General features: G+C 70.0%; 52 protein-coding genes and 1 pseudogene (2 of these 53 cut by a window edge). 20 read left to right on the top strand and 33 right to left on the bottom strand.

Annotated features, from left to right (window positions below; genetic code table 11):
- On the top strand, window positions 1-539 hold the 3' portion of the coding sequence (locus tag ACY34J_RS08535; protein ID WP_462725851.1) for a uridine kinase family protein. The gene continues 142 nt to the left of window position 1, outside the view; the window shows 539 of its 681 coding nt (coding positions 143-681); its start codon lies off the left edge, out of view; it ends in the stop codon at window positions 537-539.
- A 166-nt stretch (window positions 540-705) separates the two neighbouring features.
- Here the strand turns inward: ACY34J_RS08535 and ACY34J_RS08530 are convergent, their stop codons facing one another.
- Window positions 706-1,461: a SigE family RNA polymerase sigma factor gene (locus ACY34J_RS08530; RefSeq protein WP_462725852.1), complete on the bottom strand. Its 756-nt coding sequence runs from the start codon at window positions 1,459-1,461 to the stop codon at window positions 706-708.
- Window positions 1,462-1,679: 218 nt separating this feature from the next.
- Here ACY34J_RS08530 and afsQ1 point away from each other — a divergent pair, with 218 nt between their 5' ends.
- The 6 genes and pseudogenes from afsQ1 (at window position 1,680) to ACY34J_RS08500 (ending at window position 8,292) form a co-directional block, all read left to right on the top strand.
- Complete coding sequence (afsQ1, locus tag ACY34J_RS08525; RefSeq protein WP_462725853.1) at window positions 1,680-2,357, top strand: two-component system response regulator AfsQ1; 678 nt, start codon at window positions 1,680-1,682, stop codon at window positions 2,355-2,357.
- Entirely contained in the window at window positions 2,354-3,928 is a 1,575-nt protein-coding gene (locus ACY34J_RS08520) for an ATP-binding protein (protein WP_462725854.1), read from the top strand. Before afsQ1 ends, ACY34J_RS08520 begins: the two co-directional genes overlap by 4 nt.
- A gap of 11 nt (window positions 3,929-3,939) precedes the next feature.
- Window positions 3,940-4,557 carry a hypothetical protein gene (locus ACY34J_RS08515; protein ID WP_462725855.1) on the top strand — a complete coding sequence of 206 codons (618 nt, stop codon included), beginning with the start codon at window positions 3,940-3,942 and terminating at the stop codon, window positions 4,555-4,557.
- 94 nt (window positions 4,558-4,651) lie between these two features.
- Window positions 4,652-5,200 (top strand): VanZ family protein, encoded by a 549-nt coding sequence (locus ACY34J_RS08510; protein ID WP_462725945.1) that lies wholly within the window; start codon window positions 4,652-4,654, stop codon window positions 5,198-5,200.
- Window positions 5,201-5,397: pseudogene (locus ACY34J_RS08505) on the top strand (SWIM zinc finger family protein); the annotation flags it as partial.
- A 942-nt stretch (window positions 5,398-6,339) separates the two neighbouring features.
- Window positions 6,340-8,292 (top strand): multicopper oxidase family protein, encoded by a 1,953-nt coding sequence (locus ACY34J_RS08500; protein ID WP_462725856.1) that lies wholly within the window; start codon window positions 6,340-6,342, stop codon window positions 8,290-8,292.
- A gap of 130 nt (window positions 8,293-8,422) precedes the next feature.
- Here ACY34J_RS08500 and ACY34J_RS08495 read toward each other — a convergent pair whose 3' ends face one another.
- The 3 genes from ACY34J_RS08495 to ACY34J_RS08485 all read right to left on the bottom strand — a co-directional run bounded on the left by ACY34J_RS08495 (window position 8,423) and on the right by ACY34J_RS08485 (window position 10,367).
- Complete coding sequence (locus ACY34J_RS08495; protein ID WP_462725857.1) at window positions 8,423-8,569, bottom strand: hypothetical protein; 147 nt, start codon at window positions 8,567-8,569, stop codon at window positions 8,423-8,425.
- A 134-nt stretch (window positions 8,570-8,703) separates the two neighbouring features.
- Window positions 8,704-9,021, bottom strand: a complete 318-nt coding sequence (locus ACY34J_RS08490) for an ATP-binding protein (protein WP_462725858.1) — start codon at window positions 9,019-9,021, stop codon at window positions 8,704-8,706.
- A 179-nt stretch (window positions 9,022-9,200) separates the two neighbouring features.
- A complete protein-coding gene (locus ACY34J_RS08485; RefSeq protein WP_462725859.1) occupies window positions 9,201-10,367 on the bottom strand; it encodes an adenosine deaminase in 1,167 nt (388 codons plus the stop codon).
- 103 nt (window positions 10,368-10,470) lie between these two features.
- Between ACY34J_RS08485 and ACY34J_RS08480 the strand changes: the two genes are divergently transcribed.
- The gene (locus ACY34J_RS08480) at window positions 10,471-11,235 is read left to right on the top strand and encodes an alpha/beta hydrolase family protein (RefSeq protein WP_462725860.1); all 765 of its coding nucleotides are present in this window, start codon (window positions 10,471-10,473) and stop codon (window positions 11,233-11,235) included.
- A gap of 567 nt (window positions 11,236-11,802) precedes the next feature.
- Here ACY34J_RS08480 and ACY34J_RS08475 read toward each other — a convergent pair.
- Window positions 11,803-12,828, bottom strand: a complete 1,026-nt coding sequence (locus ACY34J_RS08475) for a LysR family transcriptional regulator (RefSeq protein ID WP_462725861.1) — start codon at window positions 12,826-12,828, stop codon at window positions 11,803-11,805.
- A gap of 62 nt (window positions 12,829-12,890) precedes the next feature.
- On the opposite strand from ACY34J_RS08475, the gene ACY34J_RS08470 reads away from it, so the two are divergent.
- Entirely contained in the window at window positions 12,891-14,207 is a 1,317-nt protein-coding gene (locus tag ACY34J_RS08470) for an MFS transporter (RefSeq protein ID WP_462725862.1), read from the top strand.
- 76 nt (window positions 14,208-14,283) lie between these two features.
- On the opposite strand, the gene ACY34J_RS08465 is transcribed toward ACY34J_RS08470, so the two are convergent.
- The 12 genes from ACY34J_RS08465 to ACY34J_RS08410 form a co-directional block, all read right to left on the bottom strand.
- Window positions 14,284-14,877 carry a Uma2 family endonuclease gene (locus tag ACY34J_RS08465; protein ID WP_462725863.1) on the bottom strand — a complete coding sequence of 198 codons (594 nt, stop codon included), beginning with the start codon at window positions 14,875-14,877 and terminating at the stop codon, window positions 14,284-14,286.
- A 95-nt stretch (window positions 14,878-14,972) separates the two neighbouring features.
- Window positions 14,973-16,250 carry a thymidine phosphorylase gene (locus ACY34J_RS08460; RefSeq protein ID WP_462725864.1) on the bottom strand — a complete coding sequence of 426 codons (1,278 nt, stop codon included), beginning with the start codon at window positions 16,248-16,250 and terminating at the stop codon, window positions 14,973-14,975.
- Window positions 16,251-16,290: 40 nt separating this feature from the next.
- Entirely contained in the window at window positions 16,291-16,695 is a 405-nt protein-coding gene (locus ACY34J_RS08455) for a cytidine deaminase (protein WP_462725865.1), read from the bottom strand.
- A 58-nt stretch (window positions 16,696-16,753) separates the two neighbouring features.
- On the bottom strand, window positions 16,754-18,037 hold the full coding sequence (locus ACY34J_RS08450; RefSeq protein ID WP_462725866.1) for an ABC transporter permease: 1,284 nt from the start codon (window positions 18,035-18,037) through the stop codon (window positions 16,754-16,756).
- Complete coding sequence (locus ACY34J_RS08445; protein ID WP_462725867.1) at window positions 18,034-19,140, bottom strand: ABC transporter permease; 1,107 nt, start codon at window positions 19,138-19,140, stop codon at window positions 18,034-18,036. The genes ACY34J_RS08450 and ACY34J_RS08445 overlap by 4 nt, the downstream gene beginning before the upstream one ends.
- Window positions 19,137-20,768 (bottom strand): ABC transporter ATP-binding protein, encoded by a 1,632-nt coding sequence (locus tag ACY34J_RS08440; RefSeq protein WP_462725946.1) that lies wholly within the window; start codon window positions 20,766-20,768, stop codon window positions 19,137-19,139. Before ACY34J_RS08440 ends, ACY34J_RS08445 begins: the two co-directional genes overlap by 4 nt.
- Before the next feature lie 246 nt (window positions 20,769-21,014).
- Window positions 21,015-22,055: a BMP family lipoprotein gene (locus ACY34J_RS08435; protein WP_462725868.1), complete on the bottom strand. Its 1,041-nt coding sequence runs from the start codon at window positions 22,053-22,055 to the stop codon at window positions 21,015-21,017.
- 132 nt (window positions 22,056-22,187) lie between these two features.
- On the bottom strand, window positions 22,188-23,456 hold the full coding sequence (locus ACY34J_RS08430; protein WP_462725947.1) for an amidohydrolase: 1,269 nt from the start codon (window positions 23,454-23,456) through the stop codon (window positions 22,188-22,190).
- Window positions 23,457-23,704: 248 nt separating this feature from the next.
- Entirely contained in the window at window positions 23,705-24,895 is a 1,191-nt protein-coding gene (locus ACY34J_RS08425; protein WP_462725948.1) for a hypothetical protein, read from the bottom strand.
- A 35-nt stretch (window positions 24,896-24,930) separates the two neighbouring features.
- The gene (locus ACY34J_RS08420; RefSeq protein WP_462725869.1) at window positions 24,931-25,875 is read right to left on the bottom strand and encodes an N-acetylneuraminate synthase family protein; all 945 of its coding nucleotides are present in this window, start codon (window positions 25,873-25,875) and stop codon (window positions 24,931-24,933) included.
- 18 nt (window positions 25,876-25,893) lie between these two features.
- Window positions 25,894-27,069, bottom strand: coding sequence for a cytidylyltransferase domain-containing protein (locus ACY34J_RS08415; RefSeq protein ID WP_462725870.1), 1,176 nt, complete (start codon window positions 27,067-27,069; stop codon window positions 25,894-25,896).
- 203 nt (window positions 27,070-27,272) lie between these two features.
- Window positions 27,273-28,601, bottom strand: coding sequence for a DUF6716 putative glycosyltransferase (locus ACY34J_RS08410; RefSeq protein WP_462725871.1), 1,329 nt, complete (start codon window positions 28,599-28,601; stop codon window positions 27,273-27,275).
- Between the two features lie 187 nt (window positions 28,602-28,788).
- Between ACY34J_RS08410 and ACY34J_RS08405 the strand changes: the two genes are divergently transcribed.
- The 3 genes from ACY34J_RS08405 to ACY34J_RS08395 are packed head-to-tail and all read left to right on the top strand — an operon-like array spanning window position 28,789 to window position 32,284.
- Window positions 28,789-29,769, top strand: a complete 981-nt coding sequence (locus tag ACY34J_RS08405; RefSeq protein ID WP_462725872.1) for a glycosyltransferase family 2 protein — start codon at window positions 28,789-28,791, stop codon at window positions 29,767-29,769.
- The gene (locus ACY34J_RS08400) at window positions 29,769-31,145 is read left to right on the top strand and encodes an alpha-2,8-polysialyltransferase family protein (RefSeq protein ID WP_462725873.1); all 1,377 of its coding nucleotides are present in this window, start codon (window positions 29,769-29,771) and stop codon (window positions 31,143-31,145) included. The genes ACY34J_RS08405 and ACY34J_RS08400 overlap by 1 nt, the downstream gene beginning before the upstream one ends.
- Window positions 31,142-32,284: an acyltransferase family protein gene (locus ACY34J_RS08395; RefSeq protein WP_462725874.1), complete on the top strand. Its 1,143-nt coding sequence runs from the start codon at window positions 31,142-31,144 to the stop codon at window positions 32,282-32,284. Before ACY34J_RS08400 ends, ACY34J_RS08395 begins: the two co-directional genes overlap by 4 nt.
- 88 nt (window positions 32,285-32,372) lie before the next feature.
- On the opposite strand, the gene ACY34J_RS08390 is transcribed toward ACY34J_RS08395, so the two are convergent.
- On the bottom strand, window positions 32,373-33,131 hold the full coding sequence (locus tag ACY34J_RS08390) for a nuclear transport factor 2 family protein (RefSeq protein ID WP_462725949.1): 759 nt from the start codon (window positions 33,129-33,131) through the stop codon (window positions 32,373-32,375).
- Between the two features lie 34 nt (window positions 33,132-33,165).
- On the opposite strand from ACY34J_RS08390, the gene ACY34J_RS08385 reads away from it, so the two are divergent.
- Window positions 33,166-34,209 (top strand): proline iminopeptidase-family hydrolase, encoded by a 1,044-nt coding sequence (locus ACY34J_RS08385; protein WP_462725875.1) that lies wholly within the window; start codon window positions 33,166-33,168, stop codon window positions 34,207-34,209.
- Here the strand turns inward: ACY34J_RS08385 and ACY34J_RS08380 are convergent.
- Window positions 34,180-34,416 carry a hypothetical protein gene (locus tag ACY34J_RS08380; protein ID WP_462725876.1) on the bottom strand — a complete coding sequence of 79 codons (237 nt, stop codon included), beginning with the start codon at window positions 34,414-34,416 and terminating at the stop codon, window positions 34,180-34,182. The two genes, ACY34J_RS08385 and ACY34J_RS08380, sit on opposite strands and share 30 nt — an antisense overlap.
- 161 nt (window positions 34,417-34,577) lie before the next feature.
- Here ACY34J_RS08380 and ACY34J_RS08375 point away from each other — a divergent pair, with 161 nt between their 5' ends.
- The gene (locus tag ACY34J_RS08375; RefSeq protein ID WP_462725877.1) at window positions 34,578-35,309 is read left to right on the top strand and encodes an oxygen-binding di-iron domain-containing protein; all 732 of its coding nucleotides are present in this window, start codon (window positions 34,578-34,580) and stop codon (window positions 35,307-35,309) included.
- A gap of 480 nt (window positions 35,310-35,789) precedes the next feature.
- Here the strand turns inward: ACY34J_RS08375 and ACY34J_RS08370 are convergent, their stop codons facing one another.
- Together ACY34J_RS08370 and ACY34J_RS08365 are read right to left on the bottom strand one after the other, a co-directional pair.
- A complete protein-coding gene (locus tag ACY34J_RS08370) occupies window positions 35,790-37,187 on the bottom strand; it encodes a GntT/GntP/DsdX family permease (protein ID WP_462725878.1) in 1,398 nt (465 codons plus the stop codon).
- Between the two features lie 66 nt (window positions 37,188-37,253).
- Complete coding sequence (locus tag ACY34J_RS08365; RefSeq protein ID WP_462725879.1) at window positions 37,254-37,775, bottom strand: gluconokinase; 522 nt, start codon at window positions 37,773-37,775, stop codon at window positions 37,254-37,256.
- A gap of 187 nt (window positions 37,776-37,962) precedes the next feature.
- On the opposite strand from ACY34J_RS08365, the gene ACY34J_RS08360 reads away from it, so the two are divergent.
- The 3 genes from ACY34J_RS08360 to ACY34J_RS08350 are packed head-to-tail and all read left to right on the top strand — an operon-like array spanning window position 37,963 to window position 39,411.
- Window positions 37,963-38,682 (top strand): FadR/GntR family transcriptional regulator, encoded by a 720-nt coding sequence (locus ACY34J_RS08360; protein ID WP_462725880.1) that lies wholly within the window; start codon window positions 37,963-37,965, stop codon window positions 38,680-38,682.
- A gap of 49 nt (window positions 38,683-38,731) precedes the next feature.
- On the top strand, window positions 38,732-39,010 hold the full coding sequence (locus tag ACY34J_RS08355) for a type II toxin-antitoxin system Phd/YefM family antitoxin (RefSeq protein ID WP_462725881.1): 279 nt from the start codon (window positions 38,732-38,734) through the stop codon (window positions 39,008-39,010).
- Window positions 39,007-39,411, top strand: coding sequence for a PIN domain-containing protein (locus ACY34J_RS08350; protein WP_462725882.1), 405 nt, complete (start codon window positions 39,007-39,009; stop codon window positions 39,409-39,411). Before ACY34J_RS08355 ends, ACY34J_RS08350 begins: the two co-directional genes overlap by 4 nt.
- A 230-nt stretch (window positions 39,412-39,641) precedes the next feature.
- Here the strand turns inward: ACY34J_RS08350 and ACY34J_RS08345 are convergent, their stop codons facing one another.
- Complete coding sequence (locus ACY34J_RS08345) at window positions 39,642-41,222, bottom strand: acyl-CoA mutase large subunit family protein (RefSeq protein WP_462725883.1); 1,581 nt, start codon at window positions 41,220-41,222, stop codon at window positions 39,642-39,644.
- Between the two features lie 226 nt (window positions 41,223-41,448).
- On the opposite strand from ACY34J_RS08345, the gene ACY34J_RS08340 reads away from it, so the two are divergent.
- The gene (locus ACY34J_RS08340; protein WP_462725884.1) at window positions 41,449-42,345 is read left to right on the top strand and encodes a L,D-transpeptidase family protein; all 897 of its coding nucleotides are present in this window, start codon (window positions 41,449-41,451) and stop codon (window positions 42,343-42,345) included.
- 329 nt (window positions 42,346-42,674) lie between these two features.
- Here ACY34J_RS08340 and ACY34J_RS08335 read toward each other — a convergent pair whose 3' ends face one another.
- From ACY34J_RS08335 to ACY34J_RS08315, 5 genes are all read right to left on the bottom strand, one after another.
- Window positions 42,675-43,838 (bottom strand): hypothetical protein, encoded by a 1,164-nt coding sequence (locus ACY34J_RS08335; RefSeq protein WP_462725885.1) that lies wholly within the window; start codon window positions 43,836-43,838, stop codon window positions 42,675-42,677.
- Window positions 43,838-44,575, bottom strand: a complete 738-nt coding sequence (locus ACY34J_RS08330) for an RNA polymerase sigma factor (RefSeq protein ID WP_462725950.1) — start codon at window positions 44,573-44,575, stop codon at window positions 43,838-43,840. The genes ACY34J_RS08335 and ACY34J_RS08330 overlap by 1 nt, the downstream gene beginning before the upstream one ends.
- Window positions 44,576-45,183: 608 nt before the next feature.
- The gene (locus ACY34J_RS08325; protein ID WP_462725886.1) at window positions 45,184-46,125 is read right to left on the bottom strand and encodes a hypothetical protein; all 942 of its coding nucleotides are present in this window, start codon (window positions 46,123-46,125) and stop codon (window positions 45,184-45,186) included.
- Complete coding sequence (locus ACY34J_RS08320) at window positions 46,122-46,769, bottom strand: RNA polymerase sigma factor (RefSeq protein WP_462725887.1); 648 nt, start codon at window positions 46,767-46,769, stop codon at window positions 46,122-46,124. The genes ACY34J_RS08325 and ACY34J_RS08320 overlap by 4 nt, the downstream gene beginning before the upstream one ends.
- A gap of 210 nt (window positions 46,770-46,979) precedes the next feature.
- Window positions 46,980-47,552 (bottom strand): GNAT family N-acetyltransferase, encoded by a 573-nt coding sequence (locus ACY34J_RS08315; RefSeq protein WP_462725951.1) that lies wholly within the window; start codon window positions 47,550-47,552, stop codon window positions 46,980-46,982.
- 332 nt (window positions 47,553-47,884) lie between these two features.
- On the opposite strand from ACY34J_RS08315, the gene ACY34J_RS08310 reads away from it, so the two are divergent.
- The gene (locus ACY34J_RS08310; RefSeq protein WP_462725888.1) at window positions 47,885-50,587 is read left to right on the top strand and encodes an FG-GAP-like repeat-containing protein; all 2,703 of its coding nucleotides are present in this window, start codon (window positions 47,885-47,887) and stop codon (window positions 50,585-50,587) included.
- An 85-nt stretch (window positions 50,588-50,672) separates the two neighbouring features.
- On the opposite strand, the gene ACY34J_RS08305 is transcribed toward ACY34J_RS08310, so the two are convergent.
- The 3 genes from ACY34J_RS08305 to ACY34J_RS08295 form a co-directional block, all read right to left on the bottom strand.
- Complete coding sequence (locus tag ACY34J_RS08305) at window positions 50,673-51,113, bottom strand: hypothetical protein (RefSeq protein ID WP_462725889.1); 441 nt, start codon at window positions 51,111-51,113, stop codon at window positions 50,673-50,675.
- A 172-nt stretch (window positions 51,114-51,285) separates the two neighbouring features.
- Window positions 51,286-51,504 carry a DUF397 domain-containing protein gene (locus ACY34J_RS08300; protein WP_462725890.1) on the bottom strand — a complete coding sequence of 73 codons (219 nt, stop codon included), beginning with the start codon at window positions 51,502-51,504 and terminating at the stop codon, window positions 51,286-51,288.
- Complete coding sequence (locus ACY34J_RS08295; protein WP_462725891.1) at window positions 51,483-52,331, bottom strand: helix-turn-helix domain-containing protein; 849 nt, start codon at window positions 52,329-52,331, stop codon at window positions 51,483-51,485. Before ACY34J_RS08295 ends, ACY34J_RS08300 begins: the two co-directional genes overlap by 22 nt.
- A 721-nt stretch (window positions 52,332-53,052) precedes the next feature.
- Between ACY34J_RS08295 and ACY34J_RS08290 the strand changes: the two genes are divergently transcribed.
- Entirely contained in the window at window positions 53,053-53,526 is a 474-nt protein-coding gene (locus ACY34J_RS08290; protein WP_462725892.1) for a hypothetical protein, read from the top strand.
- A gap of 345 nt (window positions 53,527-53,871) precedes the next feature.
- Here ACY34J_RS08290 and ACY34J_RS08285 read toward each other — a convergent pair whose 3' ends face one another.
- The 3 genes from ACY34J_RS08285 to ACY34J_RS08275 form a co-directional block, all read right to left on the bottom strand.
- A complete protein-coding gene (locus ACY34J_RS08285; RefSeq protein ID WP_462725893.1) occupies window positions 53,872-55,095 on the bottom strand; it encodes a S8 family serine peptidase in 1,224 nt (407 codons plus the stop codon).
- Between the two features lie 509 nt (window positions 55,096-55,604).
- Complete coding sequence (locus tag ACY34J_RS08280; protein WP_462725894.1) at window positions 55,605-56,348, bottom strand: sensor domain-containing protein; 744 nt, start codon at window positions 56,346-56,348, stop codon at window positions 55,605-55,607.
- Between the two features lie 183 nt (window positions 56,349-56,531).
- Window positions 56,532-56,666 carry the end of a L,D-transpeptidase family protein gene (locus ACY34J_RS08275; RefSeq protein WP_462725895.1) on the bottom strand. The gene runs 780 nt beyond the window's last position, so the window shows 135 of its 915 coding nt (coding positions 781-915); its start codon lies off the right edge, out of view; the stop codon is at window positions 56,532-56,534.

The following is a 56,666-nucleotide window of genomic DNA, read 5'->3' as shown; positions in this document are numbered from 1 at the left end:
TGCCGGTACTGCGCCTTGACGACTTCTACAAGGACGGCGACCACCCGACGCTCCCGCTCCTGCCCGACGGGTCGGGCACGGACTGGGACTCACCGCTGTCCTGGGATGCCGAGGCGGCCGTGGAGGCGATCGAGGCGCTGTGCCGTCTGGGGCGTACGGCGGTTCCGGAGTACGACCTCGCCGGCAGCGCACGCCTGGGCCACCGGGCGTTCGACATCGGGCACGCGCCCCTGTTCATCGCGGAGGGGGTCTTCGCGGCCGACATCGTCGCGCCGTGCCGGGAGCGCGGGCTGCTGGCGGACGCCCTGTGTCTGCACGGCCGGCCGTCCACCACCTTCCGGCGACGGCTCGTCAGAGACCTGCGGCAGGGCCGCAAGTCGGCATCGGTGCTGGTGCGCCGAGGCTGGCGACTGATGCGTATGGAGCGCTCCATCGTTGCCCGCCAGACGGCGCTGGGCGCGCAACCCTGCGGCACGGCGGAGGCGCTGGGCCGGATAGCCGCGGTGGCCGCGGCCCGGCCGGAACCCGTCCGCAGCTGAGCCCGGCAGAACGCAGGACGAAGCGGCACCGAGCCGGCCCCCCGGCGGCTCGGTGCCGCTTCCTCTCTCCCCCGCCGCATCCCCCCGGTGCGGCAGTCCCCCGTGTTCCCCCGCGTCCCCCCAGCTCGATCCGGCCGCACAGGGCGGCCGTCCCCAGCGGATCGGCTCAGCCGACCAGCTCGACGAAGGACTCCTCCTCGTCCCGGCCGAAGCTGAGCGTCTCGTCCTCGCGCAGCCGGCGCAGCGACCGCCAGATGCTGCTCTTGACCGTGCCGACGCTGATGTTCAGGATCTCCGCGATCTCCGGGTCCGTACGGCCCTCGTAGTAGCGCAGGACGAGCATCGTGCGCTGCAGCTCGGGCAGCCGGGCCAGCGCCTGCCAGAGCACGGTGCGCAGCTCGGTGCCGCGCATCGCGTCCTGGTCGCCCACCGTCTCCGGCAGCTCTTCGGTCGGGTACTCGTTGAGCTTGCGCCGGCGCCATGCGCTGATGTGCAGGTTGGTCATGGTGCGGCGCAGATACCCGCCGACCGCGGCCTTGTCACTGATCCGGTCCCAGGCCCGGTAGGTGGAGAACAGCGCGTTCTGCAGCAGGTCCTCGGCCTCGTAGCGGTCACCGGTCAGATGGAAGGCCGTCGCGTACAGGGAGGCGCGGCGCTCCTGGACGTAGGCGGTGAACTCCGCCTCCGAAAGGCTGCGCTCCTCCGCCTCGCCCGGCTTCGGCGCGGCGCAGGCCCCCGGGACCTCCCCGTACGCGGCCCCCCCGGTGGCGCTCCCCCCGTGGCCCCCCACGTCGTTCGCGTCGATCGCCACCAAGGCCGGACGGACCCGCCCGGTGCTCCGGGCGTACCCCCGGCCCCCCGCCTTCGCGTGCAGGCGCGTGCGAATGACTGCGCTGGTGGTGCCGTTGTGCAGTGTGTGCATTTCGCGCCCCCGTCGGTGGAGCCTGATCCGTCTGTTTGCCTCCGGGTCTCGGTCCCCCCGGCGCCCGGTGCACAAAAGACTGCCGGGCCAGTTTCATCGGCCTGTCCGTCGACTGTCACAGGCCTGTCACAGGGACTGGAGTTACGGAAGGGGCCGGTATTGTACGGGAGAGCCCCGGAGGTCGAACTACCGGCTCCGCGTACGTCAGAATGACCAGCGTGCCTTTCCTGTTGCTGATCGAGGACGATGACGCCATCCGTACGGCCCTCGAACTCTCCCTGACGCGCCAGGGCCATCGCGTGGTGGCCGCGGCGACGGGCGAGGACGGCCTGAAGCTGATGCGCGAGCAGCGGCCGGACCTGATCGTGCTGGATGTGATGCTGCCGGGCATCGACGGGTTCGAGGTGTGCCGCCGGATCCGGCGCACCGACCAGCTGCCCATCATCCTGCTGACCGCGCGCAGCGACGACATCGACGTCGTGGTGGGGCTGGAGTCGGGCGCGGACGACTACGTGGTCAAGCCCATCCAGCCGCGGGTGCTCGACGCCCGGATCCGTGCGGTGCTGCGGCGCGGCGAGCGGGAGTCCAGCGACTCGGCGATGTTCGGCAACCTGGTCATCGACCGTGCGGCCATGACGGTCACCAAGAACGGTGAAGATCTTCAACTCACGCCGACCGAGCTGCGGCTGCTGCTGGAGCTGAGCCGCCGGCCGGGACAGGCGCTGTCTCGGCAGCAGCTGCTGCGGCTGGTGTGGGAGCACGACTACCTGGGCGACTCACGGCTGGTCGACGCGTGCGTGCAGCGGCTGCGGGCCAAGGTCGAGGACGTACCGTCCTCGCCGACGCTGATCCGTACGGTCCGCGGGGTCGGCTACCGGCTGGACGCCCCGCAATGACAGAACCGGCGCATCCAGCACCAGAACATCCACCGGCCCCCGGCCGGGTGCGCGGCTGGGGGCCGGGGATACTGCGCCTCACCAGCCTGCGGCTGCGGCTGGTGGTCGTCTTCGCGCTGGTGGCGCTCACGGCCGCCGTGTCCGCCTCCGGCATCGCGTACTGGCTGAACCGGGACGCGGTGCTCACCCGTACCCAGAACGCCGCCCTCAACGACTTCCGCGAGTCGCTGGCGGACAACGCCGGTTCGCTGCCGCTGCGCCCGGCCTGCGACCAGCTACGGGATGCGGCGAACCGGATGGCGAACAGCACGCAGCGGTACGAGGTCGTACTGATCGACAGGGCGAAGGACGGCAAGACCTGTGCTGTCGGCTCGGATCCCAGTGTCTTCACCCTGAGGGTGGTGCCCGGGACGCTGCGGACGGCAGTGGACAAGAAGCGCCCGGCGGACGAGGGCGACGGGCTGCCGTACCACCTGTACTGGCAGCGGGTCACTCTCGACGGCGTCCCGTACCTGGTCGGCGGGGCGAAGGTGATCGGCGACGGGCCGACCGGCTACATGCTCAAGTCCCTCGCCTCCGAGCGGGACGACCTCAACTCCCTTGCCTGGTCGCTGGGCATCGCGACCGGGCTCGCGCTCATCGGCTCGGCCCTGCTGGCGCAGGCCGCCGCGACGACGGTGCTGCGGCCCGTGCAGCGGCTGGGTGACGCGGCGCGGCGGCTCGGGGAGGGCAAGCTGGACACCCGGCTGCGGGTGTCGGGTACGGACGAACTGGCCGAGCTGTCACGGACGTTCAACCGGACCGCGGAGGCACTGCAAGAGCGCGTCGGGGAGCTGAGCGCGCGGGAGGCTGCCAGCCGCCGCTTCGTGGCGGACATGTCGCATGAGCTGCGCACCCCGCTGACGGCGATCACCGCGGTCACCGAGGTGCTGGAAGACGAGGCCGACAACCTCGATCCGCTGATCGAGCCCGCGGTGCGGCTGGTGGTGACCGAGACCCGGCGGCTGGGCGATCTGGTGGAGAACCTGATGGAGGTCACCCGGTTCGACGCGGGAACGGCGCGGCTGGTGCTGGACGACGTGGATGTCGCGGACATGGTGACGGCCTGCATCGACGCACGGGCCTGGCTGGACGCGGTCGAGCTGGACGCCAAGCGCGGCATCGTGGCGCGGCTTGACCCGCGGCGGCTCGATGTGATCCTGGCGAATCTGATCGGCAACGGGCTCAAGCACGGCGGCTCGCCGGTACGGGTGTCGGTGCGTACGGTCGCGGCGGGCACGCCCGAGGCGGAGCTGCTCGTGGAGGTACGGGACCACGGGCCGGGCATTCCGGAGGATGTCCTGCCGCATGTCTTCGACCGCTTCTACAAGGCGAGTGCGTCGCGGCCGCGGTCCGAGGGCAGCGGACTGGGGCTGTCCATCGCCCAGGAGAACGCGCACATCCACGGCGGAGACATCACGGCGGCCAACTCCAGCGAGGGCGGAGCGGTCTTCACCCTCCGGCTGCCGATGGACGCCTCCCGGCTCATGCCGGGCGAACAGACCGCAGACGACGACGGAGACGATCGATGAGGCCGCGGCCCATGGACACCCAGCGGCGGGCGGTGCGATGGCGGCGCGCCGCCGCGGTGGCGGCGGTCGCGCTCACCGCCGCCGGCTGCGGCATCCGCGGGACGTCCGTCCCCGTGGACGCCGGACCGGCTCCCTCGCGCGCGTCCTGCCGGGTGTCCGATGGCCACAGCCGATCGCCGGAGCCGGTGCAGGCCACCCCGGTCACGGTCTACCTGGTCTGCAACTCACAGATCATCCCCGTGCACCGGACGGTTCCGGTGGCGCGGGACAAACTCGCCGCCGACCGGCTGCGGTTCGCCCGTACGCTGCTGGAACAGCTGCAGCAGCGGCCGGACGCACAGGAGGAGGAAGCCGGGTTCTCCACCGAGACGGACAACCGCCTGCAGGTCGACGAACCGCGCAGGGGCGACTTCAAGAGCGCGCTGCGGCTGAACCGGGGCCCGGACGACCTGCCGCCGTACGCGCTCGCGCAGCTGGTGTGCACGTACGCCGGAACGGCCGCGGCCGGCGGGGACCGCTCCGTGGTGCTCGGCGGGCCGGAGGCGGACTCGCTGCGCCGCTACGCCTGCACGGAGAACCTGCGGACGCGCCCGGAGACCGCCCAGACCACCGGCACGCCCGCCCGATGACTGCTGAATGACGAGCCAGTATCAGGGCGATCACGGCCGAAGAGTGACAACCGCCACCGGAACCAGGACCGCCACCCGGCGCGTCCTCTCCGGCGTGCAGCGTCATGGCTCCGGCGACCGCGCCACCTTCCGCATCCGCGCGACGGGATTCGTCCTCCTCGTCGCACATCTGCTGCTCGTCGGCTGGCTGACCCTGCGCCCGCTGCACGTGCCGTGGGTGACTCCGGCGAACCTGCGGCCGCTGGCCACCATCCGTGCCGAGCTCGCACTGGGGCCCTGGGAGGCCGTACAGAGCCTCGGCGGCGGCCTGTTGCTGCTGGCGCCGCTGGGAATACTGCTGCCCGTGGTCACGGGCCGGGTGTGCGGCTCATTGCTGGGCTCGCTGGCCCATACGGTCTTCACCGGCGCCATGGTGTCGCTCGTGATCGAGCTGCTGCAGAGCAATGTGTCCGGGCGGACGGTGGACGTGGACTCGCTGCTGCTCAACACCGCCGGGGTGGGGCTGACGCATCTGCTGCTGACGCCGTTCGTGCGGGCCCGGCTGCGCCGCAGAAAGCTGATAACCCGGCGCACCGCACTCCTGCGGGAGGAAGAAGCTCAGGGGCGCACCCCGACCTTCCCCAGCGTGGGCATCGCCCCTTAGGCGGTGTCCGCGATCGGCGCGCTCACCGGCTCGGGCCGGGCCGCCGATGCGATCACCTGGCGCGGGAGGCGATGGGGCTGCTGGCCGAGGCGGTCGAGAGCGTCGACGACTCCGACGGCTGGCTCGGTCAGGTCGGAGCAGACCTCGCTTACTCCCATCTCGAAGGGTGCCGTGCGGCGCGCCCGGACCCGGGCGAAAGCCGAAGCCCAAGGTGCCTCCCCTTATTCCGCGAGGAGTCTGCCACTACCGAGGTGTCGCCACCGGGAATCCAACCAAGTAGGTTCCGAGGCAAATTCGATCAGCGGTCCGGACGGCAGTCGGTGCAGGGTTTACCTGGGGACGACGGTCTCTGGCTGTCCGTGGTTGTCCGGAGGCTCTCCGGCGACATCTCCTCATACAGCTGCAGCACGGCAGCCCGATCGCCCCGCGTAGCACTCCGTATCCGTACTGTCGTGCCATCCGCGAGCAGCGCGTGTACGTGCCGTTCCGCCATCTGGACCCCTCGCCGCCTTCAGCGCGGCGTCACATCCAGGAGCGGCTGGATCCGTGCTCGCTTCCAGGGAAGTCAGGGCATGGCATCGCGGTCGTGAGCGCAGGCTTGGCTGAGCCACGGTGATCAATTCGGCGGCGGAACGGGGGATAAGGCGACGGCTCCTCTTCGTCTTGGGTGAGTGGAGGCCAGCCGCCCGCCCGCAGGCCGACCTTACGAGTTCAACTCCAGGAGCGCCGTCGAAGTGATCAACCACCGCACTGGGGGTGTGAGTAGCGTGGTACTAGTGGCGCTTATTCATGGGAAATAACGCCGGAGGAAAGAATTCCAGGCTTCGGCATGGCCGCGCGTAATCGACCACTTGGCGGTTGTTCTCGCGGCTGGGCGGCCCAGCCCCTTTGCCGTGCTGCCTGTACTCGATGGCCAATTCTGTTGAGCAACCCGCCGACCACGGCGGTCACTACGCCATTCGTGGCTTGAAAATTCTGGCCATCGTTGCGCTGTCACCAGGCCACACGCCGCCAGGCCCCAACGGGCTCATGACACGCCGAACGTCAATCCACTACGCCCTGTCCGCGCGGCCTAACATCGCCAAAAACCTCGATTAGTAGGTTCATATGGCAATCCTGGTCGGCAGAAGGCGGGAGAAATGATCACACGAAGACAACTGCTCGTAGCCGGCGCTGCCGGGGGCGCGGCCCTGGCCATTCCCAATGACACGGTGGCCTGGGCGGCCGGCTCTGCCCGTAAGGTCCCCAAACTGAACCCCGCAGCCATCCCCAAATACGTCACCAACCTCGTGATCCCGCCGGTGATGCCGAAGGTCAAGTCGCGACACCACATCGACACGTATGTCATTGGTGTCCGGCAGTTCCGCCAGCAGATCCTGCCGCCCACTCTGCCGTCCACCACTGTGTGGGGATACGGCTCGATGGCGCACAACGGCACGTTCAACTACCCGTCGTTCACCATCGAGGCCAGGTTTGGGCGGCCTGTCCAGGTCACCTGGGTCAATGATCTCGTCGACAAGCGTGGCCGTTTCTTGCCGCACTTGCTGGCGGTCGACCCCACCCTGCACTGGGCGAACCCGCCGGGCGGCACGTCCGGGCGCGATTCCCGGCCGACATTCACCTCGACGCCGGGTCGATACACCGGGCCCGTGCCGATCGTCACTCACCTCCACGGTGGGCGTAACACCGAGGAGAGCGACGGCTACACCGAAGCGTGGTACCTGCCACGCGCGAAGAACCTGCCCCGTGGGTTCGCCACTGTAGGTTCGTTCTACAACGAGTTCCGGGAGAAGTTCGCCTATGCGCACGACGTGAAGTGGAAGCCGGGCACCGCGACCTTCGAGTACGCCAACCGCCAGCGGGCGTCGACCCTTTGGTTCCACGATCACACCCTGGGTATGACCCGGCTCAACGTCTACGCCGGACCCGCCGGGTTCTATCTGCTGCGCGGCGGCGACTCCGACCTGCCCAAAGGGGTGCTGCCCGGACCCGCGCCCAAGTTCGGCGATGCGCCAGGCACCCGGTATCACGAGATCCCCCTGGCCGTCCAGGACCGTTCGTTCAACGCTGACGGCTCGCTGTTCTATCCCACGAGCCGGGCATTCTTTGACGGGTTCACCGGCCCGTACATTCCCAAGACCGATGTACCTCCCATCTGGAACCCTGAATTCTTCGCCAACACCATGGTGGTCAACGGCCGGACGTGGCCCGTGCTCAACGTCGAACCGCGTCGCTACAGGTTCCGCCTCCTCAACGGATGCAATGCCCGGTTCCTGATCTTGAAGATCGCGGCCACCCCGACCACCCGGCCGGCCAAAGCGGCCCTACCGTTCTGGCAGATCGGCAACGAAGGCGGATTCCTGCCCAAGCCGGTGCGGCTGGACTCACTGCTGATGGCCAACGCGGAGCGGGCCGATGTCATCGTCGACTTCACCGGCATCCGGGAAGGTACCCAGCTGTACCTCATCAACGAGGGAGCGGACCAACCGTTCGGCCGAGGCACACCAGGCGTGGACTTCCCGTTCGCGAATCCGGCCACCACCGGGCAGGTGATGAAATTCGTCGTCGGTCCGCTGAAGAGCAAAGACACCAGCGTCCCGCCGGATCAGCTCAGACTGCCCAAGATCACCCCACTCGGTTCATCAAGCGTTACCCGCCAGCTGTCCCTCACCGAGCAGACCTCCACGTTCGTTCCCCCAGTGCCGCCGGACACGCCGATCCAGAATTCGCTCGGCACGGTGGACTCCGCCGGCAATCCGGTGGTGCTCGGCTGGGCAGACCGGATCACGGAAAACCCGAAGTTGGGTGCGACCGAAACATGGGCGCTGCACAACTTCACCGTGGACGCCCACCCGATCCACATCCACGAGGTCGCGTTCCAGGTGGTGAACCGACAACCGTTCGGCAAGTCGCCCATGCCGCCGGAGAGCTGGGAGCGTGGCTTCAAGGACACCGTGATCTCCTATCCAGGCGAAATCACCCGGGTGAAGGCCCAGTTCGATCTACCCGGTCGCTACGTTTGGCACTGCCACATCGTCGAGCACGAGGACAACGAGATGATGCGGCCATACCAAATCGGAGGCAGCCGATAGATCCGTAGACGGCTCCCTCAAGAGGGGTCTGGGCCGGGGACTGGCGCGGTGACCTGTGAAGCTCCGTTTCCAGCCCCCGCCCGTCGAGTCCGTGCATGCGCTTCTCGCGCACACGGCTTACCGACATCGTTCACAGGCTGGCATGCGCTGCCACCCTGCGTACGTTGCCGGACAGGCGGAACACCCCGAGCCGGTTGTACCAGGCGCCGTTGTGGCGCTCACCCCACCGACGGCCGGGGATGTTGCGCTTGCGATTGTCGAAGATCGCGAGCCGCACTTGGAGGTAGCTGTCGATCGTGGAGAACTTCCCAGCCGAGTTGCCCCAGCGGAAGTAAAGAACCGGTAACGGCTCGGCCCCGCCCGTACGGACCGTACGGGCGGGGCCGAGCCGTGTGACGTGGGACGGGCAGCTCAGCCGGCCAGGCCGCCGGCGCCACCGCCGACCGGCATGCCGCCCAGCAGCCCGCGGCCCGGGAGCTTGTCGGTGGGCAGACCCGTCGGCAGGCCCTTGTGAACGTTCACCGGCAGCGTCGCGGCGCCACGGCGCAGCGCGTCCTGCCCGGCAGCCAGGGACTCGGGCGCACCCGCGGGCAAGGTCTTGGCGACGTCCTGCACCGGCAGCGCCTGCGCCACGTTACCGGTGGCGGCGGAGGCCGTTCCGGCAGCGGCGGCGGCGAAGGCAGCGCCGAGCGCGGCGACACCGAGAGTCTTGACGGTTCCCTGCTTCATCGACATACGTCCTCATGATCGGGGAGGTACTGAGCGGCTCCGCGGCGGCATACGACCACGCATGGGCGCACCAGCCGTGACCGCGGGACTTCGAAACGTAGTCACCGTCGCGGGACCGTCGCAAACAGCCGGAAGCGGCCGGGTTGCCTGCCCCTGGCCGCTTCCCCGGATCTGCGCGCTCAGCCCCGACGGGGACTGGAATCGCTGGTCACGGCGGGTTCGATAGTGGTCTGCCGGAACAGCCACTCGGACTTGAGCTCCGCATAACCGGGCTTGATGACGTCGTTGATCATGCCCAGACGTTCGTCGAAAGGAATGAACGCTGATTTCATCGCATTGACGGTAAACCACTGCATGTCATCGAGCGTGTACTGGAAGGTGTTCACCAGCCGTTCGAACTCGGTGGACATGCTGGTGCCGCTCATCAGCCGGTTGTCGGTGTTGACCGTGACCCGGAAGTGCAGCCGGCGCAGCAGCCCGATGGGGTGCTCGGCGTACGAAGCGGCCGCGCCCGTCTGGAGGTTGGAGGTCGGGCACAGCTCCAGCGGGATGCGCTTGTCGCGGACGTAATTGGCCAGCCGGCCGAGGGAGACGGTGCCGTCCTCGGCGACCTGGATGTCGTCGATGATGCGGACGCCGTGGCCGAGCCGGTCCGCGCCGCACCACTGCAGGGCCTGCCAGATGGAGGGCAGACCGAAGGCCTCGCCGGCGTGGATGGTGAAGTGGTTGTTCTCCCGCTTCAGATACTCGAAGGCGTCGAGGTGGCGGGTGGGCGGGTAGCCGGCCTCGGCGCCCGCGATGTCGAAGCCGACGACGCCCATGTCGCGGTAGCGGTTGGCAAGTTCGGCGATCTCCAGGGCGCGGGCGGCGTGCCGCATGGCGGTCAGCAGGGCGCCGACGCGGATGCGGTTGCCGTCCTCGCGGGCCCTGCGCTCGCCCTCACGGAAGCCCTCGTTCACCGCCTCGACGACCTCTTCGAGGGTGAGCCCGCCCTCGAGGTGCTGCTCGGGGGCGTACCGGACCTCGGCATAGACGACGCCGTCCGCGGCCAGGTCCTCGGCACACTCGGCGGCGACCCTGAACAGGGCGTCCCGGGTCTGCATGACGGCACAGGTGTGCGAGAACGTCTCGAGGTAGCGCTCCAGGGAGCCGGAGTCGGCGGCCTCGTGGAACCAGACGCCGAGCTTGTCCGGCTCGGTCTCCGGCAGTGCGTCGTAGCCCGTCTCCCGGGCTAGATCGACGATCGTGCCGGGGCGCAGGCCACCGTCGAGATGGTCGTGCAGCAGCACCTTGGGTGCCCGGCGGATCTGGTCGGGGGTCGGGATGCTGAGGATCTGGCTCGTCATTCACGAACTCTAACTCCTACGCGCGTAGAAAGCGCGTGATAGATACACAACAGTGACCCGTTGGCACAGTGGCGGACACCGGCACTTCTGCCATTGTTCTGACATGGCTCAGCAAGCGGTGCCGGGGCGGTGCGCCCGGCTGGGGCGAGCGGTGGGGGCGGCCGGGACCGGCAGGGCGGTCGACGGCGTGGTGCTGGTACTGCCCAGCGGGGAGCCGGTAAGCACCCGGCGGCAGTCGCCGATGGCGCTCGCCGCGGTCGGGCCGCTGGCCAGGCGGCTGGCGCGGGAGGGGCGCCAGGACGGGCTGGTCACACATGTCGTGCACTACCGCTACCGCGGGTGGAACGGTTCCGCCTCCCATCCGGTGGAGGACGCCCGCTGGGCGGCGGACGAGGTCGTACGGCGCTACGGCGAGGTCCCCGTATGCCTGGCCGGTACCGACATGGGCGCCCGCGCGGCCCTCCACGCCGCCGGGCACCCGGCCGTCAACTCCGTGGTGGCCCTTGCCCCTTGGCTGCCCGAGCAGGATGACGCGGAGGCCCCCGATCCGGTGAAGCAGCTGTGTGGCCGGCAGGTGCTGCTCGTCCATGGCACGGACGACTCACGGACCGACCCGCAGCTGTCGTACCGGCTCGCGGAGCGCGCGAAGAAAGTCAACCGCGATGTGTGCCGCTTCGAGGTGCACACGGATGGGCATGCGCTCAGCGGTCTGCGGAATGAAGTCCTCGCGCTGGCCACGGACTTCATCCTCGGTTCGCTCTTCGGGAGGGGCTTCTCGCGGCCGGTGACGGATGCGCTGGCGGCGCCACCGCCGCTGGGGCTGCGGATGCCCCTGGCGGCGGGCTTCGGCCAGTCCCTCCGGCACTGACCCGCTGGCCGCGGCGGCCGCTCCGCGCGGACCCGCCTGCGGGCGCCGACCGCCCCAGCGCCTGGACGCCTGGCTGGTCACCAATGAGCGGGCCGAGCGCGGCTGGGCAGCGGGATTCTTTGCCGCCCGCCCCTGAATGACTGCGCCGCCCACGGCGCATGGGGGGTATGGCCGCCGGCGGATCCTTTCCGCTGACCCGCCCTCCCGAAACTGGGGGCAAGCCCCCAGGCCCCCAACGCCCTTCGGGCGTGTCCGCAAGCTCCCCCAGCTACCGCTGGGAGGTGCCCCCCAGACGGGCTGAAATTCAGCCCGTCCGGCGCTTGAGGACCGGGGTCTGGGGCGGAGCCCCCGTTTCGGGAAAGGGCGGGTTCAGGGGAGAAGCTCGCCGCAGGCGCGTGGCGGCCCGCACGGGCGGGCAGACCACGCGCGCGCGGTACACGGGCACGCGGGCGAGGTCCGGACACGCGGGCGCGGTACACGGGGCACGCGGGCGAGGTCCGGACACGCGGGCGAAGCAGGGGCAGGCCCGGCCGGCCTGGGAACACGGAACCCGGCCCGTAAGGGCCGTCAGCGGGGCAGGAGTTGGCCCCTGCGGCTCAGCAAAAACCGTTTGAACGCCGCCACCGGCGGCGAATCCGGATGCCCGTCAAGCCACGCCACCCCAATCTCCCGCACTGCCCGCGGCGCGGTAACCGTCAGCTCCGCCACGCCCGGCCTCGGCACCGCCGGCGGCGGCAGCAGCGCCACCCCCAGCCCCGCCGCGACCAGCCCCCGCAGCGTCTCCGCCTCCTCGCCCTCGAAGGCCACCCGGGGCGTGAACCCCGCCTCCGCACACAGCGCGTCCGTGATCCGCCGCAACCCGTACCCCGGCTCCAGCGTGACGAAGAACTCATCCGCGGCCTCGGCGAGCCGGATCCGCTTGCGGGCGGCGAGACGGTGGTCCTCCGGGACGACCAGCCGCAGCTTCTGCTCGTCCAGACGCCGGGCGACCAGGTCCGGCGCGTCCGGCACCGGAGAGGTCAGGCACAGATCGAGGTCACCCGCCCGCAGCCGTTCGATCATCGCCTCACCGTAGGTCTGGACCAGTTGGAAGCGGATGCGCGGATGGTCGGCACGGAAGGCCCGCAGCAGACCGGGTACGGTCTCGGAGCCGAGCGTGTGCAGAAAGCCGAAGGCGACCCTGCCCGCGCCCGGGTCGGCGTCGGTGCGTACGGACTCCGCGGCACGCTCGATCTCGCCCAATGCCCGCTCGACCGAGCCGAGGAAGGCCCGGCCCGCCGGGGTCAGGGAGAGGGTGCGGCCGTGTCGAGCGAACAGGGCCACTCCCAGGTCCTGCTCCAGCCGGACCATCGCCCGGCTGAGTGTGGACTGCGGTACGGCCAGCTGCTGTGCGGCACGCGTCACATGCTCATGGCGGGCGACCCCCACGAACTGCGCGAGCCGCGGAGCCAGCAGAACGGACCAGGATTCCGCGTCCAGTTCGGCCCTCTCCCTGCCTTCAGCGGGGGTGCCCCCAGCCTCGCCTGTTGCCAAGATATCTTGTTCGTTGCTGTTCAGTGACACACGCCCCTGCGACCTGCCATCATGCACCATGGGAACGATTATCGCGGTTTCATGCATTGGACGCATGAAACCTGGCTGCCTACGGTGCTGGTATGCCTTCTGCTGATACCGGGGCGTCCACCATCCTCGTGGGCGCCTCCCCCTCGCCGTCCTCGCCCGTCGATCCCGACACCGCCAAGCTGCGCCCCGGCGGCCCCGGCTTCCGCCGGATGAGCTTCGCCCTCTTCGCAGCGGGGGTCGCCACCTTCGCGCTCCTCTACTCCACGCAGGCGCTGCTGCCCGCGGTCTCCGCCGACTTCGGCGTGACACCGGACGCGGCCAGCTGGACGGTCTCCGCCGCCACGGCCTGCCTGGCGCTGGCCGTACTCCCGCTCAGCGCACTGTCCGAGCGCTTCGGACGCCGGGCGATGATCACCGCTTCGCTGACCGTCGCCGCCCTCGTCGGCCTCGCGGTGCCGTTCGCCCCCGACCTGGGCTGGCTCATCGCACTGCGTGCGGTCCAGGGTGCGGCGCTGGCCGGGATTCCGGCGTCCGCGATGGCCTATCTCGCGGAGGAGGTACGGCCCAAGGCGCTGGTCGGCGCGATCGGGCTGTTCGTGGCAGGCAACAGCATCGGCGGCATGTCCGGCCGGATCGTTACCGGTTGGGTGGCCCAGGCCTGGGGCTGGCGCGCGGCGCTGGCGGCCGTCGGGGTGCTGGCCGTGCTGTGCACGCTGGCCTACCGGCTGCTGCTGCCCCGCGCCCGGCACTTCACCCCGGCCGCGGTGAGCCCGCGGGCCCTGGCCCGTACGGTCGCCGGGCACCTGTCCAACCCGCTGCTGCGGCGGCTGTACGCGATCGGCGCCCTCTTCATGACCGTCTTCGGCGCGGTCTACACGGTCATCGGCTACCGGCTGGTGGGTGAGCCGTTCGGCCTTCCGCAGGGCGTGGTCGGCTCGATCTTCCTGGTCTACCTGGTGGGCACGGTCTCCTCGGCGGCCGCCGGCCGTCTCGTCGCCCGCCTGGGCCGGCGCGGCGCGCTGTACGCGGCGGCGGGGACTACCACGGCCGGTCTGCTGCTGAGCCTGACCGACACGCTGGCGGCGGTGCTGTTGGGCCTGGTGCTCATCACGGCGGGCTTCTTCGCGGGGCACGCGGTGGCGTCCTCGGCGGTGAGCCGTACGGCCACGACGGGGCGCGCGCAGGCGTCGGCGCTCTACCAGTCGGCGTACTACCTGGGCAGCAGCGCGGGCGGCACGGTGGGCGCGCTCGCCTACCACGCGGGCGGCTGGCCCGGCACGGTGCTGCTCGGCCTCGCGGCCGTGCTCAGCGCCGCGGCCATCACGCTGTTCGGCACCCGCGCGGCCCACCGCGAACGCCGCGCCCGCCTGGCACACCCTTCGGCTCGCCCCGCTGTGGTGCGGGCCTGACAAGGGCTCAGCAGGCACCCGGAGGGCCGTCTCCGAGAACTGGCGGAGACGGCCCTTTCAGTGCCTTGGGGCGCGATCAGCCGGCGGGAAAAGCGCCGGTGTCGATGGTGAGGTCGAAGGGTTCGGGGAGGTGGATCTCGTCGCCGAACTTCCCGGCGTGCAACACGCGGTAGAAGTCACCCTTCGGCTCCCCGTAAAGGGTCACAGTCGGTCCGCCGGGCGCCCAGCCGTCGATGAGCAGATAGAGCGGGACCCCGGCCTGGGCATAGCCCGCAGCTTTTTGGATCCGGTCATGCCTCGCGTTGGACTTGGACGTGATCTCGACGATCAACTCCGCAGCGGCCGCCGGGATGGAATTGCCCGGCTCGCCGCGGACCGCTGCCTCCGGCACCACCGCGAGGTCCGGGATGTAGATGCCGTCGCGCGAGGGGACGGCCGTCCCGAGCGTCTGGTAGATGCCCCAATCCTCGGGGATGATCGTGTACAGGTAGCGCTGGACTTTCGCAGCGATGAAGTTGTGGATGTTGCTGGGCGGCGGTGCCACGGTGACGATCCCCTCGATGATCTCCACCTTGCAGCCCTCGGGTGCGTCCGTCTCCTCCCAGATCCGGACGAGGTCGTCCCACTCCTGGCCGTGGGCCGTCGGAGGGTCGACGGTGAGTGCGCTCATGGCGGTCTCCAATCGGTTCGTCACCGATGCCAGCATGCCGAACGGGACCGGCGCAGGTCCACCGGTCCCGTTCACCCGTACGGGGAAACCGCAGGTCAGGCGATACGTTCCAGCACCACCGGCGTTGCCTCGTACGCCGTCCCCGGGGCGGCGATCTCCACGCCGCCCTCCAGCGCCTGGAGGGCGTAGTCGAAGCGCTCCGGCGTGTCCGTGTGGAGCGTCATCAGCGGCTGCCCCGCCTTCACCGCGGCGCCCGGCTTGGCGTGGAGTTCGACGCCCGCGCCCGCCTGCACCGGGTCCTCCTTTCGGGCGCGGCCCGCGCCCAGGCGCCAGGCGGCGACGCCGACCGCGTACGCGTCGAGGCGGGTGAGGACGCCGTCCGCCTCGGCGGTGACGACATGCTGCTCGTGGGCGACGGGGAGCGGGGCGTCCGGATCGCCGCCCTGGGCGGCGATCATGCGGCGCCAGTGGTCCATCGCGGAGCCGTTCGCCAGCGCCTTGGCCGGATCCGCGTCCGGCAGCCCGGCTGCGTCGAGCATCTCGCGGGCCAGGGCGAGCGTCAGCTCCACGACGTCCGCCGGGCCGCCGCCCGCCAGGACCTCCAGCGACTCGCGGACCTCGAGCGCGTTGCCCGCGGTCAGGCCGAGCGGGGTCGACATGTCCGTCAGCAGGGCGACCGTACGCACCCCGTGGTCGGTACCCAGCCCGACCATCGTGCCGGCCAACTGCCGCGCGTCGTCGACGTTCTTCATGAAGGCGCCGGAGCCGACCTTCACATCGAGGACCAGCGAGCCCGTACCCTCCGCGATCTTCTTCGACATGATGGAGGAGGCGATCAGCGGGATGGACTCCACCGTGCCCGTCACATCGCGCAGCGCGTACAGCTTCTTGTCGGCCGGGGCGAGCCCGTCGCCCGCCGCGCAGATGACCGCGCCGACGTCCCGCAGGACCTCGAGCATCTCCTCGCCTGAGAGCAGCGCCCGCCAGCCGGGGATGGACTCCAGCTTGTCGAGCGTGCCGCCGGTGTGGCCGAGGCCGCGGCCCGACAGCTGCGGCACGGCCGCGCCGCAGGCGGCGACCAGCGGGGCCAGCGGCAGGGTGATCTTGTCCCCGACGCCTCCGGTGGAGTGCTTGTCGGCGGTCGGGCGCGGCAGGGAGGAGAAGTCCATGCGCTCGCCCGAGGCGATCATCGCCGCCGTCCAGCGGGCGATCTCGGCCCGGTCCATGCCATTGAGGAAGATCGCCATGGCGAGCGCGGACATCTGCTCGTCGGCGACCTCCCCGCGGGTGTAGGCGTCGATGATCCAGTCGATCTGGGCGTCGGTCAGACGGCCGCGGTCGCGCTTGGTACGGATGACGGAGATGGCGTCCATCGGGAGTTCTTTCCTTGGCGGTTCAGGGCCGGGGGCGGGCTCAGGCGTGCCGGCGGCCGAGGTCGTCCGGGCCGAAGGCGTCGGGAAGGATTTCGCGCATCAGGCGGGGGCCGGTGGAAGTGTCCACCAGCAGCTCGGGTCCGCCGTGCTCCCACAGCAGCTGCCGGCAGCGCCCGCACGGCATGAGGATCTCGCCGTCCGGACCGCAGCAGGTGAAGGCGGTGAGCCGGCCGCCGCCGGTCGCGAACAGCTCGGAGATCAGCCCGCATTCGGCGCACAGCGCGACGCCGTAGGCCGCGTTCTCCACATTGCAGCCGCTGACGACGCGGCCGTCGTCCACGTACGCGGCCGCGCCGACGGGGAACTGGGAGTACGGGGCGTAGGCCCGGGACATCGCATCCCGGGCCCGCTCGCGCAGCGCTTCCCAGTCGGGAGTGTCGCTCATGCGCGTGTCTCGCTTCGGTATGCGCCGCCGCCGCGGTGGCTTCCCATGGTTCGCTCGCTCACTTGCTCTGGCCCCTTCGGTAGGCGCGTCCGTTGGCCTTCGGCATCCGCAGCCGCTGCGCGGACAGCGCCAGGACCAGCAGCGTCGTAACATACGGCGTGGCGTCGACGATCTCCACCGGGATCGTGTCGGTGAGGGCGTACCACAGCAGCAGCAGGACGCCGACGACCGCGCTGCCGGCCGCCTGCGCGAGGTGGCGCGTACGCAGCTTCCACAGCGCCAGAACGATCAGCAGCGCCGCGAGCAGCAACAGCAGCGCGTGCACGGTGGAGCCACCGCCGCGCAGCTGCAGGCTGTCGGTGAAGCCGAACAGCCCGGCGCCCAGCGCCACTCCGCCCGGCCGCCAGTTGCCAAAGATCATCGTGGCGAGACCGATGAAGCCGCGCCCACCGGTCTGGCCCTCCTGGTAGAAGTGGGTCGGCACGATCGCGAGGAAGGCACCGCCGAGCCCCGCGAGTCCTCCGGACACGGCCACGGCCACGTACTTGTACGTGTAGACGTTGACGCCCAGCGACTCGGCCGCGACGGGGCTCTCACCGCAGGATCGCAGCCGCAGGCCGAACGAGGTGCGCCACAGCACATAGGCCGACCCGACGAACAGGCCCGCCGCCAGCAACGTCAGCCACGACACATCGGTGACCAGGCCACGGACGATCCCGGCGACGTCGGAGACGAAGAACCAGTGGTGCTTCTCGATCGTGCCCAGCCAGTCGGACAGGCCCGGGATGGAGAAGGTGGGCATGTCGGGCATCGGCGGCGACTGCCGGTCGTTGCCGCCCGCGGCGGCCGCCGCGCTGCCCTCACCGGCGAACATGAGCTTGGCGAGATACGCGCTGACGCCCAGGGCGAGGATGTTGATCGCCACACCCGAGACGATGTGGTCGACGCCGAAGGTGACGGTCACGACCGCGTGGAGAAGGCCGCCGAGCAGGCCGGCGACGATGCCGGCGAGCGCCGCCCACCAGGGCCCGTACTGCCAGCCGACCCAGCCGGCGCCGAAGGTGCCGAGGATCATCATGCCCTCGAGGCCGATGTTGATCACGCCCGCGCGTTCGGACCACAGACCCGCCAGGCCCGCCAGGCCGATCGGCACGGCGGCGGCAAGCGCACCGCCGAACTGCCCGGAGGAGGTCAGGTCGGTGGCACCGGTGATGACGCGCAGCGCGGAGAGCGCGATGAGTCCGCCCGCGACCAGGAGCAGAATCACCGGGTAGGAGAGCTTCCGGTGGCCCGGCTTCCCGGACTTCCGCACGATCGCCGTTGCCGTCGTGGTCGCGCTCATGCGGACACCTCCGCCTCGTTGGTCTTGCGGGCCTGGGCGGCGAGCTGCGCGCCGACCTTCCGCTGCTGGCTCTTGAGCCCGTACCGGCGCACAAGCTCGTAGGCGATGACGACGCACAGGACGATGACGCCCTGGATCACGCCGACGATCTGCTGGTCGTAGCCCTCGAACTCCAGCTGGCTGCCGGTGCGCTCCAGGAAGCCCCACAGCAGCGCGCCGAGCGCCATGCCGACCGGGTGATTGCGGCCGAGCAGGGCGATGGCGATACCGGTGAAACCGATACCGGCCGGGAAGTCGGTGCCGTAGTTGTACGAGACGCCCAGCAGGGTCGGCATGCCGACGAGGCCGGCGACGGCGCCGGACAGCAGCATGCTGGTGACGACCATCCGCCCGACGCTGACACCGCTCGCCTGCGCGGCGGACTCGGACTGGCCGACGGTGCGCAGGTCGAAGCCGAAGCGGGTGCGGCCGAGGATGAACCAGTAGGCGATGCCGGCGAGCGCCGCGACGACGATGAAGCCGTCGATCGGCGCGACCTGGGTGGGGAAGCTGAAGAAGTGGCTGGAGGCGGGGAGGTTCGGGGTGTGGATGATGTTCCCCTCCTTCACCGCGAGCCGCCCGGCCGTCAGGAAGTAGCCGATGATGGCCGCGGCGATGGAGTTCAGCATGATCGTGCTGATGACCTCGCTGACGCCGCGGGTGACCTTCAGCACACCTGCGATGCCCGCCCAGGCGGCGCCGACCAGCATGGCGACGATGATGATCAGCGGGATCTGGATGATGCCGGGGAGCGCGAGCGCGCCGCCGACGACCGCGGCGAAGAAGGCCGCGAGGCGGTACTGGCCGTCGACGCCGATGTTGAACAGGTTCATCCGGAAGCCGATGGCGACGGCCAGCGCGGACAGGTAGTACGGGACCGCCTTGTTGATGATGAAGACCTGGCTGTCGCTCTTCGAGCCGTAGTAGATCATCACGTAGAAGGCGTGGAACGGGTCCTTGCCGGTGCCCAGGATGACCAGCGAGGTGACGACCAGCGCGGCGACGATGGCGAGCAGCGGCGCGGCGAGGCCCAGGATCAGCCGGTCCTTGTCGAACTTCTTCACTTCTCGCCTCCTTCCGCGGCGTCGCCGTCGCCTGCTGCGTGTTCGTCGCCCGGGGCGGAGCCGCCATCGGGTGCTTCGAGGTGGCCGGTCGCGGCGCCGGTCATGGCGGTGCCCAACTCCTCCGGGGTGATGGTGGCGGGGTCGGCGTCAGCGACCAGGCGGCCGCGGTACATCACCCGCAGGGTGTCGGAGAGCCCGATCAGCTCGTCGAGGTCGGCGGAGATCAGCAGCACCGCCATGCCCTCGTGGCGCGCCTCGCGGATCTGGTCCCAGATCTGCGCCTGGGCGCCGACATCCACGCCGCGCGTGGGATGCGCGGCGATCAGCAGCTTCGGCCGGTGGCTCATCTCGCGGCCGACGATCAGCTTCTGCTGGTTGCCGCCGGACAGGGAGGCCGCGGTGACCTCGATGCCGGGCGTACGGACGTCGTATTCGGCCACGATCCGCTCGGTGTCCTTGCGGGCGGCCTTGAGGTCGAGCAGCGCGCCCTTGCTGTTGGGCGGCTCGGTGACATGGCCGAGGATGCGGTTCTCCCACAGCGGGGCTTCCAGCAGCAGGCCGTGGCGGTGCCGGTCCTCGGGGATGTAGCCGAGTCCGCTCTCCCGGCGCTGCCGGGTCGGCAGGTGCGTGATGACGGTGCCGTCGAGGGTGACGGTGCCGCTGTCGGGGTCACGCGTGCCCATGATCGCCTCGACGAGTTCGGCCTGGCCGTTGCCCTCCACACCGGCGATGCCCAGCACCTCACCCTTGTGAATGGTGAAGGAGATGCCGCCGAGCACCGAGCGCTCGACGCCGTCGGGGTCGGTGGCGGACAGCGTCAGCCCGTCGACGGTCAGCATGGGGATGTCGGTGACCGTGGACTCGCGGGTCTCGGGCGAGGGCAGCTCGGTGCCGACCATCAGCTCGGCCAGCTGCTTGGGGGTCGTCTCGCCCGGTACGACCGAGGCGACCGTGGTGCCGCGGCGGATCACCGTGATCTCGTCGGCGACGGACAGCACCTCGCCCAGCTTGTGCGAGATGAAGATGACCGTGAGGCCCTCGGCCTTGAGCTCGCGCAGGTTGTCGAACAGCGCGTCGACCTCCTGCGGGACCAGGACGGCCGTCGGCTCGTCGAGGATGAGGGTACGGGCGCCCCGGTAGAGGACCTTGAGGATCTCCACGCGCTGACGGTCCGCTACACCGAGGTCCTCGACGAGCGTGTCCGGGCGGACGTTCAGCCCGTACGCGTCGGAGATCTCCTTGATCTTCGCGCGGGCTTTGCCGCCGATGCCGTACAGCTTCTCCGCGCCGAGGACGACGTTCTCGAGGACGGTCAGGTTGTCGGCGAGCATGAAGTGCTGGTGCACCATGCCGATGCCGCGCGCGATGGCGTCCGCGGGACTGTGCAGGGTGACCTGCTCGCCGTCGATGGTGATGGTGCCCTCGTCCGGCTTCTGCATGCCGTAGAGGATCTTCATCAGCGTCGACTTGCCGGCACCGTTCTCCCCCACGAGGGCGTGCACGGTGCCACGCCGGACGGTGAGGTTGATGTCGTGGTTGGCCACGACTCCCGGGAACCGCTTGGTGATCCCGTGGAGCTCTACGGCAGGGGCGCTGGCTGCCTGGGGACTGCTGCTGGACGCTTTGATGGCGCACTCTCCTCGGGGAAGGAGCGGTGAGGCCTGTCGGCCGGGGTTTACGGGACGGTGCCCGGGAACGGCGGGCGGGATGCGACGCTACCGCGTCACCTGGATGCTACGCGCGTAGCGTCCAGGTGGAGACATGGGCCCGGCGGGCGGGGTGGGCTCCCTCCCGACAGGCCCTGGGCGACTGGCTGTCAGCGGTCCCGCCCGCTTCCGCGTGAGCGGAGCGGGCGGGACCCTGGGCCGGATCGACTACGGCGCGTCCTTGACGACGATCTTGCCCTCGGTGATCTTCTTCTTGGCAGCGTCGATCTGGGGCTGGATGTCCTTGATGAACCCGCCGGAGGTGGCGAGGCTGACGCCGTCCTCCTTGAGCGTGTAGGCGTGCGGGCCGGTCAGCGGCTTGCCGTCCTTGACGCTCTTGATCAGGTCGTACACGGCCACGTCGACGTTCTTGACGACGGAGGTCATGATCGAGTTCTTGTACTTCGCCAGACCCGGCTGCTGGTACTGGTCGGAGTCGACACCGATCGCCCAGGCGCCCTTCTTGGCGGAGACGGCCTCGATCGAGCCCGCACCGGACTGGCCGGCCGCGCTGTAGATCACGTCGATGCCGCGGTCGAGCATGCCCTGGGCCTTGGCCTTGGCGGCGGCCGGGTCGTTGAAGCCCTTGGTGTTGTTGGCGTACAGGTACTCGGAGGAGACCTGGACCTTCTTCTTCGTCTCCTTGGCCGTGTCCTTGACGCCCTGCTCGAAGCCGGCCTGGAACTTCTGGATCAGCGCGTTGTTCACGCCACCGATGAAGCCCACCTTGCCGGTCTTGGACTTCAGCGCCGCCGCGACTCCGGCCAGGTAGGAGCCCTCGTGCTCGGAGAAGGTGATGCTGTCGACGTTCTTGCCCTGCACGACCGAGTCGACAACCGCGAAGGTGGTCTTCGGGAACTTGCCGGCCACCTTCTGGATCGAGCTGCCGTAGCTGAAGCCGACACCGATGACCGGGTTGTAGCCGGCCTCGGCGAGCTGGGTGAGACGCTGCTCGCGGTCCGCTTCGGTCTCGTCGTTGTGGGCGGTCAGCGTCTTGGCGCCGACACCGAGGTCCTTCTGCGCCTTGTCGACACCGCGGGCTGCGGACTCGTTGAACGAGTGGTCGTCACGGCCGCCGACGTCGAAGGCAAGGCCCACGCCCTTGTTCTTGCCACCCGACTCGGTCGAGGACTCGCCGCAGGCAGTGGCGGTGAAGGCGAGGGCCGCAGTGGCGGCACTCGCGACTGCGATCTTGGTTACGCGGCGCAAGAGGGGTCTCCTTCTGCTGAAGCGCCTCTTACGGCGCTGACGACGCCGCGATCGTAACGCGCGTAGATGTCTGAATGAACCCCTCTTCGAAGCTGTTATCGGATCGACGCGAACAAGCCTTGACGGCTGGATCTACACACGGTGTCCGTCGAGCAACGCAGCGGCGGTGAAGAGCTCGACGGCGACGTCGATGGCGCCCTCGTCCACGTCGAAGTCACCGCAGTGCAGATCGCGGCGCGTGGTGTCGCCGACGGGGCGGACGCCCAGGCGGGCCATGGCACCGGGGACGTGTTCCAGATACCAGGAGAAGTCCTCGCCGCCCAGGCTCTGCTCGGTGTCCTCGATGCACTCCGAGCCCCGGCGGACGGCCATCGCGTCGCGCAGCAGCTCGGTCGAGGCCGGTTCGTTGACCACCGGCGGCACCCCGCGGATGTAGTTGATCTCCGACTTCGCCCGGTACAGGGTCGCGATCTCGTCGATCGCCGCGTAGACCAGGTCGGGAGCCTGCCGCCAGGCGGGCAGATCCAGACAGCGGACGGTGCCGGACAACTCGGCGTGCTGCGGGACGACATTGCAGGCGTGGCCCGACTCGATGCGTCCCCAGGTGACGGCGAGACCCGAGCGGGCGTCGACGCGGCGGGCGACCAGCGCGGGCACCTCGGTCACCACCTTGGCGGCCGCCGTGACCAGATCCGTGGTGAGGTGGGGGCGCGCGGTGTGGCCGCCGGGGCCGTCGAGCGACACCTCCAGCCGGTCGCAGGCGGAGGTGATGGGGCCCGTACGCAGGCCGATCCGGCCGACCTCCACCTTCGGGTCGCAGTGGACGGCGAGGATCCGGCCCACGCCGTCCAGGACACCTGACGCGATCGCGTCGGACGCACCGCCGGGCAGCACCTCCTCGGCCGGCTGGAAGACCAGACGGACGGGGCGCGGGAGACGGCCGGCCCGGGCCAGCTCGGCGAGGACCAGGCCCGCGCCCAGTACGACGGTGGTGTGCACGTCATGGCCGCAGGCGTGGGCGCGGTCGGGGACGGTGGAACGGTACGGAACCGTCTTGGTGTCCGGGATCGGCAGCGCGTCGATATCCGCGCGGAGCGCCAGCATGGGCAGCGCACCGCCCGGCCGCCGCCCGCCATCGCCCACGAGCGAGCCGTCTTCCGAACCTGTGCCGATGTCACACACGAGGCCGGTGCCGATGTCCAGGACGCGCGGCCCCAGGCCCGCCCTCTCCAGCCGCGCCTTGATCGCGGCGGTTGTCCGGAATTCCTGGTTCCCCAACTCGGGATGCATGTGCAAGTCCCGGCGGAAGGCTACGAGTTCGGCGCGCAGGTCCTCGGACAGGGTGCCGGGCAGCTCAGCCCCGGGCAGGCCGGCGTCATCGGCGTGGGACTCGCGGGACATCAGTTGGTTCACCCTCTGAAGAGTACGGCGAGGACCCCTCTTGATGCCCCTTGATCAATGAATTTCAGTCCGTCAGGCGACGAAAATGGCGCCGTGCGACGCATGATGGCCCACCCAGATGGGTATGCCATGAAGCTCGTCCCTGGCCGATGCCACATCCGCGGCTCCCCGCGCCACCGGGGTCCCAGCCGCTGCGACCAGCGCCTTTCCCGCCTGTACGCACCTCAGGGGCGTGTGGACGGCGAGGGTTACGGCGCGGCGGGCGTGGTGAACTGCAGCCGGTGCACGTCGCGAGCCGTTCCGGTCACGCCGGACAGAAAGCCCTGGGCGCGCGGGGAGGCGGTGTCCGTCAGCCAGGCCGGGTCGATGTCAAAGACCGCGACCTTCACCTCGGTGCCGGCGAGCGCGAGCGGCAGGGTGTGCACGACAGTCGACGGGAAGCTGAGGATCGTACGGCCGATGGGGCCGCGGCGCGCGATCAGCTCGAGCGGCAGGTCCGGGCGGACTATCTCCAGCCCGGTCTCCTCGGAGAGCCGGTGCAGCTTCTCGGCGCTCTCGCGGCGGTGCGCGAAGTACCGGGTGGCGCCATGCGCACGGGCCAGGGCGCCGACGGCGCTGATGTAGCGGTCGAGGTCCACGACGCCGGTCTCGGCGAGCGAGGTCCCGACCAGGTCCGCGCCATGGGTGAGCCGGGGCGGTCCGAACCGGGCCCGGGTCCAGGCGAAGTCGTTGGCCGTGACGGTGACACCGTGCGGCGCATCGACCGGCATCGAGCTGAACACCTCGACGCGGCGGTCCTCGCGCGGGGTGAGCCGACGGCGTGCGATGGCGGACACCGGCGCGAAAAGCGCCTCTCGCGCCCCTCGCGAGCGCCCGCTGCGGTGCCAGCGCACAAAGCGCTCACCGCGAGCCAGCTGGGCGACGAACTCCATCGTGGCGGTCCCGTCGTCCACGACGACGAGCTCGCGGGCGCGAGTGAGGGTGAGCAGCAGCTGCACATACCGGGAGAACGGGTCGCCGATGACGATCCGGTGCGCCCGGCGCAGCGCGCGCGTCAGCGCCCCGACGGTCTGGAAGGGCGCGGCGGGCCCGCCACGGGCGTCCTCCCAGCGCACGGTGAGCCGCTCGTCGCGCGCCAGCTCGGCCATCCGCCGCAGCTGCCCCCGGGTCATGGGGTCGTTCGGCGACAGCACGACCACGGTGACGTCGCCGCCGCCGCCCCGCTGCGCGTCCGCGTGCGCCCACTCCAGGACGTTGAGCAGCTGCACCGGGCTCTCGACGAAAGCGAGCGTCGGCCCGGCGGTCGTCGGGGTTCCAGCGTTCTGCGGGGCCCCGGTGTTCCGCGGTGCCCCGCCGGTCCGCGGGGCCGCGTCGGCCCCGGCGGGCCGGCCGCGGCGCGCCTCAGGGAGCGCCGCGGCCAGGTCCGCCTCGCCGTGCATACGGGGTTGGCTCACCGTGGTGACCCGTTGGCCCGTCAGACCGACGCCGGCTCGCGGTCGCCGGCCTCGGACTCGGACTCGGACTCGGCGACGACACCCGCGACGCGGCGCAGCTTCTTCATCGGGCCGAGTTCGCTCTCGTAGACCTTCTTCACGCCGTCGCCCAGCGACTCCTCGATGGTGCGGATGTCGCGGACCAGGCGCTGGAGGCCCTGCGGCTCGACCGAGGCGGCCTGGTCCGAGCCCCACATGGCGCGGTCCAGGGTGATGTGCCGCTCGATGAAGGTGGCGCCGAGGGCGACCGCCGCCAGCGTCGTCTGCAGACCGGTCTCGTGGCCGGAGTAGCCGATCGGGACGTTCGGGTACTCGCCCGCCAGCGTGTTGATCACACGCAGGTTCAGCTCCTCGGCCTTGGCCGGGTAGGTGCTGGTGGCGTGGCAGAGCACGATGTTGTCGCTGCCGAGCACCTCGACCGCGTGACGGATCTGCTTCGGGGTGGACATGCCGGTCGACAGGATGATCGTGCGGCCGGTGGCGCGCAGGGCGCGCAGCAGCTCGTCGTCGGTCAGCGAGGCGGAGGCGACCTTGTGGGCCGGCACGTCGAACTTCTCCAGGAAGGCGACGGCCTCGACGTCCCACGGGGAGGCGAACCAGGCGATACCGCGCTTCTTGCAGTACTCGTCGATGGCGCGGTACTCGTCCTCGCCGAACTCGACGCGGTGCCGGTAGTCGATGTAGGTCATCCGGCCCCAGGGGGTGTCGCGCTCGATGTCCCACTGGTCGCGCGGAGTGCAGATCTCCGGGGTGCGCTTCTGGAACTTCACGGCGTCGCAGCCGGCGTCGGCCGCGGCGTCGATCAGCGCGAACGCGTTCTCCAGCTCGCCGTTGTGGTTGATGCCGATCTCACCGGTCACGTAGACGGGGTGGCCGGGGCCGACGATTCGGTCGCCGAGGGTGCGCAGGCGGGAGGTGGTGCTCATGTAAAAGAGTTCCTTCGTCTAGAGAGAGGGGCCAAGGAGCCACGAGGCGATCTCGCGGATCGCGCCGTTCCCTCCGGGGGTGGAGGTGACCGCGCGTGCGGCGCCTCGCACGACGTCGTGCGCACCGGCGACCGCGACGGGCCAGCCGACTAGGCCAAAGCACGGGAGGTCGTTCACGTCGTTGCCGACGTAGAGCACGCGCTCGGGCGCGATGCCCTGGTCCTCGCACCACTGCTTGAGTGCGAGGTCCTTCCGGTCGATGCCGTGGAGTACGGGGACCTGCAGCTTGCGGGCCCGTGCGGCGACGACCGGGTTCACTTCCGTGGACAGGATCAGCAGCTTCAGCTCTGCGCGACGCAGCGCCGCGATGCCGAGGCCGTCGCCGCGGTGTACGGCGACCATCTCCCGTCCATCGGAGTCGACGAGCACCCTGTCGTCGGTCTGGGTGCCGTCGAAGTCGAGTACCACCGCGTCGATGTCGTCGCGGGTGGGGAGGCTGCCGGGGCGCGGGGCGTCCAGCAGGGGCGCGAGCGCCCGGGCGCGCGCCAGGTCGTGCGGGTCGTCGATCTCCAGCACGCGTGCGGGGTCGGTGCGCACCAGGGTCGTACGGCCGAAGAAACGGTGGCCGGCCTCGCGGAAGCCGGCGGCTGCCATGGCGTACGCGGCGCCGGTCTCGAGGAAGTCCTGGGGACGGTCCTGGCGGCGCGGACGGTAGGCCTTGTCGTGGTTGACGCCCTCGCCGTCCGACTGCTCGGTCTCGCGCCAGACGAAGCCGTGGAACGGGGCGACGGTCAGCGCACTGTCCGCGCCCTCTTCGACGATGGCGGCGGCCACGCCGTCGATGTCCTCGCGGACGAGGAACGGGCTGGTGCACTGAACGAGCAGGACGACGTCCACGGCCTGGCCGGTCATCGCCTCGTACGCGTCCATGGCGTGGATGACGGCCGCCTCGCTGGTGGCGGTGTCCCCGGCGATGTCGGCGGGACGCTGCACCACTTCGGCGCCCGCGCCGCGCGCGGTTGCGGCGATCCCCGCGTCGTCGGTGGTGACGACGACATCGGTGACGAGCCGGCTCGCGCGGCACTCCCGAACGGCGCGCGCGACCAGGGGCACGCCCCCAACGGCAGCGAGGTTCTTGGCGGGCACACCCTTCGAACCGCCTCTGGCTGGAATGACGGCCAGCACCGTGCTCATATGGACTCCTTCCGGGGCAGCCGTCACGGCCCCTGATCGCTCGCTTCTCCGCCCGCTCGGCGAAAGCGCGAGTTCCGTTGCCAAGTGCGGCCCGGCGGCCTCGCGTGCGTCGCTCACAACCCCTGATCGCTCGCTTCTCCGCCCGCTCGGCGAAAGCGCGAGTTCCGTTGCCAAGTGCGGCCCGGCGGCCTCGCGTGCGTCGCTCACAGCTGCCCCCAGCGGCGGATCGCGGGCGCGACGCGCTGCACGCCCTGGCGGTAGGCGGTTCGGGCCGCGTCCCGGGCGAACTCACGGGTGGCGCGGCGCAGTGCGCTCTCGGTTCGCGGGCCGGCCTCGGAGCCGGACAGCGGCTCGCCGTTGGAGTCGAGGCCGTACCGGGCGAGTACGCCGGGCACATAGCCGGGCGCGGTGGCAGGCGTGTAGTACGGCTCGATCGGCGGCAGTTCGGGCGCGGCGACCAGCTCGGCGACCCGCTCGCGGGCGGCGTCGAAAGCCGACTCGTAGGAGCCGTCGGCGGCCACGCCCTGCCGGCTGAGCCACTGCGCGTCCGGCTCCGGCCGGTACCCCGCGTCGAGCTGGTCCCAGGAGGCCAGGCAGCCGGAGCCGAGGAAGTGGTGGTTGCCCAGCGCCTCGCGCACACCGAGGTCGGTCAGAACCACGGTCGGGATGCGGCGGTGCAGCCCCTCGAGCGCGGCGGTCGAACTGATCGTGACGAGCAGGTCGGTACGGTCCAGCACCTCGCTCATGTGCCCGTACACCAACCGGCAGTTGGCGGGCAGGCCGCCGCGCACCTTGGTCGCCAGCTTCTGGTAGGGCAGTTCCTCGATGTGCGTGGTGTGCTCGCCGGGCTTGCTGCGCAGCTTGATGAGCACTTCGCGGTCCGGGTGGAACCGCGCGTGTTCCACGACGCGCCGCAGCAGGTACGTACGGTCGTTGCGGTTCTCCGGGACGGAGGGCTGGGCGGCGAAGACGACGGTGTACGGGCGCTCGCCGCGCTCCCCTTCGTTGTAGCGCGCGCCCCCAAGGAAGGGGAGGGCGCACTCGACGACGCTGCCGGAGTCGGCGCCCACGCCCGCGTAGACGTCGCGGAATCGGTCCGCGTCATGGCGGGAGTTGGCCAGCACCACATCGGCGCCGTGCCGCAGCAGCAGGCCGTCGGCAAGCTTCTCGTAGACCACGCCGACGTAACCGGTTACGACGACGGGCCGCTGGGTACGGCCTTCCCATGCCTTCGCCAGGCCGTGCAGCATTGCCTGGACGGCGCCGCCGACGCAGGCGAGCACGACAAGGTCGAAGGACTCCGCGGCCATGGTCCGCAGGAACTCGGCGGTGGTGACCTCGCGCAGCGACTCCGCGCGCACTCCCACCTCGTCGAGCTGACGGGCGGTCGGCGTTGCGCGTCCACGCAGAAGAAAACCGTCTAGCCGAATGTCCGATACGAGCCGGTTTGCGGTGAGCGCGCCCCATTTCCACCGGGTATCGGAGTCGGCGAGCACGGCAACCCGCGGACGAAGACTTGTACTTGCTGGCACGCCGAAGACGCTAGGAAGGCATTCCGAGTCTGCGTCGAACGCAGCCGCAACAAAGGGTTAACAGCACATCGACGAATGGCGAATCGGCACGTCAGAGCGACAGGTTAACCATTCCGCCATTCTTCGTTCACCCATAGGCCCACCGACGGTCAAGACGAATGCCGGAGCGAGACCTAACGTCACCTGGGTGGTTAAGCTCTCCGTCATCGTGCCGTTCTACAACGTGCAGACATACGCTCCTGACACTCTGAGAAGCCTGCGTGCCAACGCGAGACAGGACTTCGAATTCATTCTCGTCGACGACTGTTCGAAGGACGAGACACCGGAGATCCTGGAGCGTGCCGCGAACGACCTGCCGGGGGCCGTCTTCGTACGGCACGAGCAGAACGGCGGCCTGGCCACCGCGCGCAACACGGGCATCGACGCCGCCCGCGGCGAGTACCTCACCTTTCTCGACGGAGACGACTGGCTGGCGCCCGGCTACTACGAGCAACTCCTCTCAGCCATCGAGGAGTTCGGCTGCGACTTCGTACGCACCGACCACGTCCAGAACACCGGCCGCACCCGTACCATCCACCGCGTGCCGCACGGCCGGCGCGGTGTCGTGATGAACCCGCGCGACTGCATCCTGCCCGCCGACCGCAGCACCTCCGTCGACTACCCCTACGCCTGGGCGGGGATCTACCACCGGCGGCTCGTGGACGAGGGGCTGCTGCACTTCCGGCACGGGCTGCGCACCGCCGAGGACCGCCCCTGGATCTGGCGGCTGCACCGCGAGGCCGAATCCTTTGCCGTCGTGGGCCTGCTCGGAGTCTTCTACCGGCGCGGAGTAGCCTCCTCCCTGACACAGATCGGCGATGTGCGCCAGCTCGACTTCATTCGCGCATTCGACCAGGTCATCGAGGAAACAGCGAAAGACCCGGACGCGGATCAACTGCTGCCGAAGGCGGTCCGTACGTATTGCGCGATCATTTCCCACCACCTCGGCAGTATGGAAAGGTTCGAAGCGCCCGTGGCACGAAAGTTGCGGACGACGAGCGCGGCGGCGCTGAAGCGCATGCCGCAGGACATTCTCCTGGAAGCCCTGGACTCCATGGACATCGAGCGCGCCTCCCGGCTGCGGCGGCTGCGGCGTCGTCGTCCCGTCTCCGGAGAGGTGGCCGCCTGATGCCCGCCCCCAAGCGGACGCAGATCTTCTTTGCGTCCACGCTGTATGGAGCCGCCACGCTCGCCGCGGCCCTCGACTCGGGGTGCTTCGAGCCGGCCGACCGGCGCCTGCTGCTGGTCAGCAACAACGCCGCCACGCCCGAGACGGCTCCGGCGCTGGACACGATGCCCGGCTTCGAGCGGCTGCGCGGGCGCTTCGACCGGGTGCTGTCCTGGAACGAGACGATCAGCCCCTTCCACCCGGGCGGCTGGTCCCCGCGCCTGGACGACGTACCGCTGTGGGAGCGGCACCTGCGGATGCTGTGGGACCTCGGCGACGACGAGGTGGAACTGGCCGTCGAGTCCATACAGGTCAACCCGGCGCTCGCGCTGACCCGGCTGTTCCCGGCCGCGCCGATCGACGTCTACGCCGACGGCCTGATGAGCTACGGCCCCACCCGCAACAAGATCGATCCGCTCGTCGGCACCCGCATCCGCCGCCTGCTGCACCTGGACCTGGTGCCGGGGCTGCGGCCGCTGCTGCTGACGGAGTTCGACGTCGAGCCGCAGATCGTCCCGACCGGTGCGTTCACCGATGTGCTGGCGGAGCTCGCCGGCGAGGGCACCGCGGACGTGCCCGAGATCGAGGCCCCGGCCCTGCTGCTGGGCCAGTACCTCTCCGCGCTCGACATCCTCAGCCCCGAGGAGGAGGAGCGGCTGCATGTGACGATGCTGCGCGGCGCCGCCGCACGCGGCCACCGCACCATCGTCTTCAAGCCGCACCCCACCGCTCCGGCCCGCTGGTCGCGGATGCTGGAGAAGGAGGCCGGGGAGCTGGGCGTCGAACTGACCGTCCTGGACACCCCGGTGCTCGCCGAGGTGCTCTACCAGCGGATGCGGCCGGCGCTGGTGGTGGGCTGCTTCTCCACCGCCCTGCTCACCGCGAGCGCCTTCTACGACCTGCCCGTAGCCCGCACCGGAACCGGTCTGTTGCTGGAACGTCTGAGCCCGTACCAGAACAGCAACCGCGTGCCGGTGACGATCGTCGATGCGCTGCTGCCCGATCTGGAGGACCGCGCGGCGCTCGAAGCCTGGAGCCGCCCCACCCGGGAGGAGGTGGCCGACCAGCTCACCGGTCTGGTCACCGCGGTCGGCTACGCGATGCAGTCACAGATCTACCCCAATCTGCGGCCGGCGGCCGAGCGTTACCTCGCGGCCCACCTCAACGCCCGCACCTGGCGCTACTTCAAGCGCCGCAGGCTCACCTCGCTGGCCCTGCCCGGCGCGGTTCCCTCGCAACTGGCCTTCCTGCCGCGTAATGCGACGGTCCGTCGCGTCGCCCGCCGGGCGCGCGCCGTGCAGCGCCGCCTGACGAACAAGCGGGCGGCATACGGATGATGGCCTCGGCCACCGCGCTTCCGACGCTCTCACCGGAAGCGCGACCCGCAGAGTCGGGGGCGCGCATCAAAAGCAATGCGCCGCCCCCGGCTCGACTGCGGGCGCTCGACGGCCTCCGGCTGGTCGCGGCACTGATGGTCGCCTTCTACCACTACGGCGGCCGGGACGGGGAGATAGCCCAGGCCTGGGGCACTTCTCCGAACGTGCAGTTCCCCACGGCCTCCTCGCTGTTCGCATACGGCTGCCTGGGCGTGCAGATCTTCTTCGTCATCAGTGGCTTCGTCATCTGCATGAGTGGCTGGGGCCGCCCCCTGCGGGCGTTCTTCGCCTCCCGCGTCTCCCGGCTGTTCCCCGCCTACTGGGTGGCGATCATCCTCGTCACCTTTGTCTTTGCGCTCCCCGGAGTGGTGTTCAAGGCGGTCGCGCCCACCGACGCGCTGGTCAACCTCACGATGCTGCAGATGCCCCTGGGCATCGACCGGGTGCTCGGTGTCTGCTGGACCCTCTGGGCCGAGTTGCGGTTCTACGCCCTCTTCGCGCTCTTCGTCGTCCTGCCGGGCGCCACCCGGCAGCGCGTGGTGCTCTTCTGCGCGGTGTGGACCCTGGCCGCGGCGGTCGCGGATGCCGCGAACGAGCCGGTGCTCAATGTTGTGCTGATGCCGGAGTACGCGCCGTACTTCATCGGCGGCATCGGCCTGTATCTGGTGCACCGCGACCGGCGTGACGTGACCGCCTGGGGCATCGTCGCCGCCGGCTGGCTCATCGGCCAGCACTACGCCGTGTCCCGGCTGTGGCACGCGCCGAACCCGGACTTCTTCTCCTACCGTCCGTCGATCGGCATCATCGCCGTCTTCACAGCGGGCTTCCTGGCGGTCGCGGCGATCGCCCTGGGCCACCTCCGCTGGGCCAACTGGCGCTGGCTGTCGGTGGCGGGGGCGCTCACCTACCCCTTCTACCTGGTGCACGAACACCTCGGCTGGGTCACGGTGTGGCTGCTGCACCGCACGCTGGGCCTGCCGTCGTACGTCACCCTTCCACTGACCATCGGATCGATGCTGCTGCTGGCGTGGCTGATGTACCGATTCGTCGAGACGCCGCTGACACCTCGCATCAAGCGGGCACTGACGCAGCTGCGCTGAACCGCGCGCCCCGGCTCGCCCCCAGGACTCACCCGAGCCTGGGGGCGAGCCGGGGCGGTGACGGCACCGTCCAACTGCCCGTCCGGCGTCAGAACAGGCCGTTGGTGTGGGGCAGGGACGTGGGGATCTCGGTCATTACGTCCCAGTGCTCGACAAGCTTTCCGTCCTCGACGCGGAACAGGTCGTAGTACGCGTACGGCTTGTCGGCGAAGCACCCCTCGGACTGGGTGAAGACGAACTCGCCCTCGGCCAGCACCTTGTGCACCCTGTCGTAGTCCATCGTGACGCCCTGCTCGCGCATCGCCGCCACCGCCGTATCGAGCCCTGAGAGCCCGTCGCCGATGCCGGGGTTGTGCTGGGCGAAGTTCTCACCACCGATGAAATCGGGCAGCGCCTCGTACGCATGGCCGGCCATCACCGTGCGGACGAAGGACTCGCCGATGTCCCGGCTGGTGTCCGTCTGCTCCGGGTGGGTGACCTCGGTGGGGCCGTCGATCTGGGTGCGCCCGCTGACCGTACTGGTGGCCATCGGGGTCAGTGCGTCCCAGTGCTCGACGATGCGGTCGTCCTCGACCCGGAACAGATCGAAGGCGACCATCGGCTCCGGGCCGAGCCTGTGGTAGACACCGTGCATCAGCACCAGGCCGCCATCGGCCAGCACCCGCGCGGACTCATAGCGGAAGTCTTCCGGCAGCGATGCGATCAGCTCCTTCATCCCTTCCGGGCCGTCTTCGATCAGAGCGCTGTGCTGCTGGAGGTCGGCCGCGAAGTAACGGTCCACCGCTGAGAGGTCCCGTCGGTCAAAGACCTCGGCCTCGGCCTGTGCCACCAGGTCCTTTGCCCTCATCACGACCACAGCTCCCTCGCTCGCGTACGGCCCCGTGCTCCACCCCGTACGCGCGTACGTCCGCGAGTCCATCCTCGCCGAGGACGGGCCTGCCCGCTCGTTCGGCCAGGGGTCGGGTCGTCCGCGCGCCACCGGGGTGGAGACCGGGGAGGCACGGGATGGCGGCGGGGATGACGATGGACGTGGGATGTCGACGACGGGCCAAGGAATCGTGCCGTTCCGCGGGTACCGGACGTGGTACCGGACCGTGGGCGAGCTTCCTGTGGCGCCGGGCGGGAGGTATCCGCTCCTCGTTCTGCACGGCGGGCCGGGCCTGCCGCACGACTACCTCGAGGATCTTGCCGCGCTGGCCCACCGCGGGCGACCCGTGGTCTTCTACGACCAGCTCGGCTGCGGAAGGTCCGACCGCCCGGACGATCCCCTGCTGTGGCGCATGGGCACATTCGTCGACGAGGTCGCCACCGTACGGGACGCGCTCGGGCTCGAGCGGATCCATCTGCTCGGGCACTCGTGGGGCGGCTGGCTGGCCCTGGAGTACGTGCTGGGCCGGCCGCCGGGCGTGCAGAGCATGGTGCTCGCCAGTACCTGCCCCGCTCTGCCCGCCTTCGCGGCCGAGACGCGGCGGCTGAAGGAGTCCCTGCCCGCTGACGTGCGGGAGGCCATCGACCGGCACGAGGCAGCGGGAACGACGGACGAGGACGCGTATCTCGAGGCCGTCATGGAGTACTACACGCGGTGGATCTGCCGGCGCGTTCCGTGGCCGGAGCATGTGATGCGGGCGCTCTCGACGATGAACGAGGACATGTACACCACCATGCAGGGGCCGGAGTGGAATGTGACCGGCAACCTGAAGGACTGGGACGTCACCTGGCGGCTCGCCGAGCTCGAAGTGCCTGTGCTGGTGACCTCCGGCCGCCACGACGAGATGACACCCGCGCTGGTCCGGCCCATGGTCGAGGGGATCCGAGGTGCGGAGTGGGTGGTGTTCGAGGAGAGCGCCCACCTGCCGATGGTGGAGGAGCCGGAGCGCTACCGGCAGGTCCTCGAATCATTCCTGGACCGGGTGGAGGGTGCGTAGGTCCAGGAACGCGCCTCGGCGCATGACCCGCGCGGTGTGGTCGAGGGGCCGGGGGCCCATCACCACCGGGTGGCTCTGCCGGGATCCGATGGCGGAGTCGCGTCCCTCGGGGTGCCGCCAACTCGCGCCCGAGACCGCCCGCCACCAGGAGACCCCCGCCACCGGCTGGGAATCGGCGGCGAGTTCGCCTGAGCGGAGCTTGGACACCGGAACTGGAAAATCGGAGAACAGGAAACCGATAACCGGAGGGCGGCGCACGGCTCCCGATGGACCGTGCGGCCGGGCCGGGCGTACCGTGGAATGGCACGGGGCACCGCATCGGGCGGGCGAAGGATCGTACGGGCAAGCCACCTGCCGAGGAGGCCATCATGGCCACCGTCGCCGAGATCGCACCGGACATCTTCCGCATCAACATGATGACCGCGCCGGACGAGGACTTCTCCACCAGCTTCTTCCTGATCCGGGATGAGGCGCCCACGCTGGTCGAGATGGGCTTCCGCCGGGCGTTCGACGAAACACTCGACGCCGTTGAACGCCTCCTCGACCCGGACACACTGCGCTATCTCGTGGTGCCGCACATCGAGGGCGACGAGTGCGGCGCGCTCAACCTCTACCTGGACCAGGCACCGTACGCCCTGCCCGTGGGCAGTGGGCCCGAGGAGCCCCGCCGACGCCTGTCCGACGTCGCCGACCGCGAGCCGCTGATCGTGGACGAGGACACCGAGCTGGACCTCGGCGACCACCGCCTCCGCTTCCTGATGACACCGTATGTGCACACGCGCGAGTCGATGCTGCCGTACGACTCGACGAGCGGAACGGTCTTCTGCTCGGACCTGTTCATCGGACCGGAGGGCGGGCATGCGCTCACTGACGCGGACCAGAGCGGCGTCGTGGTCGAGATGTACAAGACGGTCGGGGTGTTCCCCTCACGGGAGCACCTGGGCAGCGCGCTGGACATGATCGAGGAGCTCGGCCCGCGGACGCTGGCGTGCCACCACGGCAGCGTGAAGGCGGCGAAGATCAACACGTATCTGCAGGCGCTGCGGGAGTACGACGTCACGGGGATCACGGAGTGGAACCCGATGCGCGAGCCGCGGTGAGCGGCAGCACTTCACGTCGCTGGCCTTGGTTCCTGCCGCTCGACGGCGCGGACGTCCGCGCGTACCGCCTCGGCGGTACGGCCCCTGACCTGCTCGACCCCAACGCCCGCGCCCGCGCCGCTTTACGCGGCCCGCGGCCTCTTCCTGATCCGCCCGGACGGCTACGTCGGCCTGGCGACGGAGAACGAAGACCGACGTCGCGGCCTACCTCGCCGCGCTGTCCACCGGGGACACCCGGCAGTCCCCCGTCGGACCCCGTTACCAGGCTGGGGCTGCGCCCAGCCTGGTAACGGGGTCCGACGGGGAGCCTCAGGCCGCTGGTGCCGCGTCAGCCAAGGTTTGCCCCGCTCGCCGCCCTGGCACGGCCATCTGCTGCCTTGCCCGATCGACCGAGTAGGCCCACTACGAGGCCGATCCGGCGCCTTGCAGCTGACCGCACCAGGTCACCTCGCTACCGGGCAAACCCCGGCTGACGCGGCACTAGACGATCAGCGACAGCAGGAGGACGAAGACCAGCGCCACCACCGAGATGATCGTCTCCATCACCGACCACGTCTTGATCGTCTGGCCGACCTTCATCCCGAAGTACTCCTTCACCAGCCAGAATCCCGCGTCATTGACGTGGCTGAAGAAGAGCGACCCCGCACCCACCGCGAGCACCAGCAGGGCCGACTGCGTCGTGCTCATGTCCGCCGCCAGCGGGGCGACCAGACCCGCCGCCGAGATGGTGGCGACCGTCGCCGAGCCGGTCGCCAGGCGAATGCCGACCGCGATCAGCCACGCCAGCAACAGCGCGGAGACCGACCAGTCCTTGGAGAAGTCGAGGATCATCTGACCCACGCCCACGTCGATCAGCGTCTGCTTGAAGCCACCGCCGGCGCCGACGATCAGCAGAATCCCCGCGATGGGGACCAGAGCCTGCTCCACCGTCGTGGCAAGCCGCTCCTTCGCGAAGCCGGCCGCCCGGCCGAGGGTGAACATGCCGACGATCACGGCGGCGAGCAGTGCGATGAGCGGGGAGCCGATGACGTCCGCGACCCGCTGAATGTGGTTCTCGGGGTCGTCGACGACGATGTCGACCAGCGCCTTGCCCAGCATCAGGACCACCGGAAGCAGCACGGTCGCCACGGTGGCGACGAAGCCCGGCCGGCGCTCCAGCTCCTCGGACGGCCGCTGCGGGATCAGCCGCTCCGGCGGGGTGATGTCGACCCAGCGGGCCGCGTACCGGGAGAAGATCGGCCCGGCGATGACGACGGTCGGGATGCCGACGAGGACGCCGAAGGCGAGGGTGACGCCCAGATTGGCGTGGACGGCGTCGATCGCCGCGAGCGGACCGGGGTGCGGCGGCACGAGCCCGTGCATCACGGACAGGCCCGCGAGCGCCGGGATGCCGATACGCATCAGCGAGAAGTTCCCGCGCTTGGCGACGAGCAGCACCACGGGAATCAGCAGGACGATGCCGACCTCGAAGAAGAGCGGCAGGCCGATGATCGCCGCGATCAGCGCCATCGCCCACGGCATGGTGCGCCCGTTCGCCTTGGCCAGGATCGTGTCGACGATCTGGTCCGCGCCGCCGGAGTCGGCGAGCAGCTTGCCGAGGACCGCGCCGAGCGCGATGAGCACGCCGACGCCCGCGACCGTGTTGCCAAGCCCCGTGATGAAGCTGGTGATCGCCTTGTCCATGGGGGCGCCGGCGACCGCGCCGAGGAGCAGCGAACCAAGAGTCAGGGACAGGAAGGCATGCACCTTCCAGCGGCTGATGAGCAGGACGATGGCGGCGATGCCGACGAGAACGGCGATTCCCAACTGCGCGTGACCCGCCGAAGTGATCGGCTGGACGGGGTCCGCGGCCAGTATCTCGACTCTGGGACCAGGCATGGGCCTTCCTTATACGGAGGGGGACGGGGGTGCGGATACAGCGGGCGTTACGGACAGGGCGGGGTGTCAGCCGCAGGTCGTGGGCTGCGACTGGCGTAGGGCGGCCACCGCCCGCTCGGTGATCGCCTGCGGATCGGCGGTGACGGCCACGGCCATGCCGTACTCGTCCGGCCGCAGCGGCTCCAGCGCGGCGAACTGCGAATCCAGCAGCGAGCCGGGCATGAAGTGGTCCCGGCGCTGCCGCAGCCGCTCGGCGACCAGCGCGCGGTCGCCGGTGAGGTGGAGGAAGAACAGCCCGGACGCGGCGGCGCGCAGCCGGTCGCGGTAGCGCCGCTTGAGAGCCGAGCAGCTGACCACACCGCCCAGCCCGGACCGCCCCGCCGCCCAGGCGCCGATGGCATCCAGCCAGGGCTCCCGGTCGGCGTCGTCGAGCGGGATGCCGGCGGACATCTTGGCGATGCTGTCGGCGGAGTGGAACGCGTCCGCTTCGGCGTACGGGACGCCGAGCTCGGCTGCCAGGAGCCGGCCGACCGTGGACTTGCCCGTGCCGGACACTCCCATGACGACCACGACATGTGGGGCGCGCATCAAAACCTCGCAGTCTTCCTCGACCTCGACGCCGCCGCACACTCAAGCTCATTGATACGACGTATTCAAGAGTCTGTGACTTAAAAGTCATACTTAATTGAGTGGAGGCGTGCAGCGCTACGCTGACGTCCTCAGGCGCCGATGGGACGGACCAGGAGCCGACCAGGAGAAACGGGGAGATCCGACGATGGGGACCCAGGGGCGGGGACCAGGGCAGGACCGCGGACTGCACGCTCGGCTGCTCGCATCCCTGGGGCCCGCGATCACGGCGGGCGACTACCCACCGGGGACCGTCCTGCGCACCGAGGAGCTGGAGGACCGCTTCGAGGTCTCGCGCACCGTCGTCCGGGAGGTCATCCGGGTCCTGGAATCGATGCACCTGGTGGAGTCCCGGCGCCGGGTGGGCGTGACCGTACTCCCGCCCGAGCAGTGGAATGTCTACGACCCGCAGGTCATCCGCTGGCGCCTGGCAGGCAGCGACCGCCCGCGCCAGCTGCGCTCGCTGACCGTGCTGCGGTCGGCGGTCGAGCCGGTCGCCGCCGGCCTGGCCGCCCAGCACGCCTCCCCCGAGCAGTGCGCGGAGCTCACCCGGCACGCGCTGGGCATGGTGGCGACCTCACGCGGCCAGCAGCTGGAGGCCTACCTGGTGCACGACGTGGCCTTCCACCGGGTGATCCTGCGGGCGTCCGGCAACGAGATGTTCGCCAGGCTCGGCGATGTGGTGGCGGAGGTGCTGACGGGGCGCACCGAGCACCAGGTGATGTTCAGCGACCCCGATCCGGCCGCCGTCACCCTGCATGTGCAGGTCGCCGAGGCCGTACGGCACCGGGACGCCGCCCGCGCCGAGGAGCTGACCCGCGAGATCACCATCGGCGCGATGCGCGAGCTCGATGTGCTGGCGCCATAGGCCTCGCGCAGCTGTATCGCAGCGCAATACACTGCACTACACTTGGTGTATGAAGACCATCAGCCAGCGCGAACTTGCCGCCCGCTCCAAGGCCGTGCTCGACGATGTCGAGGCGGGTGAGACCTACCGCATCACCCGGAACGGCGCCGAGATCGCCGAGGTACGGCCGCTCAGCACCCGCCGCCGCTTCGTTCCGGTCGAGGAACTCCAGCGCAAATGGGCCAACGCGCCACACGTCGACCATGCGCGGATGCGCGCCGAGGCCGATGAGTTCTTCGGCGACGAGGACCGCGTCGGCGATGACGACAACCCCTGGGAGCGCGGGTGACGCAGCGCCGTCGGCGCGGGCTGCTCGACACCTGCGTCGTCATCGATCTGCCACTGATCGACCCGCGGCTGCTGCCTGTTGAGGCGGCCGTCGCATCGATCGTCCTGGCGGAGCTGGCCCAGGGTGTGGCGATGACCAGCGACCCCGTGGAGATGATGACGCGGGCACAGCGTCTGGCGGATGTCGAGGCGGAGTTCGCCGCCATCCCCTTCGACCGCGAGGCGGCGCGGCGATACGGGACCCTGGTCGCGCTCACGGTGAAGGCGAACCGCAATCCGCGCCCGCGCCGTATCGACCTGATGATCGCGGCCACGGCCGCCGCTCAGGGGCTGCCGCTCTACACCCGGAACGCCCGGGACTTCAAAGGGCTGGAACGCGGCGTCGAGGTCATCTCCGTCTGACAACGGAACGGCCCGGACCGGGTGACCCAACACCCCACCCGAGCCGTTTCCAGATGCTCCGAGGGCTAGTGGCGCGTCAGCCGGGGTTCGCCCCGCTCGCCGCCCTGGCACGGCCATCTGCTGCCTTGCCCGATCGACCGAGTAGGCCCACACTATGAGGCCGGTCCGGCGCCTTGCAGCTGACCGCACCAGGTCACCTCGCTACCGGGCAAACCCTGGCTGACGCGGCACTAGAACGCGTCGCTGGGGACGTAGTTGCCCCACACCTCGCGCAGCGCGTTGCAGACCTCGCCGACCGTGGCCCGGGCGGCAAGGGCGTCCTTCATCGGGTACAGGACATTGTCCGTCCCCTCCGCCGCCTTCTTCAGCTCCGCCAGGGCCGCGTCGACGGCCGCCTGGTCACGCTCCGCCCGCAGCTTCGCCAGCCGCTCGGCCTGCTGCGCCTCGATCGCCGGGTCCACACGCAGCGGCTCATAGGGCTCCTCCTCCTCAAGCTGGAAGCGGTTGACGCCGACGACGATCCGCTCCCCCGAGTCCGTCTCCTGCGCGATGCGGTACGCGCTGCGCTCGATCTCGCTCTTCTGGAAGCCGCGCTCGATGGCGTTGACCGCGCCGCCCAGCTCCTCCACCTTCGCCATCAGCTCCAGTGCCGCGGCCTCCACATCGTCGGTCATCTTCTCGACGACGTAACTGCCGGCGAACGGGTCGACGGTGGCGGTGACATCCGTCTCGTACGCCAGCACCTGCTGCGTACGCAGCGCCAGCCGGGCCGACTTGTCCGTCGGCAGCGCGATGGCCTCATCGAAGGAGTTGGTGTGCAGCGACTGGGTGCCGCCGAGGACGGCCCCGAGCCCCTGGACGGCCACGCGCACCAGGTTCACCTCGGGCTGCTGCGCGGTGAGCTGCACGCCCGCGGTCTGGGTGTGGAAGCGCAGCATCATCGACTTCGGGTTCTTGGCCCCGAACTCCTCCTTCATCACCCGCGCCCAGATCCGGCGGGCGGCGCGGAACTTGGCGACCTCCTCGAGGATCGTGGTCCGCGCCACGAAGAAGAACGACAGGCGGGGCGCGAAGTCGTCCACGTCCATGCCCGCGGCGACCGCGGTACGGACGTACTCGATGCCGTCGGCCAGGGTGAACGCGATCTCCTGCGCGGGTGAGGCACCGGCCTCCGCCATGTGGTAGCCGGAGATCGAGATGGTGTTCCACTTCGGGATCTCGGCCTTGCAGTACTTGAAGATGTCCGCGATCAGGCGCAGGGACGGCTTGGGCGGGAAGATGTACGTGCCGCGGGCGATGTACTCCTTGAGCACGTCGTTCTGGATGGTGCCCGTGAGCTTGTCGGCCGAGACGCCCTGCTCCTCCGCGACGAGCTGGTAGAGGAGCAGCAGCAGCGCGGCGGGGGCGTTGATGGTCATCGACGTGGAGACCTTGTCCAGCGGAATGCCGCCGAAGAGGACCCGCATGTCGTCGATCGAGTCGATGGCCACACCGACCTTGCCGACCTCACCGTGCGCGATGGGCGCATCCGAGTCGTGGCCCATCTGGGTCGGCAGGTCGAAGGCCACCGACAGGCCCATCGTGCCGTGGGCGATGAGCTCCTTGTAGCGGGCGTTGGACTCCGTCGCCGTGCCGAAGCCCGCGTACTGGCGCATCGTCCAGGGACGGCCGGTGTACATGGTCGGGTAGACGCCTCGGGTGAAGGGGTACGAGCCGGGCTCCCCGAGCTTCTCGGCCGCGTCCCAGTCGGCGAGGGCGTCCGGCCCGTATACCGGTTCGATGGGCAGTCCGGACTCTGACTCGCGCGCCATGGGGTTTCACGCCTCCCGCTGTACTACTGGTGGGTAATCATCGGCCCTCGCCACGGACTGTAGCGGCGGCCGTGCGAGCCGTGGAGACCCGCAGGCTAGGACCTTCCTCACAGCATGCGCCCTGGTTCAGGTCATGGCAGCCCCGGGAATCATGAAGGGGGAGAAACCGAAGAACCGGTTGGAACGGGCGGTACCGGGCGGACACCCGGTGGATCGGGGGAGGGCCATGAGCAGGACCTGGGTCATCCGCGAGGCGGCCGTCCGCAACCCGTCCGGAGTCGCGCGCAAGGCTGCCGCAGCCGCCGCGGTGGCGGTGCTGACCGTAGGCGGGACGGCCGGCTGCAAGGCGCAGGCCATGCCGGCGCAGGACGACAGGCCACCAGCGCACAGCTACACACGGGCGCCCCTCGCGGGCGCCCCGCCCTCGAAGCCCGCGGCCTCACACAAGCCGCCGTCGCGGCCGTCCGCACCGTCGGCCGCCCTGCCCAGGCCCAAGCCGGTGATGGCTGTCGGCGCGAGCGGCGCGCAGGTCCGCGAACTGCAGGCCCGCTTGCGCCAGATGGGGCTGTTCGGCCGGAATCCGACGGGCTACTACGGCTCGATCACCGCCGGTGCGGTGAGGTCCTTCCAGGGACGGCAGCACCTGGTGGTCACCGGCACCGTCGATGCCGTCACCTGGGCGGCGCTGCGTGGGGCGACGCGGCAGCCCACGCTGTCGGAGCTCCACCCGCCTACCGGCAACCCCCTTGCCAGGCCCGATCCGCGTTGCCTGGCCGGGCGGGTGCTGTGCATCAGCAAGCGGAGCGACACGCTCGCGTGGATGATCAACGGCACGGTGATCTCGGCGATGGATGTGCGCTTCGGGTCGCAGTACACGCCGACCCGCGAGGGCGCGTTCAGCGTCTACTTCAAGAGCCGGCATCACCGCTCGACGATCTACGACACTGCGATGCCGTATGCGATGTTCTTCAGCGGCGGGCAGGCGGTGCACTACTCCGCGGACTTCGCGGCCCGCGGCTACGCGGGGGCTTCCCACGGCTGCGTCAACGTCCGCGACGAGGCCAAGATCTCAGCCCTCTTCGCCCAGGTGAGGGTCGGGGACAAGGTCGTGATCTACCGCTAGTGCCGCGTCAGCCGAGGCGATACACGGGGACGTTGCCCCGGCCCTCGGGGTCTGGTGCACAGCCCCAGTTGAGGGAAAGGGCGGGACAGCGGGACACCGCGTGAAGGAGAAGGGGCGCGGGCGGGACCGGGGGAACGTGCCCCGCCCGCGCCGGATGCGCGGAGCCGTGGGTACGGGGGGAACCCCGGCTTCACGCGCCGCCGATGACCAGTCGGCTCACTACCTTCAGCGTCACTGCTCCAAAAAGTGTCACACCCGGTGTCACACCCGGTGTCACACCCGCTGACCGGAACGATGAACGCGCAGGTCAGAGGGTATGCGCGGGTCTCTTAGCCCGCACTCCCGGCAGCCGGTGCCGACCTGGTCCCGATGCTCGGGGACGCCCCGGGGCCGGTCGCGCCGGCGGACGGGAGCAGCAGCTGCCGCTCCCCGGCGCCATCGTCGTTGCCGCCACCGTCGCCGCCGTCGTCACCACCGCCACCGGTGGAGCCACCGCCGTCGCCGCCCTTGTGGTCCTTGTCGCCCTTGTCGTCGGCATTGCCGCCGAGCAGGCGGCCGCAGTAGCGGTCCACCGCCTTGGCTCCGCCCGCGACGCGCGCGAGCCGCTGCCTGGAGTCGGCGTCGAGCGTGCCGGCCTGGTGCTTGCGGCACAGCTGGAGGGACATCGCACTGTTCGTCCCGGTGCTCGGCAGACCCACCTCCGCACCGGCCACACCGGCGTCAGAGCCCGCCGATTCGCCGGGCCGGCTGCCCTCGGAGGGTGTGCTGCCGTCCGTCCCGCGCGCGTCACCGGTCCCCGGCTCCCGTCCGGCGGCGCTCTGCTCGGGCGCCCCGGACCGGCCCGTCGTGCCCGCGCTCGCCGAGGACGACGGCTGCGGCCCCGGTGTGGCGGCCGCGGACACGCTCTGCGCCGGTGCGGGCTCACCGCTCCCGCGGCCGAACGGCGTCGGCAGCACCCCGGCGCCCGCGGCGACCGCGACCCCGCCGAGCACACAGCCGGCCAGCGCCGCGGCGAGTCCCGCCTTCAGCGGCCGGCGCAGCCGGGCGTGCCGCGCTCCCCGGCCGATGCGTACGGACTCGAGCGCGCCGCCGGTGAACGCCGATACGTCCTCCGCCGACGTGGGGCTGGGCGACGCGGCGTACTGTGGAGCGGCACCGGGCGAGGCCACGGGCGAAGAGGCGGGCGTGGGTGACGATGCGTCGAGCGCAGGGGTCACGTCCTGCACTACCGCATCGCGCGTAGAACCTGTGCGCGCCGCGTCTGCACGCGCCTGCCGGAACGCGGCGAGCACAGCGGCCTCGCCGGACAGTTCGCCCTCGGTCCGGGAGTCACCCAGGGCCGTCCGGCTCACCTCCGTCAGCGCCGCGGACAGCCGCTCGGCCTCGGCCAGGACGTGCTCGTCGTCGGCTCCGACGACGGCATCGGCGGGTTCGCCGCGCAACAGCAGCTCCGCGGCGTACTCGTCCAGCCAGCTGTACCGATCGTCGGCCATCACATGTCCTTCTGCGTACGCGCCGGTGATTCCGTCACACTCGCGGACGTCACCGCCCCCTTGCGTGGGGCCCGCTGAGGTGGTACAGCATCCAGTCCGCGCTGGTCCGGCCCGCTGCCGGCCGCGGCCGAGTCGACTACGGCATCCGCAGGATCCGCGTCCATCGCGTGGCGCCCGCTGTCTGGTCCCTCGGGCGCGATGAGTTCCGCCAGTTTGCGCAGCCCCCGGTGCGCTGCCGTCCGTACCGCGCCGGGCCGCTTGCCGAGTACCGCGGCCGCGCTCTTGGCGTCCAGCCCCACAACCACCCGCAGCACCACGGCCTCTGCCTGGTCCTGCGGCAGCCGGGCGATCAGCCGCATCGTACGGCCGGTGCCCAGCGCCTCCAGCGCCTCGCCGGCGGTGTCCGCATCGGCCGGCTTGTCCGTCAATTCGGTTTCGTCACCGCCGACGGCGGGCCGGCGGCCCCGCATCCGGATGTGGTCCAGCGCCCGGTTGCGGGCTATGCGCGCCGCCCAGCCCCGGAAGCGGTCCGCGTCACCGCTGAAGCGCTCCAGGTCACGGGCTATTTGAAGCCACGCCTCGGATGCCACGTCCTCCGCGTCGGGTTCACCGACCAGCGTCCGTACATAGCCCAACAGCCGTGGGTGCACGGCTCGATAGACATGTCGGAAGGCACACTCGTCCCCTTCCTGTGCCGCGTGCACTGCGGCGGTCAGCTCCGCGTCGTCCCCCAGCACGCCCTCGTCCTGCTCCACTCTCCCCTTGCCTTCCGACGTGGGGATCTAGCTGCACCGTCCGCCGGTCACGGACTACTAACCGGTCAACCAGTCTGCCGGTCTGCCGGCCCCGCCCCTTCGGGGCGGGCCCAGGGTACCCAGAACCGTCACAGCCACACTTCGGCGGCCGGGAGGGGAAACACACAGCTCCGCGCACGCGTGGCACATCTCTCACCACCGCCGGCCGGGGCCGGGCTCGGGAGGGATCGGTGCGCGGAAACATGTGAAGTACCCCCCGGCAGTACGGCCTTCCCCGGCCCGGGCAGACGATCACGGCGGTCGCGCCGATGGCGCGATCTGCACGCTACGGCCTGTGGCGCCTCCGCGTCCATGTCGTACGGGTTGCGACAGTGCCACGACCATCCGTCACAGAGTGGTGTGACACAAATTGAACGCGCGGCGCTGAGGAAAGTACGGGCCCTTTTTTCGGGCCCCATCAGACGACGGCCGGGGTCTCTCCTGTGGGGGGTGGCGACCCCGGCCGTCCTGTTTGTCAGCTGGTCGGCCGTTGCTGAACTCCCGCCCGGCACACCGGACTTCGGGCCGCAGCCCGTACGCCTGCCCGCGCGTCAGTGGTCTTGCTGACCCTTGCCGGAGCCGTTGGTGGCATCCGAGCTGTCGAACGAGTCGGACCCGTTGGATGTGGCCGAGCCGTTGGACGTGTTGGACGCATCGGCGGAAGGGGACCCGGGCTCGGACGGAGACAGGGACACCTCCAGGTCCTCCGAGCCGTCATGGCCGCCCGCGGAGCCATCCGCGTGCTTGGCCTCGCGCCGCAGCGCCGCGCAGTAGCCGTCCACGGCACGCTCGCCGCCCGCCGCCTCGGCCAAGCGCTTGAACGATGCGGCGTTCAGGTGCTTTTCACCATGTCCGTCCTTCGCGGCGCCATATGCCCGGCACAGTGCCTTCTCGGCGCGGCCCGCACCCTTCGCCGGATGCTCCTTGCCGTTGCCCGGAGACGGGCCGGGCCGTTCCGTCGTGGCTCCCTCGCCGGACTGCGAGGGCTGCACCGGATTCGTCTGTTCCGCGCCACTCGACTCGTCGGCGGACCTGCCGGCTCCGCCGGGCGCCTGACTCGGAGCCGCCTCACCAGACCCGGAGCCGAACGGGACCGGCAACTCGCCGTTCCCCGCCGCGACAGCCACCCCGCCCAGCGCGATCGCCGCCACCAGCGAGCCGGCGACCACCTTCGGAGTACGGCTGCTGCCGCCGCCCAACCGGAGGAGCACACGGCGCCAGCCGCGCGGACGCCAGTCGTCCTGAGGGCGCGTGGCCGACGCGGCACCGCCCGCGTCACGTGCGGCGCGGAACGCCGCGAGAACCAGCGCTTCGCGCTCCCGTGCGCGTTCCGGTTCCACGGCGACGTCCCCTGCCGCAGCCGACAACAGCCGGTCCAGCGCCACGACGGCCGGGCCGTCCGCTGCCGTCGGCCGCTCACCGCTCAGCAACCGCTCCGCGCTTTTCCGGTCCACATCGCTCCCGTCAGGTGTCCGTTCTCGCCGTTCGCTCATTCCGCCTCACCCAGCGCACGAGGCGCCGAAGATGTCACCCCGGCAGCCGACCGGGACTCCGTACCGCGGCCGGCGAGCTGCAGTGCCAGCCGCTTCAGCCCGCGATAGGCGGCGGTACGTACGGCTCCGGGCCGCTTGCCGAGCACCCGCGCGGTGGCGGGCCCGTCCAGGCCGACCACCACCCGCAGCAGCACCGCCTCCGCCTGGTCGCGCGGCAGCCCGGCAACGAGCGCCAGCGCACGCTCGGTGGACATCGCCTCGAACGCTTCGGCCATCGTGTCCTGCCGGCTGGGGAGTTCGTACGCGTCCTGCTCAAGACGCGTGAGGCGCGGGCGGGTGCGCTGCCGGCGCAGGTGGTCCAGCGCGCGGTGCCTGGCGATGGTCGCGGTCCAGCCTCTGAACCCGTTCCCATCGCCGCGGAATCTGCCCAGATCACGGGCTATCTCCAGCCATGCCTCCGCGGATATGTCCTCCGCGTCGTCGCCGACGAGCCCGCGTACGTAGCCGAGCAGCCGGGGCTGGACGAGACGGTACACCGCGGCGAACGCCGCTTCGTCGCCCGCCTGGGCCCGCGCGACGGCGGCTCCCAGCCCATCCTCGTCCCCTTGCCGCTGCGTCCGTGCGCGCTCCCCACGCTTACCCACGCTGTCCTCTTCGCCCCACTCGGCACTGTTCACCGTGCTCGTGTCCCCTGACGTCCCTTCGGCCATGCCTGACGCCACACCACACCGCGCGGGCAACCCCGCAGGAATTCCACAGCAGTTCGATTTTATCGCTCCGTCTGACAGCGCTGACGATCAACAGCCGGTCGGCAGCCCCCGTACGGCGGTCGACGTTCCGGTGAATCAGGCAGGTCAGGGTGTATGTGTCCGCCGCCGCTCCCAGTCGGCCCGGTGCAGCTCGTACTCGACGTCCCCGTGCTCCGAGCCCTCGATGGGATGCGGCCAGTCCTCGTGGAAGGTGCGGACGTACGTCAGGCCGGCCTTCTCCATCACACGGCGGGAGGCCGTGTTGACCGCCATCGTCGTCGCGAACACGCGCTGCACGCCGAGTTCCGTGAAGGCCTTCTCGACCAGCGCCCGCGAGCCTTCCGTGGCGTAGCCCTTGCCCCAGGCGGCCGTCCGCAGCCGGTACCCGAGTTCGGCCTCGGTGGGGTCGGCACCATCCGGTGGCCGCAGCTCGAACCAGCCCAGGAACTCCGCCGTGGTCTTCTCCACGGCCGCCCAGAAGCCGAATCCGGTGAAGAGGGCGTAGGAGCCGAGGAGCCTCGGCAGGGTCTCCTGGACGATGACCTCGCGCGGCGTCGGCTCGCCCGAGCCCAGAAAGCGCATGACGCCGGGGTCGCTGTCGAGAGCGAACAGGTTGTCGGCGTCGGCCTCGGTCAGGCGGCGCAGCACCAGCCGGTCGGTCTCCAGAAAGACCTGCATCATTCCACCCCCATCAACCCCCTTGGTCGCCGGCTCATACAACCATCTCCGGGCCTCGTACGTCTGACGCAGGTCATGAACGGACAAGCATGCCGCCGGCGGATATCCGTGCGGTGCAATCGGCGGCTGCCCCTGCCGCCCGGCCCCCCGCCGCCTGCGACGGACCGCCGGCCCGCGAGGTGTGACGTTCTTGACCGCCGCTGCGCTCGGTACAGCAGGCCCCTCTTGTGACAGGCGGGGCCCCACAAACATTCATAAGGTGGGGAATCTTGAGTCCGCGATCAACCCGTGCGTACAGGCCGCTGAGCCTGAGACGCAGAACCTGGCTGACCTTGGGAGCCGTCGTTCTCGGCGGCGCGGGAGTGGTGACGGTCGCCGTCGCCAGCCCGTCCAACGACACATCGCCGGTGAAGGCCTCCCCGGTCAAGCTGCACTCCCTCCCGCTGAAGGCGCTCAGCGCCGGTAAGAGCGGAGTGGACCGCCGCACCACCGAATCGTTCAGCCTGCTCGGCATCTCCTGGCCGGCCAGCAAAGAGAAGGTCAAGGGCACGGCCGAAGTCCGGACCCGCAGCGTCGACACCGGCGAGTGGACCGGCTGGCACAAGCTCGACCTCGACGAGCGCGCCACCGACACCCAAGAGGCCCCCGAGAGCGAGCTGCGCGGCTCGACCGAGCCCCGCTGGGTCGGGCCCTCGGACGGAGTCGAGGCCCGCGTGGTGGCGGCCGACGGCTCGGTGAGCGATCTTCCCGGCGGGCTGCGGCTCGACCTGGTCGACCCCGGTGTGCTGCCGTCCGAGGCCAAGAAGGCCAACCAGGCGGCGAAGGACGACCCGTCCGGCCGCAACGCCCACCCCGCAGCGTACGCGTTCCCGGCCGACATCAGCCCCTCGCCGACCGACTCGCCGACCGACTCGCCGACGGACCAGTCGGCTCCGACCGACTCTTCGACGGTCGCGCCGTCCGAGACGGCCACGCCCACCGACTCCCCCACGGCGTCGGCCAGTGACTCCGCCATGCCGAGCGACACCGCCTCGCCGGCACCGAGCGACAGCGTTTCTCCGTCGCCGACCCCCACCGTGCCGCCGGCTCCCCCGTCCACCGTCAACCGGCCGCCGATCGTCTCCCGCGCCCAGTGGGGCGCCGACGAGTCCATGGTCGAGGACCCGCCGTCGTACATCGAGAAGATCGACGCCGCCTTCGTCCACCACACCACGGACGCCAACAACTACAGCTGTGTGGACACCCCCGCGATCCTCCGCTCGATCCTCACGTACCACGTGAAGTCCAACGGCTGGAACGACATCGGCTACAACTTCCTCGTCGACAAGTGCGGCACGATCTACGAGGGCCGCGCGGGCGGTGTCGACCTCCCCGTGATGGGCGCGCACACCTACGGCTTCAACAGCTACTCCACGGGCATCTCCGTCATCGGCAACTTCGCCACCGACGGCAAGGCGACCACCCCCATCCTGAACGCCGTCTCCCGGATCGCCGCCTACAAGCTCGGCCAGTACGGCGTGAACCCGACCGGCAAGGTGACGCTCACCGCCGCGGGCGACACCGGTGTCTGGAACAAAGGTGACCAGGCCACCCTGTACACCATCTCCGGCCACCGCGACGCCTACGCCACCGAGTGCCCCGGCGCCAACCTGTACTCCAAGCTCCCGGAGATTCGCCGGTTCGCCGCCTCCCCGGCCGCGAACTCCATTCCCACCACCGCGGACCTGAACCGGGACGGCGCCAACGACCTGATCGTCGGCACCCCGCGGACCTCCGGCGGCGTGGGCTCGCTGACCGTCGTCCCCGGCGGCACGGACGGCCCGGTGGCCTCGGCCAAGAAGACCCTCACCCAGTCCAGCCCCGGCGTCCCCGGCGCCTCGGAGTCCGGTGACAACTTCGGCGCGGACAACGCCCTCGGCGACGTGAACGGCGACGGCTACGCGGATCTCGCCATCGGCGCCCCGGGCGAGGACGACACCACCGGCCACGCCGACTCCGGCTCGGTCACCGTCCTCTACGGGCCGGCTCTGACCAGCGGTACGATGCACACCACCGCGACCGCGACCCGCGCCGCGGGCGAGAAGCTCGGCACCTCCGTCACCGTCGCGGACTTCAACAGCGACGGCAAGGCCGACGTCCTGTCCATCGCCCCGGGCATTCCGGGCCGCTGGTGGCTGTTCGACGGCAAGACCGGCACCGCCAAGTCCGGTTACCTGAACAGCACCGCGTACACGGCCCCCGTCTATCAGGTCGACTCCGCGACCGGTGACTTCAACCGCGACGGCTACTCCGATGCCGCGATCACCTTCCGGGACCCGACCAAGGTCTCGCGCGTGCTGGTGCTCAAGGGCTCCGCGACGGGCCTGCAGCGAGTGGGCCTTCTCGGGGTCAAGGGCGGCCGCTCCGTCGCCGTCGGCGACCTGAACGGTGACGGCTACGCGGACGCCGCCGTCGGCCAGCCGTACGCCACCGAGTCCGGCGCGTACAAGGGCGGTCAGATCACCGCGCTGTACGGCTCCTCCACCGGCCTGACCACCACCGGCCGCACCACCGTCCACCAGGACACCTCCGGTGTCCCGGGCGCGGCGGAGACCGGTGACGACCTGGGTTACTCCATCGCCGTCGGCGACTACAACCTCGACGGATACGCCGACGTCATGGCCGGTGTTCCCGGCGAGGACATCACCCGCGACGGGGTCTCCCGGACCAACGCCGGCATGGCACTGCTGCTGCGCGGCGGCTCCACCGGCCTGACGGGCAGCGGCGCCCTCGCCTACAGCCAGGACACCTCCGGCATCGCGGGCGCCACCGAGTCCGGTGACCGCTTCGGCTCCTCGGTCGTCCTGCACGACCTGTCCGGCTGGGGCCGCGCCGACCTGGCGATCGGCGTGGACGGCGAGGACTCGGGCGACGGCACGATCCTGCAGCTGGACAGCGGCAGCTCCGGCGTCTCGACGACGACCGGCGTGTACTACGGCCGCTCCAACCTGGGCACCCCCGCGGGCGCCCACGTGGGCGAGGCCCTGACGCCGTAACGCCGCCTCAAACGCTCTCGCCGTGCCACTCCTCGGGGAGGAGGAGGGGCACGGCGAGAGTCTTTTTCGGCCTTCTTCCGACTGCTCAGACCCCGAGCTCGTCGACCTCACGGAGGCGGCGGCCATGGAGCTGCAGATACAGCTTCTGGACCGATTCCTCGGGGCCGAAGTCGAAGCGGTTCGCCACCTTGCCGAGCGGGTTCCACACCCGCCCGTCGGGCATCCGGATCCCCACCGGCTGCCGGAACAACTCCCGCTGCGCCGCGTCGAATTCGACCCATACGCCTCCGGCGCGGCGAACCAACACCTCACCGACGTACGCCCCGAGTCCGAAGAGTGTGCGCTCGACGCGGTCACGCGCGGGTGCGCTCTTGCGCAGCCCGTCGACGATGAAGTCCACGACGCGCAGGCTGGCCACCGAGTAGTCGAGCGGCAGCCGGTTCCTGGCCGTCAGTTGCTTCACGAACCCCACCGCGTACACCCGCATCCCGGTAGCACCAGGCAGTCCACTTGCTTGCGCGCTCATGGGCCCAACCCCCGTTTGTCCGGCCATGGGAGTGGAACTCACTCCCAATGACCAAGCGGGATGGACCTGTTGAACGTCACATGTCAATCATGTGGTGGTTCTCACGGAAGTTGATCACAGTTTCCGTACAACCATTGGACTGTCTCGAGCGTCTGGTGGGGCTCGGTTGGGGTCAGTCCGCGGCCGGGAACTCGTCGGCTGTCACGCCCGATATGAAGGCGGCCCATGCTTCGCTGCGGAAGACCAGGGCGGGGCCGTGGGGATCCTTGCTGTCCCGGACGGGGACGAGGCCGGGGAAGCCGTCGGCGACCTCGATGCATTCGCCTCCGTCGGGGTTGCTGTAGCTGCTCTTGCGCCACGCGGCAGTGCTCAGGTCCGGGGTCGTTCGCATGACGTGAAGTCCTCCATCGCCGCTCGGATCATCGCCTCGGAGTCACGAGGCGAGAGGGCCATGGCCCTGAGCAGATCGTAGGACTCCCGGCGCTTCGCGACTGCGCCTCGGTCCTCGATGAGGGTCCCGGACTCACTGCCTTCGGCGTAAGCCACCAGCGGTTGATCCGGCACCGTGTAGAGCGTTAGCGAACCGCCCGGCTCTGCGTGCTCACCGGCGGCGAAGGGCAGGACCTGAAGAGTCACGTGCGGCGCTGTCCCAGACGCAATCAGGGACAGCATCTGTTGACGTGTCGTCTCTGCCCCGCCAACCGGCCGACGCAACACCGCCTCATCGATCACGAACCAGCACCGCGGCGGCTTGGTGGACTTCAGCCGCGCCTGCCGGTCGATCCGGGCCTTCACCAGCGCCTCGATCTCCGCATCAGGGGCGTACGGATGCCCGCAGCGCAGCCACCGCTCCGCCGTCTCGCGGGTCTGGAGCAGGCCGGGGACTGTCGCGCTCGCGTACTGCTCAATGACGGTCGCCCGGCTCTCGATCTCGATCACACGCCGGTACTTGCCGGGAAACGGCTCCTTCCGCGCGACGGCGTGTAAGCGTGCGAAGAAACCATCCGTGCCGAAGCAGGCGTCCAGCTTCGCCGGTAGGTCGTCGTACGGCAGCGACTCGGCGGTCTCGATCCGGGCAAGTTGGGACTTGCTGTAGTTCAGCACCTCGGCCAGCCGCCGCAGCGACATCTCGGCCTTCTCCCGGTGGCGCCGCACCTCAGCCCCGAACAGGTCTCGCGCCGATCGATCCGGTGAGAGATCGCGCGGTTGGAACGTCATTGGTCCTCCCTACCTGTCCCGTGTTGAGGCCTGGGACAGCGACTCTCTGTTGAGCGTAGCCGCGCAGGGCAACCATGGAGTCACGAACGGTGATTGCCCACCAGCATGGGCGGGCAACGAACGAAAGACCCCGGCGACCGCTGCAACGGCCCCGGGGCATGGCCAACGCTAAGAAGGAGCGTCGACATGACGAAGCGTATTGCCCGCTGCCTCGCTTGGGTGAGGAATCTTTTCTCTCCCCGTAGGCCCGGTCGCCACCGGGCTGTCCCAGGCGCCGACCCGCGTCCCGCTTCTCGCAAGGTGATCATCCGGCCCTGGGATCCCCCGCACCTTCCCCGGGCCCGTCACAGGCGACGGGCCGAAGAGCGGATCGACGGCGATGCGACGGCCATGGTGCGTCCGTACCTCATCGCAGAGGAGCAACGGCAGCGGCGCACCGCCTTACTGCTGGCGACCCTGGGCATCGACGCCCCCGGCCCATACTGGATCCACGGCGTGGAGGTCGCCTGATGGATGCCGGCCGCACCAACCCCATCCGCATGTGTATCCGCTGCCAGCAGACGACGACCTCACCCGTAGTGGTCCGAGAGATCCACAGCAACACCGGGCCAGGCTGGAATGTCTACGCCTGCCCCGCCTGCGCCCCACTCATCCCGCCCGCCCCGGACCCCCTCGAACTCCTCGAGGCCGCCCAGCGCCACCGCACCAGGGAGACAGAGCAATGAGCCTCAGCAGCGCCGCACTGGGGCACCTGACGGAGTTGAGTCAGGAGGTGACAAGGACACGGAAGAGCCGCGGCTGGCATACGGTGGCTGGGCACACCCTGGAGGACACGATGACCAGCCAGCCTGATCACCACCACAGCGCAGAACTGATCCCTCGCCCCGAGCGGACTCCTGACGCCCTCCGGGTGGCCGTGGCAAAGATCGCGCCTCACCGCCTGCCGGAGATGGAGAGGCAGAAGACCGAAGCCTTCGCCATGGCGGCCCAGCTCAACAGCGTCAAGCCGATTCAGGGATGGCTGTTGATGTGGGCGCAGCAGGTCGAGATCGAACGCCGCCCCGACCTCTCCACCCGCCTTCACAACGCAGAGGCCCAGGCACAGACGCTCGACGGGTCAGATCCTCGTTGGCGGGCTGCCATGGACACGATCCACGCCGTCCTCGAAGAGTCCCTGGCGGCAGTGCGCGGATGAGCTGGGCATGGGAATACGACCCCAGCGAGGAGTACGTCATCGGAGGAGCTCCGCCGACACTCGTCGCAGAGATCGAAATGGCCGCAGATGGGCTTGTTCGTGCCGCTGCAGCTTTTACCTCGATGGCTCCGCATATGAGGGGTTTTCACCGGAAGGTGCTTCGCTGGCCGTACCCAACGGGTTCTTCATCTACCAGGTGGTGCCGCGCCATGAGCGCGTCTACATCCTCCAGGTCACCGCGCTGTAGGACCCCGGTAGACGGGAGGCATCCACGGCCGACCTCACGGCCGCGCCCCCGCACAGATGGCTCAGTGCGGGGACGTGCCGCCTACGGCCAGAAGGAGATCAATAGGCTCCCGCGTACTCGAGGTGGCCGTAGTAGTGGCTGCTGGTGGGGTGGTTGGGGTCGCTGAGGAAGCCGTAGCCGGCCGGCTGGGCCGCCGCGTCGGTGCGGAGCTTGGCCATGACCTGGGCCGGAGTCAGTCCGGCACACGGCCCGGCGATGCACAGCGCGGCCGTGCCGGTCACATGCGGCGTGGCCATGGAGGTGCCGGAGAGGACCGTGGTACCTCCGCCGACGCGGGTGGACTCGATGCACACCCCCGGAGCGGCAATGGTGTGGCCGGCGTCCGAGGCGGTGGTGGCGAAGTTGGAGAAGTCCGCCGCTGTGTCGTCCTGGTCGGACCGGCAGGTGGGTGCGGCGCCGCCGCCGGGCCGGCCGTTGAAGTCGGCCATGGCGGTGGCGGTGAGGACCTCGTTGTAGGCCGCCGGAGTCATGTTGGCGAGGTCGTCGCTGTCATTGCCGGCCGCCGCCACGACCGTCACACCGGCCTGGTTGACCAGCTTGCAGATCGCCGCGTGCTCCGCGTCGCTGTCGTTGAGCCCGCAGTTTCCGTCGTCCGAACCGGAGCCGCCCAGGCTCATGTTCGCCACCTTGATGTCGTACTTCTGGGCGTTTTGAGCCACCCAGTCCAGCCCGCACACCACGTTCGAGGTAAATCCCATGCCGAGGGCGTTGAGCACCTTCACCGCGTACAGGCGAGCGCCGGGAGCGACGCCCACGGCGTCCACACCGTTGTCCTTGGCAGCGACGGTGCCTGCGACGTGGGTGCCATGCCCGTTGTCGTCCTGGGGCGGAAAGAACGGCTGGAAGGCCGGAGGCAGTCCGGTGATGCTGCAGTTGACCCCGCCGGCGATGTTGAGATCGCTGTTTCTCAGGTCAATCCCGGTGTCGATGATCGCCACGCCCGTGTTGACCGAGCCGCTCCCGTTTCCCGATCGCGTGCTGCTGACGTCGCCACCCACACGGTCGATACCGGTGGGCAGCACCTGCTGCATGGCGCGTACGGGCCTGTCCGGCGCCACCATCGCCACCCGGGGGTCGTTCCTCAACTGGGACACCAGGGAATTCGGGATCACGGCCGAATAGCCGAGCAGCGCGTGCTCGTACGTGAACCCCGACCGCACCCCGAAGCGGAGGCGGTGTTCGCGCACGATGTCGTTGACCTGTCCGCGCGCCGAGTCACGAAGCATGACCAGGTAACGGCCCGTCTCATGCGTCTTCCGCACGGGCTCCGCGGCGGACGACCCTGCGGACGGAAGCGCCACCAGCAACGCTGCCATCAATGCGGAGACGGTGGCCAGTCTCCGCGGCAATCTCTCAACCCAGCCTTGCCACACCACTCGAACCCCTCACTCCTTGTTGTCGGTTAGCGAACTGATTCGCTTTGCCCACATAACCGATAAAAAGACATAACCGCATCGCATATGCGGCAAAGGGGCTAAACGGCAGGCTGAGCCGTCCGGGAGTCCATCCCGGGACACTTGGGGGTTCTCTGTATGATGACCGCGCCCCCGGGTACTGCATCGGCACCCGAGCGGAGTAATAGCCGCCCCCCTGCTCATGAGGTAACCGAGACGGCACCCCCAACGCCACGCGTCGCTCAGCGGGCAAGAGCTGTCGCCCCGCGAGGTGTGCTGAACACCGGCGGCAGCCGACGAGCGCTCCGGTACGTGAGCGGTCGGCCTGCGGGGGGACATCGCGCGCCGACAAGATGACACCGTTGCGGCGCTTTCCGTCACGCGCCGGTTGTCTCGTCCAACTTCTTCAGCTGCGCGTCCACCAGCTTCTGCGGGACCTGGCCTCCAGCGGAATTGCCAAGGTGCAGGGCCATGAACTGCACGAGAGTCGATCCGGACCGCACCAGCGCAAAGCTCAGCGGGACCCTCTGACCGTTGGTCTCGCCCATGAGCTGGAAGGCGACTGCCTCATCCCCTCCGGACGGCGTCTTCAGCTCCTTGACGGATACGTACTTCAGGGTCTGGCCACCGTTGTTGTTGGTGGTCGTGTAGCCACCGCCGCACGCCTTCAGTGCCGTACGCAGCGCGTTCAGCGCATTCGTCGCGTCCTGCCCCTCGTACGCCATCAGCACGTCCGTAACCGCCAGGCCGGCCTGGCCGGGTGTCATGGCCCCGAAGTTGCGACTGGCGAACGCCTTCGGGGCGGGCTCACGCTCGGTGCCGTACCCGGTGACGTCGGCAAGCGGCTGGCACTCCTCCTTTTCGGCCTTGGGACGCAGCGGCTTCTGCGTCGGGTCTTCGGAGTCATAGCCCTTGAGGTCAGCCTTGGCGAGCAGCGCCTTCTTCAGCTGCGCCCCGGTGAGCGCGGGCGCGGCGGGCTCCTGCGGGGCCTCCGCCTGACTGTCGGACTTTGCCTTTCCGCTGTCGGCGCCTTTGTCCCCCGACCCGGTGCACGCGGCCGTCAGCATCAGCAGCGACACCACTGCCGCAGCCGCCAGTCGGATTCCGCCCTTGCGTTGCATGCGCTGTTCCTCCCACCCTGACCGGCCATCTGACCCGCCACTCAGCCTCTCAGGCGCACGGCGCCTGGAAAACATCACTCTTCGTCGAATGTGAACGGTCTCAGGGTTCGCCGGTCCGCCGGCCAGAGGGCGCGAGAGTACCGGGGGAAGCCGCTCCGGGAACCATTCAGCGCGCCACTCGGCTCAGCCGATGGCGATCCTGGGGTGGTTGGCCGGCTTGATCCACGCCATCATCCGGTCCATCGTCGCGCGGGGCACCGAAACGCAGCCCGCTGTGGCGCCCCGCCCGTTCACGTGCAGGAAGATCCCGGCGCCGCG

The sequence above is a fragment of the Streptomyces sp. HSS9-12 genome (assembly GCF_054963655.1).
Note: the sequence above shows the minus strand (reverse complement) of the source record. Positions and strands in the feature narration are given on the sequence as shown.

Bases quoted from the DNA above. Each gene is read 5' to 3' on its own strand.
- ACY34J_RS08530 (WP_462725852.1), bottom strand. From the start codon at position 1,461: ATGCACACACTGCACAACGGCACCACCAGCGCAGTCATTCGCACGCGC.
- ACY34J_RS08520 (WP_462725854.1), top strand. From the start codon at position 2,354: ATGACAGAACCGGCGCATCCAGCACCAGAACATCCACCGGCCCCCGGC.
- ACY34J_RS08515 (WP_462725855.1), top strand. From the start codon at position 3,940: ATGGACACCCAGCGGCGGGCGGTGCGATGGCGGCGCGCCGCCGCGGTG.
- ACY34J_RS08500 (WP_462725856.1), top strand. From the start codon at position 6,340: ATGATCACACGAAGACAACTGCTCGTAGCCGGCGCTGCCGGGGGCGCG.
- ACY34J_RS08490 (WP_462725858.1), bottom strand. From the start codon at position 9,021: ATGAAGCAGGGAACCGTCAAGACTCTCGGTGTCGCCGCGCTCGGCGCT.
- ACY34J_RS08485 (WP_462725859.1), bottom strand. From the start codon at position 10,367: ATGACGAGCCAGATCCTCAGCATCCCGACCCCCGACCAGATCCGCCGG.
- ACY34J_RS08480 (WP_462725860.1), top strand. From the start codon at position 10,471: ATGGCTCAGCAAGCGGTGCCGGGGCGGTGCGCCCGGCTGGGGCGAGCG.
- ACY34J_RS08475 (WP_462725861.1), bottom strand. From the start codon at position 12,828: ATGGTGCATGATGGCAGGTCGCAGGGGCGTGTGTCACTGAACAGCAAC.
- ACY34J_RS08470 (WP_462725862.1), top strand. From the start codon at position 12,891: ATGCCTTCTGCTGATACCGGGGCGTCCACCATCCTCGTGGGCGCCTCC.
- ACY34J_RS08465 (WP_462725863.1), bottom strand. From the start codon at position 14,877: ATGAGCGCACTCACCGTCGACCCTCCGACGGCCCACGGCCAGGAGTGG.
- ACY34J_RS08460 (WP_462725864.1), bottom strand. From the start codon at position 16,250: ATGGACGCCATCTCCGTCATCCGTACCAAGCGCGACCGCGGCCGTCTG.
- ACY34J_RS08455 (WP_462725865.1), bottom strand. From the start codon at position 16,695: ATGAGCGACACTCCCGACTGGGAAGCGCTGCGCGAGCGGGCCCGGGAT.
- ACY34J_RS08450 (WP_462725866.1), bottom strand. From the start codon at position 18,037: ATGAGCGCGACCACGACGGCAACGGCGATCGTGCGGAAGTCCGGGAAG.
- ACY34J_RS08430 (WP_462725947.1), bottom strand. From the start codon at position 23,456: ATGTCCCGCGAGTCCCACGCCGATGACGCCGGCCTGCCCGGGGCTGAG.
- ACY34J_RS08425 (WP_462725948.1), bottom strand. From the start codon at position 24,895: ATGCACGGCGAGGCGGACCTGGCCGCGGCGCTCCCTGAGGCGCGCCGC.
- ACY34J_RS08420 (WP_462725869.1), bottom strand. From the start codon at position 25,875: ATGAGCACCACCTCCCGCCTGCGCACCCTCGGCGACCGAATCGTCGGC.
- ACY34J_RS08415 (WP_462725870.1), bottom strand. From the start codon at position 27,069: ATGAGCACGGTGCTGGCCGTCATTCCAGCCAGAGGCGGTTCGAAGGGT.
- ACY34J_RS08400 (WP_462725873.1), top strand. From the start codon at position 29,769: ATGCCCGCCCCCAAGCGGACGCAGATCTTCTTTGCGTCCACGCTGTAT.
- ACY34J_RS08395 (WP_462725874.1), top strand. From the start codon at position 31,142: ATGATGGCCTCGGCCACCGCGCTTCCGACGCTCTCACCGGAAGCGCGA.
- ACY34J_RS08390 (WP_462725949.1), bottom strand. From the start codon at position 33,131: ATGAGGGCAAAGGACCTGGTGGCACAGGCCGAGGCCGAGGTCTTTGAC.
- ACY34J_RS08375 (WP_462725877.1), top strand. From the start codon at position 34,578: ATGGCCACCGTCGCCGAGATCGCACCGGACATCTTCCGCATCAACATG.
- ACY34J_RS08370 (WP_462725878.1), bottom strand. From the start codon at position 37,187: ATGCCTGGTCCCAGAGTCGAGATACTGGCCGCGGACCCCGTCCAGCCG.
- ACY34J_RS08365 (WP_462725879.1), bottom strand. From the start codon at position 37,775: ATGCGCGCCCCACATGTCGTGGTCGTCATGGGAGTGTCCGGCACGGGC.
- ACY34J_RS08360 (WP_462725880.1), top strand. From the start codon at position 37,963: ATGGGGACCCAGGGGCGGGGACCAGGGCAGGACCGCGGACTGCACGCT.
- ACY34J_RS08355 (WP_462725881.1), top strand. From the start codon at position 38,732: ATGAAGACCATCAGCCAGCGCGAACTTGCCGCCCGCTCCAAGGCCGTG.
- ACY34J_RS08345 (WP_462725883.1), bottom strand. From the start codon at position 41,222: ATGGCGCGCGAGTCAGAGTCCGGACTGCCCATCGAACCGGTATACGGG.
- ACY34J_RS08340 (WP_462725884.1), top strand. From the start codon at position 41,449: ATGAGCAGGACCTGGGTCATCCGCGAGGCGGCCGTCCGCAACCCGTCC.
- ACY34J_RS08335 (WP_462725885.1), bottom strand. From the start codon at position 43,838: ATGGCCGACGATCGGTACAGCTGGCTGGACGAGTACGCCGCGGAGCTG.
- ACY34J_RS08325 (WP_462725886.1), bottom strand. From the start codon at position 46,125: ATGAGCGAACGGCGAGAACGGACACCTGACGGGAGCGATGTGGACCGG.
- ACY34J_RS08315 (WP_462725951.1), bottom strand. From the start codon at position 47,552: ATGCAGGTCTTTCTGGAGACCGACCGGCTGGTGCTGCGCCGCCTGACC.
- ACY34J_RS08305 (WP_462725889.1), bottom strand. From the start codon at position 51,113: ATGAGCGCGCAAGCAAGTGGACTGCCTGGTGCTACCGGGATGCGGGTG.
- ACY34J_RS08300 (WP_462725890.1), bottom strand. From the start codon at position 51,504: ATGCGAACGACCCCGGACCTGAGCACTGCCGCGTGGCGCAAGAGCAGC.
- ACY34J_RS08295 (WP_462725891.1), bottom strand. From the start codon at position 52,331: ATGACGTTCCAACCGCGCGATCTCTCACCGGATCGATCGGCGCGAGAC.
- ACY34J_RS08290 (WP_462725892.1), top strand. From the start codon at position 53,053: ATGAGCCTCAGCAGCGCCGCACTGGGGCACCTGACGGAGTTGAGTCAG.
- ACY34J_RS08280 (WP_462725894.1), bottom strand. From the start codon at position 56,348: ATGCAACGCAAGGGCGGAATCCGACTGGCGGCTGCGGCAGTGGTGTCG.